This window comes from Thermoplasmata archaeon, from assembly GCA_035632695.1.
Lineage (GTDB): Archaea > Thermoplasmatota > Thermoplasmata > RBG-16-68-12 > RBG-16-68-12 > RBG-16-68-12.
In genome coordinates, this window is sequence record DASQGG010000027.1 from 1 (window position 1) to 56,699 (window position 56,699).

Below are 56,699 nucleotides of genomic sequence, written 5' to 3' on the forward strand. Positions count from 1 at the left end.
GAGCCGAAGATGAGAAGCGAGATTCCGGATGCTCCGAAGCCGGCAGTGATGGTCGACGCCAACGGCATTTCCGATGCAATAAAGGCAGGGTTGAGAGCAAGCGCCAGGTTTACGATTGCCACCATGAGAAAGATCGTGCCCACGACGATCGAATCGAGCCAGAGCCGACCGAACCCTGGAACAAATACCACACGATGCCTATCGCTATTAGGGGATTTGGGACTTTGCTTGCTTTTCCAAAGTAGTCGAGACTACCCCCTGGAAAATACTCCCTGACATAAAGGCTTAAAAGGGGACGCCTCTACTCGCGGACGCTCCCGATATCCTCGTGTGATGTCCGGAGGTATGTCTATGCCGAAACCGAAGGAATCTCTGAACCCGTTTGAGGTCGCTCGAGAACAGATCGACCGGGCCGGGAAGAAGTTGAACCTGGATCCCGATGTCCTGGAGCTCCTCAAGCACCCGAAGCGCGAACTCCATGTGAACTTCCCCGTCAAGATGGACGATGGACACACGAAGGTCTTCACCGGCTATCGTGTGCAGTACAACGACGCCCGCGGGCCGTTCAAGGGCGGCATCCGCTACCACTGGAACGTGAGCATCGACGAGGTTCGAGCCCTCGCGTGCTGGATGACGTGGAAGTGCGCGGTCATGGACATCCCCTACGGCGGAGCCAAGGGAGGCATCATCTGCAACCCCAAGGAGTTGTCCCGGGCGGAGAACGAGCGCATGACGCGCCGCTACGCGTCCGAGATTTCCATCGTCATCGGGCCCGAGAAGGACATCCCCGCGCCGGACGTCTACACGGACGGCCAGACGATGTCCTGGATCATGGACACGATTTCCATGCACAAGGGCTACACGGTGCCGGGCGTCGTCACGGGCAAGCCGATCCCGATTGGCGGTTCCCTAGGGAGGGACGAGGCCACGGCCCGCGGCGCGGTCTACACGACCCGCGAGGCCGCCAAGAAGATCAAGCTCAACTTGAAGGGCGCCACCGTCGCGGTCCAGGGATTCGGCAACGCCGGGTATCACTACGCGCGCCTCATGCAGGACGAGTACGGCGCGAAGGTCGTCGCCGTCTCGGACAGCAAGGGCGGCATCTACAGCGAGAAGGGCTTCGACCCCAAGGAGGTCCTCGTCTACAAGGAGAAGACCGGCTCCGTGGTCGGCTTCCCCGGGACCAAGAAGATCACGAACGAGGAGCTCTTCGAACTCGCCGTGGACATCCTGTCCCCCGCAGCCCTGGAGAACCAGATTACCTCGGAGAACGCGCCCCGCATCAAGGCGAAGATCAGCGCGGAGTGCGCGAACGGCCCGACCACCCCTGAGGCGGACGACATCCTGTTCAAGAAGGGCGTCCTCGTGATCCCGGACATCCTCGCGAACGGCGGCGGTGTGACCGTCTCCTACTTCGAGTGGGTCCAGGACCTCGCGAACTTCTTCTGGACGAAACCCGAGGTCGACGCGAAGCTCGAGGGCGTCATGGTCCGCGCGTTCGACGCGGTCTGGAAGATGCACGACGAAAAGAAGTGTGACATGCGCCAGGCCGCCTACATGGTCGCGATCAACCGCGTCGCCGAAGCGTACAAGTGGCGCGGCATCTACCCGTAGCCACGCAACCGTGGGGGCCACCCGGCCCCCCTTCCCACTTTTCGTTTCCCGAGTCGGAGCGAGGCCGCCGCGAGCCCACGCTGCGGCCGCACGACACGATTAAATAGCGTCGTTCCCTCGCACGGTTGTATGCCCCTCAAACTCGTGGTCTGCCTGAAGCAGATTCCCAATCCGGACCTCCAGTTCTCCATCGCGCCGGGCGGGAAGGACATCAAGCGCGACACGCTGAACTACAAGACGAACGGCTCGGACGAGTACGCCCTCGAGGAGGCGGTGCGGCTCAAGGAGAAGCACGGAGGACGCGTCGTCGCGCTGACGCTCGGGCCGAAGCGCGCGGACTCCATGCTCCGCGAAGCCCTCGCGAAGGGCGCGGACGAGGCCGTCCGCGTCGCCTACGACGACGGCGGCGGCTACGACGTCGGTAAGACCGCCCGGATCCTCGCCGCGGCCGTAAAGACGATCCCCCACGACCTCGTGCTCACGGGCGTCCAGTCGGACGATCTCGTGAACTCCGCGAGCGGTGCACTCCTCGCGTCCCGCCTCGGCTTGCCCCACGTGAGCGTCGCGACGAAGGTCGAGCTCCAAGGCGGCGGCATCGAGGTGTGGAGCGAGCTGGAGGGCGGCCTCTCCCGGCGCTACCGCGCTCCGCTCCCCGCGGCCGTGTCGATCCAGTTCGGGGCCAACGTGCCCCGGTATGCGCCTCTCCCCGCGATCATGAAGGCTTCGCGGCAGCCGATCAAGGAGATCGCCCCCGCGGCCCTCGGGGTGGCGAGCTGGGACGCGCTCGCGGTGCCCTATGCCTTTGCGATCCGCAGGCTCTCGCCGCCCGAGGCGAAGGGCCACGCGACGATGATCACGGGGAGCGCCGAGGAGCAGGCGAAGAAGCTCGCCCAGATGCTCCGCGAAAAGGGCTTCGTGCGGAGGTGAGAACGTGGGCAAGGACATTCTCATCCTGGCGGAGCACCTCGAGGGGAAGCTCGCCCCCTCGACCCTGGAGCTTGTCGCGAAGGGACGCGAGCTCGCTTCCCAGTCCGGTGGCGTAGCGAGGGCCGCCCTCTTGGGTCACGGCGCCGGGGGCCTCGCGCAGACCATGGCCGGGTACGGACTCCCGGTCCTCCACATCGACGATCCCGCGCTCGCGGAGTACACGGACGACGGATACGGTCAGGCACTCCGGAGCCTGGTCGAGTCGAACGGACCGCGGATTGTGCTCGTCGCGCACACGGCCCAGGGCTACGACGTCGCCCCCGGCCTCGCCGGTGCGATGGATCTCCCCCTGGCGTCCAACTGCATCGACGTGCGCCTCGAAGGCCAGAAGCTTGTCGTCGTGCGACGCTTGCTCAACGAGAAGATCCAGGGGGAGTTCGAGCTCGCCTCCGAGAAGCCGTACGTGGTGACGCTTCGCCCCGGCACGGCGAAGCCCGCGGAGCCCGCGCCGGGCGGCAGTGTGATCCCCACGCCGATTTCGATCGAGACGTCGAAGATCCGGACCGTGTTCCTGGGCATCGAACGGCCTCAGGTCTCCGACATCGACATCGCCGCAGCAGATGTGATCGTCTCCGCGGGCCGCGGCATCCAGAAGAAGGAGAACCTTCCCATGGTCGAGGAGTTCGCGAAGCTCCTCGGGGGCGTCGTCGGCGCCTCCCGCCCGCTGACCGACATGGAATGGCTCCCGAAGACACGGCAGGTCGGTCAGAGCGGGAAGACCGTGCGGCCCAAGCTCTACGTCGCGTGCGGGATCAGCGGCGCGATGCAGCACGTCGCGGGGATGAAGGACGCCGGTCTGATCGTCGCGATTAACACGGACCCCAGCGCGCCGATCTTCGAAGTCGCCCATGTCGGGATTGTGGGGAACGTGCTCCAGATCCTTCCCCTGGCGATCAAGGATCTCAAGGGTTGAAGCCCCCGGCGACCGCCCGTAGCGTTCATCCAGATGCACAGACCCTAATCGTGATCGTGCGATGAGACCGCGGATTCAAGCAAGGACATGGTCCCGAAATCAACCTTGTTTAAGGTTGCATCGGACGACCGCGAAACCTTTTCTCCCGTGGTGCCCTCCGTGGCTCGCAGCCCATGGCTCGTCGTCGGCTTCTGTCCGAGAGTGAGGTCCGCGCACGCCTCGCCGAAATCCCAACGTGGAAGCGTCAGGGCAAGCGAATCGTGCGGGCGTGGACCTTCAAGGATTTTCCCGAAGCCCTCGCGTTCATCAATCGCGTCGGGCGACTCGCCGAGGAGGCGAACCACCACCCCGACATCGAAAACTCATGGGCCACGGTCACCCTGAGCCTCACCACGCACGATGCGCGCGGACTCACGGATCGTGATTTCGACCTCGCGCGGAAGATTGACGGTCTGTCGTGACGCGGCCCGACGGAATTTTCGACCGTTGTACAAGAACTTCGACCGTCGTACAAGATTCCTTAAGGTCAAGGGCTCCGGTCCGCGCTCGCCCAAACAACTGGAGGGGCGAAGAATGCGGAAGGCAAGGTATGTTGCGGTCGCGATTGTCGCGGCGCTAGCTTTGCTCGTAGGAGTCTTCGCTTATCCTGTGGTGGCCGGGATTCATCCCCTCGCGGCCGGCACCGGAACGCCGGCGACCGCGGGCCACTCCAGGACGGCGGACGACTCCCCGGGCAACGAAACGAACGAAACGGAAACGGGCGACCACCAGGTCAATGAAACGGAGAACGAGACGGGTTCGGCCCCGTCCGGCTCGGACGTCAACGACACGGAGAACGACACGGGAAGCGTCTCCGGCGACCAGGGTGCGACCGGCTCGGGCGAGGACGGTTCGAGTGGCGCGTCGGGCGTCGATGTCTCGGCGATCGAGAACTCGATCGTGTCTGCGACGGACTCTCTCGCGGCCGAGCTCGTCTCGGGTGCACGACTTGTGGTCTCGGCGAGCTTGAGCTCGCTCTGAGGTGCATCACCGCTCCGACCGAGAACGGCTGCACGAAGCGATAGGGGATCGCCCTCCCATCCGGCAGTCCCCTATACGGATTTTTCCAGAATCTCCGCGATGTCCATCCGCGCGAGGTCTTCGCGGTTCTTCGTCTTCGCCGCGTCGTCGAACATGATCAGGCAGTACGGGCACGCGGACGCCACGGTCTTGGCGCCCGTCTCCATCACTTGGTCGAGGCGGTGGTGGTTCACCTTCTCCCCGACCTTCTCCTCCATCCACATCCTCGCGCCGCCCGCGCCGCAGCAGAACCCGCGGTCGCGGCACATCTTCATCTCCACGCTCCGCACCCCGGGCAGCCGCAGGAGGACGTCCCTCGGCTCGTCGTACACCTTGTTGTACCGACCCAGGTAGCAGGCGTCGTGGAACGTGAGGAATTCCTCGACGTCCTTCGTGGGCGTGAGCTTGCCTTCCTTGAGGAGTCCATCGAGGAAGACGGAGTGGTGGACGACCTCATACTTCCCGCCGAAGTCGGGATACTCGTTCTTCAGTGTGTTGAAGCAGTGGGGGCACGCGGTCACGATCGTCTTGATCGCGTATCGGTTCAGCGTCTCCACGTTCGCCTTGATCATCATCTGCGCGCGGAACTCGTCTCCGAGCCGCCGGGCGGGGTCGCCCGTGCATTTCTCCTCAGGTCCCAGGATGGCGAACTGCACCCCCGCCTTCTGGAGGAGACGGGAAAACGATTGGGCGACCTTCATGTTCCGGTCGTCGAACGAGGCCGCGCAGCCCACCCAGTACAGGACGTCGACCGTCTCGCCCGCCGCAACGACCTCGGAGAGGGTCCTCACGCCCACCTCGGCGGCCCAATTCCCCCGCCGGTCCCACCCGATCCCCCATGGGTTGTAGTTCGTCTCGATGTTCCGCAGCATGGCCTGGGTCTCCTCAGGCATCTTCCCGATCTCCAGGACGAAGTTGCGGCGCAGCTCGACGATCAGGGGCACGTGGCGGATGGAGACGGGGCACTCCTGCATGCAGGCCATGCACGTCGTGCAATCGAAGAGCTCCTCATACCCGACGAACTCCGGGAGCGGTTCGCCGAGGGGCTTCTTCCGTGCCTCCCGGACCATGGCGTCCCGCAGGTCGAGGACCACGTGCATGGGGTCCAGCGGTTTGCCCGTGCTCCACGCCGGACACACGGACGTGCAACGGCCGCAGATCGTGCAGGCGTCGAGCTGGAGCCGGTCGAACCAGGAGAGGGCCTTCGTGGAGGCCGCTCCGAGCTTGGGCGGCGCGGCGCCCTCCTGCATCATCACATCGATGTCGAAGTCCTTGGGCAGGTGACCGTAGGGCTCCGCGGTCTCGTAGAACGTCCGCGCGGGGCTGAACAGGAAGTGGCTGGCCTTCGTCCACGGCAGGGTCGCCAGGACGAACGACCAGGTGCCCGCGTGGAACCACCAGAGGGCGCCGTACGCCCAGCCCAGCGCGGGCGCCGGGGTGATCGTGACCGCGGCCGACGTGACCGTAACCGTCACGAGGCTCCCGTTCACGCCCGCGGCGCGGAGGAGGAGCGACAGCCCGTACCCGACGAAGGACCATTCCTCCCACTGGGGCTGGAGGACCGCGAGCCGGATCGCCTCGAGCAGGTACCCTTGGAGGATGAGGAGGCACAGGACGCCGGGCAGGAACAGGTCCGGCCGCTCGTTCCGAAGATACTTCGGCCGCTGGGCGAGCCGGCGGAAGAACACCATGCCGAGCCCGACGAGGAAGGCGAGCCCCATGAAGTCCAGGGCCACCTTGAAGATCAGGTACGGGTTGCCGCGGAGGATGTCCAGGTTCACGTGGGACGTCACATCGAGGTTCACGGCGACGATCGTGGTGCCGATGCCGAGGGCGATGAAGCCCGTGTAGAGCAGGATGTGCATGACGCCCGCGTACCGCCGCCGGGCGACCTTCTTCTGGAAGAGGGCGATGACCAGAAGCCGCTGGACGTGGAGCCAAAGGGACGCGCCCGTGCTGCCCGCGGCTCCGCGTTTCCAGATTCGCCAACGGTCCCAAAGGCCGTACGCTGTGATCAGGAGCGCGACGCCCGTGACGGCGTAGATCGCGAACAGGGTCCAGTCCGGGAGGAAGTTGAAGTTCGTCCGGCACGGAAGGGTTCCGGTGGGGTCGCAGGCGGGGAGCGGCATTCCAGACTCCTACCTGGGGATCCTCGACGCCTCCGAGGGCCTCCGTAGACGCCCGCGCGACGAAGGTCGTGACGCTATTTAATCTCGCGCGGCGGGCCGCGCCACCAAGACGAGCTTCCGCCGGTCCGGGGACACGGCCTCGCGGGCCCAACCGCCGTAGAGACCCTCCACGGTCCATCCCGCGTCCTCCACGAGTCGCCGCGCCTCGTGGGGGGCCAGGAGTTTGAGCCGCGCGGACGACTCACCCCGGAATCGCAGATCGCTCCCCTCGCGCCGGTAGAAGCGCCAGCGGAGTCCGAGGACACCGGACAGGGCGTCGAAGGTCCGGAACTCGTGCTGCTCGAGATCGCCGACGACGTGGTAGGCGAAGGGCCGGGGGCGCGATGCGAAGAAGTCCCGGTGGAGGAAGTCCACCACGAGGACGCCGCCGGGGTTGAGGTGGCCGCGCAGGCGGGCAAGAAGATCTCGGTCGTCCTCGGGAGGCTCGCGGCTCAGGGCATGGTCCAGGCAGAGGACCGCGTCGAACCGCTCGGAGACCGGCGGGCCCGGCATGGTCTCCTTGGAGGCCGCGCGGTACGTGAGGCGCCCCTTCCATGCCGCGGGCACTCGTCGCTGCAAGGCGTCGATCGCGACCTCGTTGGCGTCCACGGCCGTGACCCGGAACCCGTGCTCCGCCAGGTCGAATGCCCGCCGGCCGATCCCGCAGGGCGCGTCGAGAATCCGCGCCCCCGCGGGAACGCCCACGGCGGCAAGGAAGCCCGCCAGCTCCTCGGTCTCCCGACCCGGCGAGTGACGTGTGGGCGGCACTCACTTCCTCCCGACGATGGCGAGGCTCGGGGCATCGAAGCTGGGGTCGTCCATCTTGAGCCCTCCGAAGGTCGCTTCCACCTGCCAGCCTCCGCGCTCGAACAGGGAACGGAGTTCATGGAGGCTGTAAATGCGGTGCTCGGCCCCGATCGCGGCGATTCCCTCGAGGTCCTCGTCCTTCTTGCGGAAGAACCGCCACCGGTTGCGCATCCAGGAGGCATCCAGATCGAGATGGCGGTCCTCGATGTGGACCAGGTCCCCGAACTCCTCCCAGCCTTGGGGATCGAAATGACGCACGACCCAGTCCCGGTTCACGATGAACAGGACGAACAGCCCTCCGGGCCGGACCAGGTCCGCGTATCCGCGCAGGATCGCAGCGTCCGCGTCCTCGCCGTAGTAGCCCAAGGAGGTCCAAAGGTTGATTGCGGCATCGAACGGGCGTTCCTCCGGGGCGACGCTTCGGACGAGGTCGCGCATGTCTCCCACGCGGTAGATCGCCCGGTCCGCGACGCCCTCCCGTTCCGCCAACTCCTGGGCCCGTCGCACGTACGCCGGAGACAGGTCCACGCCCAGGGTGCGGTAGCCCATCTTGGCCAGGCGCGTCGAGTGCCGACCGATGCCGCAGGGTACGTCCAGGATGCGTCCCCCCGTGGGAACCCCGAAGCGGTCGAAGAGGGCTTTGAGGTCCTGGGCCTGCCCCGCTCCTGCCTCCCATCCGTGCTCGTGGATGCGGAGGAAGATCTCGTCGTGGTCGAGGAAGAGCCTCGTCGTCCAGTGGTCCTCCGGCACGCGCCGGCGATGGCCGCTGCGCGTATAAGTCCGTGCGGACACTTGCCATGGTCACGGCTTCGGTTTCGGGAAGGGCCGCACGATCCCCTTGGGGTCCTGCTCCCGGATGCGGCGGACGATTGCAGGCAAGTCGTCCGCGGCGTATGCCTCGTCGTAGGAGGCGGCCGGGAGATCCGGGAGTTCGTGCCCCGGAGCGATCACGATGAGGACGATCTCGGGCGAATGCTGGTCCAGGAACGCGGCGAGGAGGTCCCATCGGGGCGCCTGGCCGTCTGCCGTCTCGAGGGGCTCGATGAGGAACAGGATGGGTCCCCGCCGCGCGACGAGGTCGGGATCGTACTGGGCGAACTCGCCCGACGCGAGTCGAACGCGGAAGTGCAGGGACCGGTGTTCGTGGGCGACGCCCTGGGACCGCAGCTCCGCGCACAGGGCCGCCTCCAGGGTCGAGCGGCTCGCGTGCGGTTCTGGCGCGGCCACCACCTCACGCCGTCTGGAGGCGCTCCACGATGGCGGACGCGAAGGCGGTCGTGCCAACCTGCTTGGACCCGGGCATCTGCCGCGCGAGGTCGTACGTGACGACCTTGGCGCCGATGGTCGCCTTGACGGCCTCGCGTAGGCGGGTGGCGGCCTCGTTCCAACCCATGTACTCGAGCATCATGACCCCGGCGAGGATCTCCGCGGTCGGGTTGACCTTGTCCATCCCCGCGTACTTCGGCGCGCTGCCGTGGATGGGCTCGAAGAGCGCGTGCGCGTCCCCGATGTTCGCGCCCGGGGCGACGCCGAGCCCGCCGACTTGGGCCGCGGCGGCGTCGCTCAGGTAGTCCCCGTTCAGGTTCGTCGTCGCGAGGACGTCGTACTCGTCGGGTCGGAGGAGGAGCTGCTGGAACATGTTGTCCGCGATCACATCCTTGATCAGGACCTTCCCCTCCGGGACCTTGCCGTCGTGCGTCTCCTGGACCTCCTGCCAGGAAACCGTGTCGTTGGGGAACTCCGTCCGCGCGAGCTCGTAGCCCCACTCGCGGAAGGCGCCCTCCGTGTACTTCATGATGTTCCCCTTGTGGACCAGGGTCACGGAGCGACGGCGGTTCTCGATCGCGTACCGAATCGCTTTCCGGATCAGGCGTTTGGACTCGAACTCGCTGATAGGCTTCAAGCCGATGCCGCTGTCCTCCCGTACGTGGACGTTGAACTGATCCTTGAGCGTCCCGATCAACCGCTTCGCCTCCGGGGAGCCCTTGGCCCACTCGATGCCCGCGTACACGTCCTCCTCGGCCTCCCGGTAGATCACGATGTCGAGCCGCTCCGGGTGGGTCACGGGGCTGGGCACGCCCGGCATCCAGTAAATCGGCCGGACGTTCGCGTACAGGTCCAGGGTCTGCCGCAGGGTCACGTTGAGGGAGCGGAACCCTCCGCCCACGGGCGTCGTGAGCGGCCCCTTGAGCGCGATCACATACTCCCTGATCGCCGCGAGTGTCGCGGCGGGCAACATGTCCCCATAGCGAAACAGGGCGGTCTCCCCCGCGGGCACCGGGTACCACGCGATTCGCCGCCGACCGTGGAACGTGGTCTCGACCGCGGCGTCGACGACCGTGCGCGCGGCCCTCGTCACGTCGGGTCCGATGCCATCTCCCTCGATGAGCGGGATGATCGGATCGTCCGGGATGCGGAGGCCCGCCTCCGTGATCAGGATCTTGTGGCCCTGGGACGGGGGCGTCAGCTTGAGGGATTCGATGGGCACGGGATCGCCGCCTCGGCAACGAGGGCGCGTTTCTTAATGCTACCGTGTGACGCGGTCACGCGCGCTGCTCAATCGGCACGTACACGTTGTCCGTCGGCCCGATGTAGTAGTCGAGGGGCCGCACGAGGCGGTTGTCCTCCCAGTACTCGATCACGTGCGCCGTCCAGCCCGAGATCCTGGAGACGGCAAAGATCGGTGTGAAGAGGTCCGCGGGGATTCCCAGGAGATGGTACGTGAGCCCGGAATAGAAGTCCACGTTCGGGTAGACGTGCTTGGCCGACAGTTCGCGCACGACCGTATCCTGGACGATCTCCGCGATGCGGAACAGGTCCTCCTCGCCCCGCAGCTCGCTGAGCTTACGCGCGTAGTCCCGCAGGATCAGGGCGCGGGGATCCCAGGTCTTGTAGACCCGGTGTCCGAACCCGAAGATCTTGCCGTGGTTCTGGAGCGTGTTCAACACGTAGGCTTCCGCGTTCTCCGGCTTCCCGATCGCGAGCATGGTCTTCAGGGCGGCCTCGTTCGCGCCTCCGTGAAGGGGTCCCTTGAGGGTGGCGATCGCGGCGACGATCGTGCTGTACAGGTCCGCGAGGGTGGACGCGGCCACCGTGGCGGCGAAGGCGGACGCGTTCATGCTGTGGTCCGCGTGGAGGATCAAGGCGACGTCCATCACCTTCGCGGAGAGCCGGTCCGGCCGCTTGCCCGTGAGCATCCGCAGGAAGTCGTCCGCGATGCCCAGGCTCGGGTCCGGCGGCACCGGTCGTTTTCCCTCCCGGATCCGGTTCGCCGTCGCGACCAGGGTCGGCAGCTTCCCGATCAGCCGCTGGGCCTTCCGCATGTTCGCGGCGCGGGTGGGGTCGTCCCGCTCCTTGTCGAAGTTGCTGACATAGGAGACCGCCGTCCGGAGCACGTCGATCGGCGGAGCGTCGGCCGGCATGCACCGCAGGAGCTTCACGACCTCCGGACCGATGGTCCGGTTCTCCGCGAACGCCTGCGTTGCCTCGGCGAGCTCCGTCTTGGTCGGCAGCCGACCGTGGATCAGGATGTAGACGGTCTCCTCGAAGCTGGAGTGCACGGCAAGGTCCCGGATGTCCCAGCCTCGGTACAGGAGGCGGCCCTTGATGCCGTCGACGAGGCAGATGGACGACTCCTTGACGTAGACATCGTCGAGACCCTTCTCGATCTTCGGCTTCGCCTCGACCGTCGGCTTCTCGGTCATGCTCATGTCACGCGCCCCCCTTAGGCGGCGGGGACCACAGGCCTCACGCCCCCGCGATGACGAGGTCCCCATGGTGCTTGATGTACTCCACGAGGCCGCCCTCCTCCAAGATTCGGGCCATGACCGCGGGCAGAGGAGGGAACGTGAGGTCGATTCCCTTCGTCCGGTCGTGGACGATTCCCTTCTCCAAGTCGACGTCCAGATCGTCGCCTTCCGCGATCCGGTCCGTGTCGACGACGATGGCGGGCAGCCCGATGTTGATGCAGTTGCGGTAGAAGATCCGGGCGAAGGACCGGGCGAGGACCGCGCGCGTCCCCGCGAGCTTGATGATCACGGGCGCATGCTCTCGGGACGAACCCTTCCCGAAGTTCCGTCCCCCGACCACGAAGTCCCCCGGCTTCACACCCGACGCGAATTCGGGCCGAGCGTCCTCGAGCACGTGCTTCGCGAGCTCCGGCAGGTTCGAGCGGAGGTGGTAGAAGCGGCCGGGCGCGATGAGGTCCGTGGAGATGTTGTCGCCGAACTTCCAGGCCCGGCCCATCACCGCACCTCCCGCGGGTCCGTGATCACGCCAAACATGGCCGTGGCGGCCGCCGTCGCCGGGGACGCCAGGTACGTGAAGGCGGCGGGGTTTCCCATCCGCCCGACGTAGTTCCGGTTCGTCGTGGACAGGACGTTCTCGCCGTCGCCCGGGATGCCTAGGTGGACGCCGGGGCAGGCACCGCAGCCGGGCGATTGGATCGTCGCACCCGCGTCGAGGAGGATTTCGAACAGACCTTCCTTCATGGATCGCGCGTACGCCTCCTTGGAGGCGGGGACCACGATGAGCCGTGTGCCCTCCGCGACCTTCTCGCCCTTCATGTAGTCGCAGAACACCTGGATGTCCTCGTAGCGCGCGTTCGTGCAGGAGCCCAGGTACACCTGCTGAATCTTGAGCCCCTTCACGCTCGGGTCCGTCACGGGCACCACGTTGTCCTCCTGGGGCGGCCGGGCCACCATGGGATCCAGGTCGCCCGCGTCGTACGGATGGACGGCCTCGTACCCGGCATCCTCGTCCGGGCGGATCTCCTTCCAATCCCCCTCCCGGCCGTGCTCGCGCAGGTACCGCTTCGTCTCCTGGTCCGACGGCTGCGGGCCGCACTTGCCGCCGCCTTCGATGGCCATGTTCGAGAGGACCATGCGCTCCGTCATGGGCATCGCGGCCCACGCCGGGCCGCCCCACTCCATGGCCTTGTACGTGGCGCCGTCCGTCTTGATGTCCCCGAGCACGCGGAGGATGAGGTCCTTGGAGAACACGCCCTTGTGGAACTTCCCGCGGACCTCGAACTTGAGCGTCTCGGGCACCCGAAGCCAGGTCTTGCCCAGGGCCAGGGCGACCGCCACGTCCGTGGACCCCATGCCCGTCGCGAAGGCGCCCATGGCACCGCCCATCACGCTGTGACTGTCCGCGCCGATGACCACGTCCCACGGCCGGACGTACTTCTCGAACGCGACTTGGTGGCACACGCCTTGCCCGACGTCGGAGAGGATCATGCCCGTCTTGGCGGCAAAGTCCCGCAGGTAGACGTGGTCCGTCGCGAGCTCCCGTCGCGGAGGCGGGCTCGAATGGTCGATGAAGACGACGGACCGCTGCGGGTTCGCCGCCTTGATGAGGTTCATCTGTTCCATCATGCGGAACGTGAGCGGCCCCGTGCCGTCCTGGACGTACGCGAGATCCACCTTGGCGATCGTGGTGTCTCCCGCGCGGACGGGATGGCCGGAGGCGCGCGAGAGTACCTTCTCAACAAGGGTTTTCCCCGGCATGCCTTCCACCGTCGTGTGGTGGGGTCCACTAAGCTCGCTGTGCTATTAAAAGTACGGGGTGGGGTCCTCCGAACTTGGTGCGCACACGAACGGATTTCGGCGGGGATCACAGAGACAGGGCGAGCGGCACGAGCGCGTCCGCCACGACGGCCAGCAGGATCAACGCGAGGTAGATTCCCGAGAACTTGTATCCGGCCCAGGCCCGCTCCTTCGTCGGTTCCCGGAGGAAGCGGAGGGTGAGGTACAGGAGTACCGCGCCCAGCGCGAGGGAGGCCACGACGTACGCGTCGTGGAACGCGTCCGTGAAGATGAACGCGATGCTCGTGACCGCGACGATTGCGGAGGACGCGCCGATCGCACGCGCGGAGGTCCCCGCGTCCCTGACCGCCGGCAGCATGGGGAGGCCCGCGCGCCGGTAGTCGTCCTGGTTCCGGAAGGCGAGGGCCCAGAAGTGGCCCGGGGTCCAGAGGAATACGAGGAGCGCGATGAGGGCCGCGGGAAGGCTGATCCCATTCGCCGCGGCGGCCGATCCCGCGAGCGCCGGGCACGAGCCCGCAAAGCCTCCAATCACGATGTTGCTCACGTGCGTCCGTTTGAGGCCCAGCGTGTACACGCCGACGTACACGACGAAACCGAGCCCAATCATCGCCGCAGTCAGCGGGTTGATCGTGAGGTATGCGAGGCCGAGAGACGCCGCGGTGAGTCCCAGGCCGAATGTGAGCGCACGGGTCGCGGGATCGATTCGATGGGCGGGTAGGGGCCGCGTCGACGTGCGTCGCATGACCGCATCGATGTCCCGGTCGATGTAATGATTCACCGCACTTGCCCCGCTGGAGGCGAGGAGGCCCGAGACCATGAGCAGGCCGAAGGCCACCGGGTCGATGCGGGGGCCGCTCGTCGCGATGTACCCCGCCGCGGCGACGAGCAGCAGGAGCGCGTCGATCCGCAGCTTCATCAGTTGGACGTAGTCATCCAGGGACAAGTTCGGTCGCAAGTCGCGCCAAACCCCTTGCGGTTCTTAACCCTTTGTTACGAAGCCCCTTTTCGAGTTCCCGTCTTTGTACGCGCGACCAACCTGCGTCCGTGCGTGCGGTACCAGTCGCATTCGCGGCGCACCGGGCAGGCGTCGCAGCGGGGATCTCGTGCCTTGCAGAGTTCGCGGCCATGGGCAATGATCGCGAGGTGCCATGCTTTTCGCTTCGCGGGCGGCGTCCATGCCTCGAGTCTCGCTCGGGTCGCTTCGTAGTCCCTTCGTGGGACCAAACTCCAGCGGTGGGCGATCCGCGCGATGTGCGTGTCCACCGGGAACGTGGGATGGTTTGCTGCCATGGAGAGGACCACGTCCGCGGTCTTCGGCCCGACGCCCGGGAGGGTCCTCAGCTCGCGTCGCGCGTCCGGGGTCGGCAGGCGCAGGACGACCTCCAAGGACCCTCCCCAACGGGCAATCACCTCTCGGGCGCAAGCCCGGATTCGCGGCGCCTTCTGGCCCGCGAGTCCGGCGTGCCAGATGGCCTCCCGGATCGTCGGCAGGGGTGCAACCGCGACGGAGCCGGGCGTGATTTCTCCCAGGGCGCGGCGCAACCCGTCGAGCCCGAGTCGTTCGTTCGCGACGGTCGTGCTCTGCGAGAGAATCGTGGACACGAGAATCTCGAACGGGGTCATCCCTTCGGACCAATCCTTCATCGGGTGACGGCGCTCGAGGATGCGCATCGTGCGCTCGAACGCGGCCCGGTCCACGGGCTCTGTAGACCCTGCAGCGGGATAAAGTCCTGGGCGTCAACCGCTGACGAACGACCGCACCATGGTGATGATGTTCCGCGGCCGCTCCCGGAGCCGGCGGGTGAAGTACGGCAGCCAGGTCGGGCCGTAGGGGATGTACTCGGTGACCCGATGGCCCTGGGACACCAGCTCCAGCTTGAGCGGATCCCGCACCCCTTGCAGCATCGCGAACTCGAAGGGGACGTCCGGATGGGCCTTCGAGAGCTCGAGGGCGCGGTCAATCATGCGCCCGTCGTGGCTCGCGACGGCAAAGTGCCGCCCCTTGGCGAACAGGGTCTCGAGGTGACGCAGGTACGCCCGGTCGATCTCCGCGCGGCTTGTGAACGCGACGTCCGGCGTTTCCTTGTACGCGCCCTTGACGAGCCGGATTCGGGCGCCCAGGGGGAGAAGCTGCTCGAGGTCGTCCGCAGTCCGGCGGATGTTCGCCTGGAGGCAGAGCCCCACTTGGTCGTAGCGTCGGCGGAGGTTCTCGTAGATCCAGACCGTGTCCGCGATCGTGGACGCAGCTTCCATGTCAACCCAGAAGATCCGTCCCCACGCCTTCGTGGCGTCCAGGACGGGAACGATCTGCGAGAGCGCGTATGCCCGGTCGATGAAGATCCCAAACTGGGTGGGTTTGATGCTCACGTCGCCGTCCACCCGGGCCGCCCGGAGCTTGGCCACGAGGTGGATGTACTCCTGAACGGTCGCCTCCACGGGTGCCTTCTCGCGGTAGTGCTCCCCCAGGTGGTTCACGAGGGCATGGATGCCGCGGCGGTTGGCATCGAGGGCGACGCGGACCGCGTCGTCCATGGTCTCCCCCGCGACCCACTGGCGGGCGAATCGGATGAGGAGCCCCATGGTGGCAGGGATTTCCCGGCTTCGCTCAAATAGGTTCCGAATGGACGCGATTCCGCGCTCTCAGATGGGCTTGCCGCACGCGAGACAGAACCTCGCCTCCTCGGGATTCAGGTGACTGCAGGAGCGACAGCGCACCATGACGCCGGTCGTCTGCAGCGCCTCACGCCCGCGCACGGTGTCCGCCGACGAGCCCGAGCCCGCGACGGCGCCGAACAGGAGGAAGAGCCACCAGAGGCGCACCATCCAGCCGCCGACGCCCGCAAGGACGCCGCCGACCACGAAGAGCATGATCGCGCCGAAGAATCCGCCGAAGAAACCCGTGACCGAGAAGCTCGAGCTCAGGGCGTTGTTCAGGATTCCCGTGATGAAGCTGAACATGGCGTACAGGATGATCAGGATGCCCGCGATGAGGAGGACGGCGCCCACGGCGAGGACCGTCACGGCGCCCCAGCCGAACGGCAGGGAAGGCGCGCCTCTCCGGTTTCGGGTCGCGGCGTAGGCAGCGAGCGGTAGGGCCATGGTGGTGGGTTCCCGGCCCGTCCCCGTGGGACGAGGTCCCATGGCCTTCGGTCTGCCTCCTCATAAAAACATCGCTGGCGTTCCCAAGGTTGGTACTCAGGCCGCTCGGGGTCACCGGAGGTCCGGGCGCGCGACCACGGTCTCCGCGAACAGGACGCCCTTCACGGTCCGCAGACGGTCTGCGAGCTCCGCGACCTGCCTCGAATCGCCCTCGACGATGAGGACCTCGAGGCACGTCTCCTCGTTCAGGTGCGTGTGGGCCGTCGCGCGGATCGTGTCCAAGAAGTCGTGCTGGCGATGCAGGACGCGGTGGGTCACCATGCCCACATCGTGGCGGTACACGATCGTGATCGTGCCCACGACCGAGCCTCCGGCCTCGATGCGGCGCCGGACGAGGCCCTTCCGGATGAGTTCCCGGAGCGCCTCTGAGCGGCTCGCGTACCCCTTCTCCCGCACTACGTCGTCCAGTTCCCGGAGGAGGGGCGCCTCCAGGGACACGCCAATCCGTTCCACGGCCATGTGTTACTCCCCAGGGGATGACGTGTTACTCCCTCATCAAATCAGCGTCCCGCGCGCTCCTCGAACCGCCAAACCCTTATCCGGCACGCCGTGTTACGCGCAATATAGGCGTCATACTGTGAGCAGCCGCACTCCCGTCGACCGTCTCTCCGACGCCCCGCGCGCGACATCCGCCCGGTCCCGCGGCGCGATTCTGATTCTCTATTCTGTGATTGCGCTGGCGACCGTCTTGGGTTTCGTGGCCTCGTTCCTGATAGGCCAGCAATATCCGGTCCTCGCGGGCCTGGGGGTCACGGCCTACGTTCTAGGCCTGCGCCACGGCTTCGACGCGGACCACATCGCCGCGATCGACAACACGACGCGGAAGCTCATGCACGAGCGCAGGCCGACCGCGTCCGTGGGGACTTGGTTCTCCCTCGGCCACTCAACCGTGGTCGTGGCGATGATCGTGGCGCTGACCCTGTCCGTCGGCTACATCCGGGACCAGATCCCCGCGTTCAAGAGCGCCGGCTCCATTCTGGGCGCGGCCGTTGCGGGCGTATTCCTCTGGCTCATCGGCCTCATGAACCTCCTCATCGTGTTCGAAATCTACCGGATTTTCCGCAGCCTGCGCGAGGGGAAGCTCGACGAAGCCCATCTGGAGGAAGCCCTCGACAAGCGGGGCTTCCTGCACCGGTACTTCGGGAGGCTCTTCGGGATGGTCCGGAGGGCGTGGCAGATCTACCCGATCGGCGTGCTCTTCGGCCTCGGGTTCGACACGGCGAGCGAGATCGCGCTCATCGCGGTGACCGTCGTGGTCGCGACGAGCTCCGCGGCTCCTCTGTGGATGATCCTGCTCCTGCCGTTCCTGTTCGCGTGCGGCATGGTCTTGGTCGACACCTCGGACTCCGTCGTCATGACGTACGCGTACGGTTGGGCGTTCCGCCGGCCGATGCGGAAGGTCTACTACAACCTCACCGTGACGATCATCTCGATCCTCGTGGCGTTCCTGATCGGTACGATCGAGCTTCTGTCCGTCGTCGTCAACAGCCTCGGACTGACCGGCGGGCTCTGGTCCACGTTGGGAAATGTGGACTTCACGACCATCGGTGTCGCCATCGTCCTTATCTTCGTGGGCTCATGGGGTTTCTCCGTCGCTTACTATCGGTACAAACGGTACGACGAGATCCCCGCGGGCGCTTAGGCGTGCAGCGGTCCTCGTCAGGTCGATTCGTGCAACCCCTTAAAACCAACCGTCGTCCTCTTTCCCACGATGGACTACGCGAAGCAGCTCGACCGGGCTCGGAGCCTTGCGGATCTGTTCGAGCTCGTCAAGCGCGGCGTGTCCGCGGTCGTGGGCCGCAATCGGGCCGGCCTCATGCTCGCCCTCGCCGATCTGGGCAATCATCCGCAGGGATTCCTGGGGGCGTTCTATCCGGTCGCGACGAACGTGATCGTGATGAACAAGGTCCCGCTCCTGCGCATCCAAGAGACGAACCCGGAGCTCTACAAGCCCTACGCGTTCTACGTGCTCCTTCACGAGTACCTTCACTCCGTCGGGTTCGTCGACGAGCTCGTGTGCCGCGACCGGGCCCGCGCGATCGCAGAAACCCTCTTCGGCCCGAGCCACTTAGTCACTCGGATCTCCCAGGATTTCTCCCAGTTCTTCCCGAGCCTCGTGTTCCCGGACGCGGCCTGGCAGCCCCAGGAACTGCGCCTCGAGTTCGTCCCAGACTTCGACCGCGGGTCCGCGTCGTATTTCGCCTAGGTCAATGATGTCATGGCGTCCGCGACCGGATCTCCAGGGGACGCCTGAACCCCGCGGTCACATCCGGGGCCCTCGTGGGCCGTCAGATCCCGCTTCGCTTCGCCGTCGCCTACCGAGTATCCCAGGCCCTCGGAGGCGTCAGCGGGGCCGGCACGCTCGCGGTCATCCTCCGCAGGAGAACTTGACAACCGGTGTTCGATGATAACCCTTATCTCCGGCATCCGCCTGCTCGAGGGGGAAGGCGCGTCCCGGCGGTCCGGGCGTATGCGAAGTCCGAGAGGGCCCACGCGCCCCACACAAGGGCCGGAAAGAGACGACGGGGAGGAATGAGATGGCACCGGTCGACGCAAAGCAACGGGACTCCAAGGAGAACGTGAACGCAACGACCGAGAAGACCGCGGAGAGGCGCCCGGTCGTGCACGGAACGACGAACGTCGGAATGCGCTCGAACAGCGATTGGTGGCCGAATCGGCTGAACCTCAGGATTCTGCGCCAGAACTCATCTCTCTCCAATCCGATGGGCGAGGCCTTCAACTACGCTGAAGAGTTCAAGAAGCTCGACTTCAAGGCCCTGAAGAAGGACCTTCACGCGCTGATGACGGAAAGCCAGGACTGGTGGCCTGCGGATTTCGGCCACTACGGGGGGCTCATCATCCGCATGGCGTGGCACGCAGCGGGCACTTACCGCGTCGGCGATGGTCGCGGCGGTGCTGGCACGGGTCAGCAGCGATTCGCGCCACTCAACTCTTGGCCGGACAACGTGAACCTCGACAAGGCGCGCCGGCTGCTTTGGCCAATCAAGCAGAAGTACGGCAGCAGGATCTCCTGGGCCGACCTCATGGTCCTCGCCGGCAACGTCGCGCTCGAGTCGATGGGGTTCAAGACCTTCGGCTTCGGCGGCGGGCGAACGGATGTCTGGGAGCCCGACGAAGCCGTCTACTGGGGCAAGGAGGACACCTGGCTGGCCGACAAGCGGTACACGGGCGACCGGGAACTCGAGAATCCTCTCGCCGCCGTCCAGATGGGCCTCATCTATGTGAATCCGGAAGGGCCGAACGGCAAGCCCGATCCTCGCGCCGCGGCCAAGGACATTCGGGAGACCTTCAAGCGCATGGCCATGAACGACGAGGAGACCGTCGCGCTCATCGCTGGCGGACATACCTTCGGCAAGACCCATGGCGCTGGCGATCCGAAGCTGGTCGGCCCGGCACCCGAGGCAGCGCCCATCGAGCAGATGGGCCTTGGCTGGAAGAGCAGGTTCGGCACAGGCAAAGGCAAAGATACGATCGGGGGCGGCCCGGAGGTCACCTGGACTGCGACGCCGACGAAGTGGAGCAACAACTTCTTCGAGAACCTGTTCGGCTACGACTGGGAACTGACGAAGAGTCCGGCCGGCGCATACGAGTTCACGGCGAAAGGCAATGCGGCGACGATTCCGGATGCCTTCGACACGTCGAAGCGTCACGCGCCCACGATGCTGGTGACGGACCTCGCTCTGCGGTCCGATCCAATCTACGAGAAGATCTCGCGGCGCTTCTACGAGCACCCGGACGCGTTCGCGGATGCCTTCGCTCGGGCGTGGTTCAAGCTCACGCACCGCGACATGGGTCCGCGCGCACGCTATCTCGGACCCGAGGTCCCGGCGGAGGAGCTCGTCTGGCAAGACCCGGTTCCCGCCGTCAATCACAAGCTGATTGGCGCCAAGGACGTTGCGGACCTGAAGGCCAGAATCCTGGCCTCGGGCCTGTCCGTCTCGCAACTGGTCTTCACTGCATGGGCATCCGCAGCCACCTTCCGCGGCTCCGACAAGCGCGGCGGGGCGAACGGTGCGCGCATCCGCCTTGCGCCGCAGAAGGGCTGGGAAGTCAACGAGCCCGCCCAACTGGCCAAGGTGCTGACGACTCTGGAGAGCATCCAGAGGGCGTTCAACACCGCGCAGTCTGACGGGAAGAGGGTGTCACTCGCTGACCTGATCGTTCTCGGCGGTTGCGCGGGAGTCGAGCAGGCCGCGAAGAAGGTCGGGCACGACGTGACCGTCCCCTTCACGCCCGGCCGCACGGACGCTTCGCAGGAGCAAACCGATGTGGAGTCCTTCAGCTATCTCGAACCGGTTGCGGATGGCTTCCGCAACTACCTCAAGACCAAATTCACCGTGCCGACAGAGGAGCTCTTAGTCGACAAAGCGCAGTTGCTGACCTTGACTGCGCCCGAGATGACGGTTCTGGTGGGCGGCATGCGTGTCCTGAACGCGAACCATGCACATTCGCAACATGGCGTCTTCACGAAGCGGCCACAGACGCTGACCAACGATTTCTTCGTGAACCTGTTGGACACACGCACCGAGTGGAAAGCGACCTCGGATGAGAATATGTTCGAGGGGCACGACCGAAAGACCGGCGAGTTGAAGTGGACCGCCACCCGTGTCGATCTCATCTTTGGCTCGAACTCCGAACTGCGAGCTCTTGCCGAAGTCTACGGCTCGGCCGACGCGCAAGCGAAGTTCGTGACCGACTTCGTTGCGGCATGGAACAAGGTGATGAACGCCGATCGCTTCGACCTTAAGCGAGCCCGTAATGACCCGGTCAATGCAGTAGCTGGCGCCTAGCGGCGTGTGGCGCGCGGGTCGTCAGCGAGGATGAGCAGCTGATGTACTTGGTGCTCCGCGAGCACAGCGGGGCGATGATTCAGAAGGACCTCGTCGGGCATCTTCTAGAGGGCAAAGGTTAGCCGGGTCTTGGACCCGCTCGAGGCGAAACGCGTCGTCGTGAAGGAGCGCAACGGGATGACGGACCGCGTGCGGATCATCGACGGCACAACCAAGTAGGCCTGAATGAGGAAAGCCTAAACGGTTTCCGGCGCACGACAACTACGGACAAACGTTTAAATCGGACCTGGCGGTGCCGACTTCCGCATGATGCAAGGCACCGCCCCCGCCCCGGCGGCGACCCAGGCCAAGCCCGTTTTCAAGGAGGCTCCTCCCAAGTTCCGATCCGGGAGGCACACCGCGATCGTGCAGGAGGTCTTCGACATCGCGCCGAAGGCGCCGGAGACCTATCTCATTCGCTTCACGTTCGAGAACGAGCCCGTGTTCGACTTCGAACCGGGCCAGTTCATCTCGATCTTCGCGGAGAAGGAGGGCAAGAAGATCTCCCGGCCGTACTCGATCGCCTCGTGGCCGGAGAACAAGGACTACCTCGAGCTCTGCGTCAAGGTGGTCGAAGGCGGCTTCATGTCGAACTACCTGCACCACCTCACACCGGGCACCAAGCTCGCTTCCATCGCGCCCCTCGGGCGCTTCGTCCTCCAAGAACCGCTCCTGTACGACACTCTGTTCGTGGCCACGGGGACGGGCGTCGCTCCCTTCGTCTCCCACCTGGGCCACATCTTCCAGAACCACCTGGACGACGGCCACGAGCTCCACCTCGTCTTTGGCACGCGGTACACGTACGAGCTGATCTACCACGACCTGTTCCTGAAATGGGAGCGGGAGCACCCGAACTTCCACTACTACTCGACGGTCTCCCGCCCGGAGACCCCGGACTACAAGGGCCGCGTGGGCTACGTCCAGAAGATCATCCAGAACGAGCTCAAGGACTACGCGAACAAGCAGGTCCTGATCTGCGGGCTCAACAACATGGTCGAGGACGTCCAGAACCTGTGCAAGCAGCTCGGGTTCGCCCTCGTACGGTTCGAGAAGTGGGACTGAGTCCTCAGGCCCTCGCGCGCAGCCGCACCTTGCCGACGATCAAGTGCCGCGGCACCATCCCGAACTGACGGCTGTCCCGGCTATGCGTCATGTTGTCTCCCAAGACGAAGAACCCCGCGAGGGCGTCCCCCGACATGACCCTCTTCACAAGGAACTGCCCCGGGGCCTCGGGGTTCCTCAAGACCACGACGTCCCCTGCAATTGGCGGGCGTTTCCGATAGGCCCAGCGGCTCACGAGGACGTAGTCCCCGGAACGGAGCGCAGGCTCCATGCTGTGGTCGTCCACGCGGAAGCGGGCGAGGGGGAACACGGGCCCCGGATGCGCCTACCCGAGCTTAGGGTAGACGGTCTCGCGCGCGGTCGGGTACGGCGCCTTCGCGCGGTACGTCGCGATGCTCTTCGTCTTCCAGAACGCCTCGGCGATCTCGTTGGCGAGTTTGAGCATGTCCTCGGCCGCGGCCAGGTTGATTTCCTGGCGTCCCTTGCTCCCGGCCTTCAGGGCCTTCCAGATCGTGTCGTGCAAGGACGGAAACGCCTGGAGGTGCTCGGGCTTGAAGTAGTCCCCGTAGAGGATGCGGATCTCGGACTTGTAGATCTCCGCGTGCTGCTCCTTCGTGGCGATGTATCGCGTGAGCTTGTTGTGGTATTCCTGCCTCTGCTCGGCCGTCGCGTTGGGGCCGGGTTTCTCGAGCTGGCCAATCAGGTCGACCATGCGGATGACCGTGTGGGCCGCGAGCTGAGCGTGGTGCGGGTCGTAGATGCCGCACGGGATGTCGCAGTGGGCGTAGGCGACCGGCGCCGGACGGACACGGTCGAGGGCTCGGAGGAGTTTGTGTGCGACGGACATGGTCGCGCCGCAGGCGGCAGCCGTATTTAAACGTGAGGCGGCCCAGGGAACTTCGCGGTCACTTTGGATTCGCCGCGGCTTCCGGGATCGGAGGAACCGCGGGCGTCGTCTTCGGGAACTTCTGTCGGAATCGCAGCGCGACGTTCACGAGGCTCATGAGGACGGGGACCTCGATGAGGGGTCCGATAATGGCCGCAAAGGCCTGGCCCGACGCGATCCCGAACACTCCGATCGTCGTGGCGATCGCCAGCTCGAAGTTGTTGCTCGCCGCGGTGAAGGAGAGCGTCGTCGTCTCCTCGTAGGAGAAGCCGAGGCGGCTGGAGAGGGAGAAGGAGGTGAAGAACATGATCACGAAGTACAGCGCGAGGGGCACGGCGATGCGGAAGACGTCCCAGGGGAGGTTGACGATGCTGTTCCCCCGGAGGGAGAACATGACGACCACGGTGAACAGCAATCCAAGGATCGCGGTGGGCGCGAGTCGCGCCATGAAGGTGTCTTCGTACCAGCGTTCCCCCCGGCGTCGGACGAGGATGGCCCGGGTGGCGAACCCCAGGAGTAGCGGGACGCCCAGGTAGAAGAGGACGGTGGCCGCCACGTCCACAACCGAAATGGGCACGACCTGCGCCGCGGTCAGGCCGCCCAGGACCCCCGAGAGGAACGTGACGAAGAACCACGCGAGGACGGAGTACAGGAGGATCTGGAAGACGCTGTTCAAGCCGACGAGGAGGGCGGCGTACTCCGAGGAGCCCTTGGCCATCGCGTTCCAGACGAGGACCATCGCGATGCACCTCGCCAGGCCCACGATGATGAGCCCGGCCCGGTACAGCGGGAGGTCCGGGAGGAAGATCCATGCGAGGGCGAACATCAGGAAGGGGCCGAGGACCCAGTTCTGGAACAGGGACACCCCCATGAGCCGCCTGTTCCCGGCGAGGCGCGGCAGGTCGCCGTACCGGACGCGCGCGAGCGGCGGGTACATCATCCACATGAGCCCGACGGCAAGCGGGATCGACACGCCCGACCAGGAGATCGAATTGAGCCAACCCGAGAACCCTGGGACCCAGGCTCCGAGTCCGACGCCGAGTACAATGGCCAGCAGGATCCAGAGGGTAGTGAGCCGGTCGAAGAGGCTCAGGGCCGCCTCATCGGCCACGGATCACCTCTCGCAACAGACGCGTTACGCGCTGCTCGATGTCGTCGCGGATACGTCGGACCTGCTCGAGCGATCGGCCGCTCGGGTCGGGCAGCGCCCAATCCACGGCATCCCCGCGGAACGTGGCGGGGCAGACATCGCCGCTGGCACATCCCATCGTGACCACGACGTCCGAGCGCAGGATTTCTTCCCTCGTGATGGTCCGCGGCACGATTCCGCTTAAGTCGATTCCGACCTCTCTCATCGCCTCGATCACCGCGGGATGCACCCGGGACGCGGCCCGTGTGCCTCCGCTGACGACCTCGACGCCATCCCGCGCCTCCCTCCGAGCAAACGCGGCAGCCATCTGGCTCCGTCCCGCGTTCTCCACGCAGACGAACGCGATCCGAACCATGGGACTCCGGAGGGACGCGGGCGGCAGTACTTGAGGCTGACGCACGGAGATTTCGGGGACGCGCGAACCTTAACGTCTGCGGCTCGATTCCCCGTGGGCAGGAGTCACCCTATGAAGATCGGCGTCGAGGTCGGAGACATCGCCCGATGGGAGGACGAAGTCGTCGTCGTGAATCTGTTCGAGGGCGTCAACCACCCGGGCGGCGCGACGGGCGCCGTGGACGCGGCCATCGGCCATCAGATTACCGCGATGATTGCCACCGGAGACATCACGGGCAAGTTCAAGGAGATCGTGGTCTTCCCAACCTTCGACCGGATTCCCGGGAACCGCGTCTTGGTCGTCGGCCTCGGCGAGCGCGCGGACTTCACACTGGACCGGGTGCGCGAGGTCTCGGCCGCGGCGGCCATCAAGATACGCGACATGGGCCTCCGGACGTTCGCGACCGTCGTCCACGGCGCAGGCGTAGGCCATCTGGACCTCGGGGACGCCACGGAGGCCGTCGTGGAAGGCACGCTCCTCGGCCTATACCGCTACACGGAACACAAGACGGACAACGACCACAAGAAGATCGAGTCCGTCACCCTAGTGAACTTGGACAAGGCCCGCGCGGCCGCGATGCGCGAAGCGGTTCACCGGGCCTCCATCATCGCGACCACGACCAACTTCGCGCGTGACTTGGTCAACGCGCCGAGCAACGCGAAGCCGCCGCGCCTCTTCGCGGACCGCATCCGGGACGCCGCCAAGGAGGCGGGGGCCAGGCTCACGGTCTTCGACGAGAAGCAGCTGGAGAAGATGGGTTTCGGCTGCCTCCTAGGGGTGGCCAAGGGAAGCGTCGAGCCTCCCCGTTTCCTTGTCCTGTCCCACGACGGCGGCGGGAAGAGCAAACCCGTCGTCCTCGTGGGGAAGGGGATCACCTTCGATGCGGGCGGGATCGCGCTGAAACCCCTCGAGGCGCCCGGCTCGGACCCCATGTGGCTCATGCGGTACGACATGGGGGGCGCCGCCGCGGCGCTGAGCGCGGTCCTCGCGGCCGCTCGCCTGAAACTCCCGGTGAACGCGGTCGCCCTGGCGCCGCTCACGGAAAACATGCCCAGCGGGAGCGCCCAGAAACCCGGGGACATCGTGCGCGCCTTCGGCGGCCGGACCATTGAGGTCCTGAATCCCGATGCGGAAGGGCGGCTCGTCCTGGCCGACGCTCTGGGCTACGCGAAGACCCTGAAGCCGCAAGCCGTGGTCGATCTGGCGACGCTGACGGGAGCCGTGAAGGTCGCCCTCGGCCGACACGCCGCCGGGATGTTCAGCAACCGAGAGGAGCTCGCGAAGCGCCTCGAGCGCGCGGCCGAGGCCACGTCCGAGCGCGTGTGGCGGCTCCCCCTGTGGGACGAGTACAGCGAGCAAATCAAGAGCGACTCCGCGGACGTGAAGAACACGGGGGGCCGGTCCGCGGGCACAATCACCGCGGCGAAGTTCCTGGAGAAGTTTGCGGATGACGTGTCCTGGGCGCACCTCGACATCGCGGGAACGGCGTGGGTCGAGGACAGCCCCGACTCCCCGAAGAAGTCGTACCTGCCCAAGGGCGCCTCCGGCTACGGCGTGCGGCTTCTCATCCGCCTCCTGCGCGACTGGCAGAGCGTGGAATGAGCGCAATCGGCCGGCTCGGATAGGCTTATGAAAGCCCGGACGGTACGCGGTCACCTTGCCTCGCTATCGGTACCTCGACGTGCTTCGTGAGGAGCTCGTCGACAAGAAGGCAGCCATCGAGGCTCGCCTGGCGGACTTCCGGGAGGTCGGCCGCGGGACGGATGCGCAGCTCTTCGAGGAGCTCTGCTTCGCCCTCCTTGCCATTCAGTCCTCCGCACGAAGCAGCGACGCGGCGGTCCGCGGCCTCGTGCAGGAGGGGCTCCTCTGGTCGGCGGGGTCCGAGGAAATCGCTCGCTACCTTCGGCATCGCACGCGGTTCCACAACCACAAGGCCACCTACATCGTCCGCGCGCGGGAGCGGTTCTTCCCCGATCGCGGTCCCGTCCTGAAGTCGTCGCTCGACCGGTTCCCGGACGCCAAGGAAGCCCGGGCCTGGCTCGCGGCCGAAGTGGACGGTCTCGGGTTCAAGGAGGCGAGCCACTTCCTCCGGAACCTCGGCCGCGGGGACGACCTGGCCATCCTGGATCGGCACATTCTCCGCAACCTGCTCCGCCATCGAGTCATCGGTCGCATGCCCAACACCCTGACCCCAAGACGCTACCTTGCCATCGAGGCGCGCATGGAGGATTTCGCGCACGTCGTCGGGATTTCGCTCGGGGTGCTCGACCTCCTGTGGTGGAGTCGCCAGACCGGTGAGATCTTCAAGTGAGGCCGACCCTCAGAAGGCCTTCCGGTCCCGCAGGAACCAGACGAGCCATAGAAGCCCAATGACCGCGGCGTCCGCGAGCCCCGTGACGAGCAGAATCGTCAGGTCCGTCGCGATGTTCGGGCTCGGAAGGAACGTCACGTACACGAAGAGGAACGCGAACCAGACAAAGGCGATGAGCACGGTCCCGGCGATGCGTGCCAGGAGGGATCCGCGGTAGCTCATCCCCAGGCCCACCGGGGCCGTCGGGGAAAGGGTTTCGGGTTGCGCGGCTCGTTAAGTAGCGGCGCCGCCATGGCAGCAACGTGGACGGCCCGTCGCCGCGCGAGGTGCAGGCGCTCCTCCTCCCCTGGTTCGACGCGGGCCACCGGGACATGCCCTGGCGCCGGACGACGGATCCGTACCGCATCCTGCTCGCAGAGTACCTGCTCCAGCGGACCCGTGTGGCCACAGGCCGGCCCTACTACGAGCGGTTCCTGGAGCGGTTCCCGACGGTCGAGGCGCTGGCCGCGGCGCCCGAAGAGGACGTGCTCCACACCTGGGAGGGGCTGGGCTACTACCGCCGCGCGCGGAACCTCCTCGCGGCCGCGAAGTCCATCGTCCGCGACCACGGCGGCCGGATTCCGACCGATTCCGCGACACTGGCCACCTTGCCCGGCATCGGCCCGTATACGGCCGGAGCGGTCGCCTCCATCGCGTTTGGAGAGCGCATCCCGGCGGTCGACGGGAACGTGACGCGCGTCGTGACCCGCCTTTTCCGCGTCGAGGTCGACGTGACCTCGTCCCCCGGTCGCGCCCGGATTCAGGAGCTCGCGCACGGGCTCGTCCCCGTGGGGCGGTCGGGTCCGTTCAATCAGGCGATGATGGAACTCGGCGCCACGGTCTGCACCCCGCGGAGTCCTCGATGTTCCGACTGCCCGTTCGTCGATCTCTGCCTCGCCCATCGTGCCGGGATCGAGTCCACCCTGCCGCGGATCCTCGCCCGGCGGCGGCCGCGGACCGTGCCGGTGGCCTTTGCCTACGTTGTCTCGCGCGGCCGCACCTTGCTCGTGCGCCGCGGGAGTCGGGAGATTCTCGGAGGTCTCTGGTCCTTGCCGGGAGGCGAACTTCCCTCCGGGTCCGCCGCACATGGGGGACTCCGGTCCCTCGTGTCTGCGCAGACCGGACTGGCGATCACGGTCCGCGGGGAGGTCGCCCGCGTCGCCCACGCGTTCTCCCACCGTCGGTGGTCCGGGGCCGTGTTCGCATGTTCGGCGCAGGGGCGGCTCCACGCCTCCGCGGGCGTCCGGTGGGTAACGCCGGACGAGGCACGTCGGCTGCCGCTCGTCCCGTTCCATCGGGAGGTGCTGGAAGACCTCGCAGCGCGTCCTCGCATCGAGTCCTACGGCCGGTCGAGGCGCCGGCGCGAGGCCTGACTGCGTATCAATGACGAAATTCGCGGGCTCCCTTTGATAGTCTCCGGCGGCTCCTGCCGGCCGATCGCATGACATCGGGAGCGACAGCCGTCCTCGTCTTCCCCGGGCGCCGCATCCAGGACCTCCTCGCGGCGTACGAGAAGGCGCTCATCGACTCGGGGTTCGACATCAAGCAGCACGATTGGACGGGCCAATACTACCTCCACAAGGCCATCCTGGGCAGCAAGGCCAAGGCGTACCTCGTCCGGAAGATGGTGCCGTTCGGCGAGCTCACCAAGTCCGGGAACCGTCTCGGGGCGGAGGCCCAGATCTACCCGTCCGGGAACCTGGCCGTCCTCCGCGTGGCGATCGTCCCGTACATGGAGCTCTTCAACCGCGCGGAGATCGCGTTCCTCACGCAGGGTGTGTTCGAGAAGATCGTCGAGGACGACTGGTCCGTCGAGAAGCTCCACGAGATCGTGAACCGGATGGCGGCCATGGGCTTCGCGGGCCAGATCCCGGTTCACCCCTGAAGCCTTAAGCGCGCCTGCCTCCATCCGCAGGCGTGCGCCGCTTCCTGGTCGTCGGGCACCGCGCGGTCACCACGCCCGACTTCACCTTGGACGATCTCGCGGGTGGCGCCGGCCGGATGGACATCCTCCTGAGTGCCGCGAACGCCGCACTCCTCCTGGCCCACGACATCCGCCGCGACGCCGAAGCGGACCTGCTGCTGCTCGGTCCTCCGGACCCGCCCCGGCTCGTCCGGATTCTTGGCCACCGGGTCCGGACTTATCAGCCCGACCTGCGGAGCAATGCGGCGCTCGTCCGCAAGGCGCTCGAGCACGGTTCCCGGGTCGAGCGGGAGGTCTGGCCCGGGATCCTTGCGTCGAAGACCTCCTTCCCGGAGTCCCTGGACCGACTCGGACCCACGTTCGTGTACCTGAAGGAGGGCGGCAAGGATATCCGCGGGACGCCGGTTCCCGCGGACGCGACCTTCGTGCTCTCGGACAACCAAGACCTGACCCCGGACGAGGAGCGAGCCGTCCTCGCGCGGGATGCCTTGGTCATCGGCCTCGGCCCCCTCGCTGTCCATACGGACCAAGCCATCGTCCTTGTCCAGAACGAACTGGACCGGAGGGGCGTATGAACGAGATGGAATTGATACATACGAAGCTCACCGAGTTCGTACGCATGCCCTCCTCTGCCGAAACCGGCGTATCGGGCATCCTCGAGGCCGCACGCGCCTCCGCGGAGGAAATCGGGCTCCGCCCGACCGTCCACGAAGGCCTCGGGGCGATCGAAGCGTCCTCCGGGCCGGGCGGGCTCCTCCTGAACGGCCATCTCGACACGGTGCCCGTCGCCTCAGGCTGGACGAAGGGGCAGGCGGTCTGGGAAGGGGACATCCTGTACGGCCGCGGCAGCGCGGACATGAAGGCGGGCTGCGTCGCCGCTCTGGCCGCGGCACGCACTCTGGTCGAGCGCGGCAAGCCCGTGTCCCTCCTCTTCACGACGGACGAGGAGACCACCATGGCGGCCTCCAAGGCGCTCGCCGCCTCCCCGGTCGTTCGCGAAGCCGCGGCGGTCGTTGTCCTCGAGCCGACGTCCCTCCATGTGATCGCATCCGAGAAGGGCGTCCTCTGGTACCGCGTGACGACCCATGGCCGCAGCGCCCACGGGAGCCTCCCGCATCTCGGGGACAGCGCGATCCAGCGCACGGCGAGGGCCCTGGGCCGCCTGGAACCCCTGTCGCGCCCCCGCGACGTCCTCGGCGAGATCACCGTGAACCCGGGCCAGATCCGCGGCGGCGTCGCCCCGAACGTGGTGGCAGACGCCTGCACAGTCGAACTGGACTGCCGCCACCCGCCGGCGAGCCCCAAGTCCGAGGTCGAGTCCCTTCTCCGCAACGCCTTCCAGGAGCCCGGAGGGGAGGTGACCTTCGAGCTGGTCCACGAGGTCCCGCCCGCGGGCGTGCCGTTCGACGCCGCCCACGTCCGCGCGCTGCAGGAACTCGCAGGCACGGAGATCCGCGGCGTCGCGTACGCCACGGAGATGGCGTGGTACGCGGCGCACAACCCGCGGTGCGTCGTCTTCGGTCCCGGCGAGACCGCGCGGATCCACGTTCCCGACGAGCGGGTCTCCCTGCGCGAGACCGTCCGCGCCGCGGACCTCCTCGTGCGGTATGCCGAGCGGCTCGCGGCCCTCCCGGAAGGTTAGACCAAAACCTATATCTCCCGAGGCAGGTAGCGCCCGGGACACCATGACCGGGTCGGACCGGGGCCGGGACTTCTACATCGCCACGGAGGACGAGATCCACGCGGGCAAGACCACGGACGTCTACTTCCTTCGGACCCTGGAGGTCCTCAAGAAGGCGGGGAAGGACCGCACGGTCGTGGACGCGGAGGTGACCACGGGCGGTCTGCCGAACGGCTGGCCCTGGGGCATCCTGGCCGGCGTCGAGGAGGCCGTCCATCTCCTGAAGGGCAAGGGTACGAGCCTGTGGTCGCTCCCGGAGGGAACCCTGTTCCAGCCGCGCACCCCACGGGGGGTTCCGTTGCCCGTGATGAGCCTCCAGGGCCCGTACGGTGACTGGGCGCTGTACGAGACGCCCGTCCTGGGCCTGATCTGTCAGACGAGCGGCATCGCGACGAAGGCGGCGCGCCTCCGCAAGCTGGCGAACGGCAAGCAGATCTTCTCCTTCGGAGTGCGGCGGATGCACCCGGGGATCGCCCCGCTCATCGAGCGCTCCGTGTACGTGGGCGGGCTGGACGCGATCACGACGCCGTTGGGCTCGTCCATCCTCGGCCTACCCGCCATGGGCACCATGCCCCATGCCTTGGTCATCGTCATGGGCGGGCCCCGCGAGGCGTTCCACGCGGTCCAGAAGTACCTGGAGAAGCGCGTGCCGCGGATCGCCCTCGTGGACACGTACTACGACGAGAAGACGGAGACCCTGCTCGCCCTCGAGGAGATCCCCGACCTCGTCGGCGTGCGCCTGGACACGCCTGCGTCCCGGCGCGGTAACTTCCCGCAGATTGTGCGCGAGATCCGGTGGGAGCTTGACGTCCGCGGGCACAAGGACGTCAAGATCTACGTGTCCGGGAACATCGACGAGAAGACGATCCCCGCGCTCCTGGCCGCGGGGGCCGACGGCTTCGGCATCGGGACGTCCTTGAGCAACGCCCCGACGATCGACTTCGCCTGCGACATCGTGGAAATCAACGGAACGCCCGTGGCCAAGCGCGGCAAGTTCGGCGCGCGCAAGGAACCCCTGCGATGCCCCAAGGACGGCACGTACGAGGTCGGCGTGAGCAAGTGTCCGACGTGCGGGGCGACCATGAAGCCCGCCTACGTTCAGTACCTGGACCGGGGTGAGCCAGCGGCCGAGCTTCCTTCCCTGGGCGAGATCCGGAGCCGCGTCATCGCCGAGGTGGATCGCGCGGCCCTCGAGACCTAGGCGCGCCCTTTATCGGGCCGCAGGCGCCTTTCGGCATCGTGGCCCTCGCGACGAAGGCGGAGGTTCGCGCGACCTACGAGCGCATCGCGGAGCCCTTCGCCGCCTCGCGCGAGGAGCCGTGGCCCGAGGTTCTCCAGTTCGGATCCTCCCTGCCCGAGGCCGCGCGGATCGCGGACGTGGGCTGCGGCAACGGCCGCCATGCGCGCACCTTGGCCTCCACGGGCCGTTCCATCGTGGCCGTCGACTTCGCCCGCAACCTCCTCCTGATTGGACGTCGCGGCTCCCGCGGTCGCGTCTGGGGCGCGCACATCGCCTGGATCCAGGCGGAGGCCACCACGTTGCCCCTGCGCGACGGGTGCATGGATGCCGCCATCTGCGTCGCCGTGCTGCACCATCTCCCGACCGTCGGGGAGCGGGTCCGCGCGCTCCGCGAGCTCCGCCGCATCGTGGCCTCGCGGGGTCGCGTGTTCGTGAGCGTGTGGGCGCTGGACCAGCCGCGGTTCCGGAAGGCGGTCGACGCGCGCCGTCAGCTGCCGCGGGAGGTGCAGGGCGACATCGAGGTCCCCTGGACCATGCCCGACGGCGTGGTCATTCCGCGGTACTACCATCTGTTCCAGGAGGGGGAGCTGGAGCAGTTGATTATCGAATCCGGGCTTCACGGAGAAAGGTTTTTCCGGGGCCCTGGGAACCTGTTCGCCGAGGCATCAGTCCGTGGCTGACCTGGGCACGACCATCAACGACTTCCTGACGTCGATTGCCCGGAACCCGGTGTACCTGCTCCTCACCGTGGGGCTCGTCGCGGTCCTCCTCCTCGCCATCGTCGCGCACCACATCCACAAGATCCGCAGCCAAGAGATTTTCGTCCATCAGGCATGGGGCGCGAACTGGAAAGGACGCTAGCCCGAAATCCTCATAACGGCTCGGAGTCTTCGTGGCGGCTCGGTGTCGTTGTGTCGAAGATCCCCGACGACCTGCGCTACACGAAGAACCATGAGTGGGCCAAGCTCGAGGGGAAGCGCGCTCGCATGGGCATCACAGACCACGCGCAGAACGAGCTGACGGACGTCGTCTACGTGGAGTTCCCGCCGGTCGGTAAGACGGTCGCCCAGGGCGAGGTCCTCGGCACCGTGGAGTCCGTGAAGGCCGTGAGCGAGATCTACTCGCCGCTGAGCGGCAAGGTCGCCGAGGTGAACAAGGTCCTCGACGACACGCCGGAGCAGGTGAACAAGGACCCGTACGGCGCAGGATGGATGGTCCTCCTCGAACTTTCGAACCCCGCGGAGTTCTCGAAGCTCCTCGATGCCGCGGCGTACAAGAAAATCGTCGGCGACTGAGTCTGGCATGGCGGTGAGGAATCCTTTTATCGGCCAGCACGGTTTGGCGGCCGGGCGCGTCGGCTAGTTTGGACTAGGCTATGGGCCTTCGGAGCCTAAGACAGGGGTTCGAATCCCCTCGCGCCCGCTACGTTTCGGGGTCGTCGGCCTTTGTCAACGCGGGGTCGTTTGACATTGATAGGCTGAAATACCGGATATACACGGTGTCGATCCAGTTCAAGAAGGGCCGGGATGCCTTCCACCGGGGAGTCGCCCCTCGCGCGCTTCGCGAGGGGCATCGTCGAGGGCGACGGACGGTCGATTGGAACGCCCTCGTTGTCCGACGACGGCTCGGCCGTGGTCCTGTCGATCCTCATGGGCCGTGGCGGCGCGCGAGGCTACGTCTTGGCGAACGAGGTGGCGGACGAGGTCTCGTTCATCGACCCGGGTAGGATTGACCGGGTGCGGATTCGCAACGAGTCGCGCCGCCGGATCTTCCTCCCGCCCGGGACGCTCTTGGCGGGGGAGGGGACTGCGTCCCGCGGCATCACCCGCGGCGTCCTCGTGGACCCCCGATCGATGGTGGACGTGGAGGTGAGGTGCGTTCACGCCTCGGCCCCCGTCCGGGCCCACGCGCCCCTCGAGCTCGGTGGGTCCGTCGCTCCTCTCCGCGTCCGACAGGCGCTGATGTCGCGCGACCAGGGGCTCGTGTGGGAGGCGGTTCGTGAGTTCATCGCCACCCGAGCCCCCTCGGTCAGGAACACCGACGATCTCATGGCGGCTCTCGGGATGGCATCCTCCGCCGCGTCGCTGCCAAGCGCGACGCCGTCCCCTTCGTCTATTCAAGGCGACCCGTGTGGCATGATTGTGCTCGGCGCTGCCGGTGTGGAGGCCATGGAAGTGTTCGACGGCCCCGAGCCGTGGGCGCGAGCCTCCCCGGACCTCGCGGACGGGCTCCGGGGTGAGTCCTCCGCCGCGACGTTCCTAACGCATCAGGTTATCGCCGGAAAGGCGATTGAGCTCGCGAAGGCATGGCTTCTCCGTCTCGCCGAACTCGCGCAGGGTCCCGGGACTCGGCAGACCTGGGTTGCGGCGGATTCCTCGGCGGAATGGACGGTCCTGGGCGGGGAGGTCATCCATCTCCTCGCCTTCCGTGGGAGTCCTTGGAGCCAGCTCCCGGCCGCGCCGGGTGGCACGCTCGGGGGGGCAGAGGCTCCGGACGGACTTTCGCAACTGCCACCGGGAATCACTGCACCCGCACCGGGGGAGGGCGATGTCGCGGTCGCCGTGGTCGCCGCATCGGACGCCGAGGACGACTCGGCGGCTCCCGCGCCCCCGGTCCGCATCCGGCGTCGGAAGGTCCTCACGAGCGGCTGGGACGCATCCACGTTCGGATCCCTGGAGCGCTTTGCCTCCAAGGAGTTCGGGGGGGACCGGTCCGCGGCGATGCGCTTCCTGGTGAGGCAGGGACTCCTGGGTCGCGGATACTTCGGTCCCCGGGCACCGCCGTCCTATCACGCCCCTGCCGCATCGCAGGAGGCCCTGGGTGACCCGGGCCAGCTCGAGCCCGACCACGCCACCGTCGAAGCCCGGATTTCCGACTATGGGAGGATCGCCCAGACCGAGGCGTACGCGGAGTGGCTTCGCGATCGCGCGCGGCAGGAGCTCGCGCGGATGGCCTCCGCTCTGGAGGATCCCGTCCTGCGCGAGGCTGCGCAGGCGGCGTTGGACCGGCTGCCATCGTCACCACCCGAGCCCGAGTTCCTGGAGACTCCTCCCGCCGAGGCGATTCCTCCCCCGCCTCCCGTGGACGTGCGTCCGCTCCTGCGGCGCGCCTTCGCCGCAAGCGCTGCCGGTCAGTTCTCGGACGCCCTCCATCTCTTCGACGAGGTGCTTGACGCCGAGCCCGACCACCGCACCGCGCTCCTCGGCCGCGCGGTCGCCCTGCGGCGGTCCGGGAAGTCCCAGGAGGCGCTCGAAGCGCTGGATCTGGTCCTGCGGCTCGAGCCCACGAACGCCGCGGCGCTCCTGAACCGCGGGCGCGTCCTGCAGGAGCGCGGGGAGTTCCAGGCCGCCCTGGAAACGTACGACCGGCTCGCGGCGGTCGCTCCGAACGATTGGGACGTGTGGGTGGCCCGCGGGGACGTCCTGGCCCGGATGGACCGCGAGCCCGAGGCGCTCAACGCATACTCGGAGGCCCAACGGCGCAACCCCGATGACGAGAGCCTCAAGGCCAAGATCCGCGGCATCGAGAGGGCGAGGGTTCCCCCGCCGACCTCCGCCTCGCGAGTCGCGCTCCCCCGGGACGTGCAGGAAGGGCAGTCGTACCTAATCCGAGGAGGGCCGCCGGACCTGGGCTACCGGGTCTTCCGCGCGCTCTCCATCCGGTCCGTGCCCTGCCTCTTGGTCACGCCTCGCGATGCGGACCGGGTGCGGGGCGAGCAGGGACTCGGGGGCGTACGGATCCTCGAGCTGACCACGGAACCCGGCGGAGACCGCGTCCCGCCGAGCTCGCTCGTCGGGCTGACGAACGCCATCGAGCACTTTCTGACGGTGAACCGCGGCCGAGCCGCCATCCTGCTCGAAGGGTTGTCCCTGCTCGTGGAGACCAACGGCTTCCGCGACACGGCGCTGTTCCTGGCCCGCGTGAACGAGTCCATCCTCCCCTCCCAAGGCATCTTCCTGGTGTCCGTCGCACGTGGAGAGCTGGCCGAGAAGGAGGCCGCCATCCTCGAGCGCGACCTTCGGGTTTTGTCCTGATCCCGCTCGCGACGTCACCCTCATACGCAGGCGCGGACTCCGCCCAAACCGGACGGCTCCTTCCCCGAGCTGGGGACGTACGAGAAGCACGGGAAGCTGGATGGCGCGTGGCTGGACACGGCCATCGTGGAGCGCCTGATTCCCGAGAACCTCCGCTGACCCTACGCCGGCTCGACGTCCTCGAACACGGCGGCCCGATGGCTGGCGGGGAGGAACGCGTACACCCGGTCGCGCGTGGGATCGAACGCCAGGGTATGCGCGCCACGCTCCGTGGGCCGGGACTCGACGCGGTCCAGGGTCCGCGTGTCGAACACGTCGATGACTCCGGGGTCGCCGATGGCCACGTACAGACGGTCGAGGCGTCCGTTGAGGAAGACCACGTCGGGCGCCCCGCTCAGCGGGCGTTCGCCGAGGACTTCGCCGGAGGATCGATTGAGGACGACGAGCTTCCCGTCGTCGCACGCACAGTACAGGCGGCCGCGGATCGGGTCCAGGTCCAGCCCATGGGGGCCGCCCGCGGGAACGGGCAGGACACGGGCGATGCGGTCCGGGTGCGGCGCATCGATGACGACGATCTCCGGCGGATCCCGGATGTTCACGTAGAACGCCCGGGTCTTCGAATCGTACAAGGTCCAGCGCGTGCGGCCCGGGACGGGCAGGTCGGCGAGCATCGCCCTCGCGGCCGTGTCCACCAGGGAGACCGTCGTCGACCTCGGGATGCTGGGATCGCCGACGTTCGCCGCGAGGAGGAGGCGATGACCCGGGGCGAACGCGAGTCCGTTCGGATGCAGACCCACCTTCACCTTCACCGCGTCGGCCTCCTTCCCCTCCTCGAACAGGCTGACCGTGTCCTCCCCGCGGTTCGACGTGAAGACGAGGTTCCGGTCCTCGGACACCAGGACGCCCGCGACCCCCTTCAGGCCGGTAGCCGAACGCAGGTAGCGATTCTCCCGCAGATCGATGATGTCCACGGAGTCGTTCGCGGGGTGGGCCACGTACAGGTGACCCGCGGGGCCGTGGATCGCCGCATGGTCGAAGCCTCCCTCACCTCGGTGTGCCGGGAGGTCGACGAAACCGCGGGGTTCGAGGCTCATCGGGCCGCGTGCTCCAGCTTGCCCTTGCCCTCGACCGTGAGCTTGCTGTATGTGTAGAGGGCGTCGTACGCGGGGAACTGGAGGCGCATGTTGTCGAAGTCGTCCTTGGCGTTCGTGCGGAACCCTAGGGCCAGCGCCTCGAGACCGGCTCCCTCGGGCCGCGGTCTTCGAGGAGCCGCATCCGCGGTGCGGACGATCTCCGCCATGCTCAAGAGGGCCGGGTCCGTGAGCCTGTACTTCTTGATGATCGCATCGAAGCTGCACCGCTCGTCGTCCCCCTCCTTGAAGTGATGGAGCTCCGCGCCGGGCGTGTCGAAGGGGATGGCGCCCTCCGCCTTGGCGACGTCCAAGACCTTCTCCCGCGGGACGAACAGGAACTCGGCTTCCGGGTCCACGAACCGCGTGATCAACCAGGGGCACGCGATCCGGTCCACCTTGGCCTTCTCTCTGGTCACCCATTTCATGTGTCTCTCCTCCGTGCGCACCGACGACCGGTCTGCTACTAAAGTCTAACGCCGATTCCGACGCTGCGGCAGAGCCCCCTTCAGGGGGCTCGTTCCCCGTTCTCCTCGGGCGGATGGGTCTTGCGGAAGCTCCGGTAGATTAGGCCGTCGTAGAGGAGCTTGAGGCCCCCGGCAGCGACCAGGGGCGTGCCGAGCCAGAGGCTCTGAAGCGCGTATCCCGCAATCGAGGGGCTGATGGACGACGCCACCGTGCGCGTCGCGCTCGTGAGTCCCGCCGCGGGGGTGCGGTCCTCCTCGTCCACGATCGCCATGACGTACGACTGCCGCGTGGGCACGTCCATCTGGGACAGGGACTGGCGGCACAGGAGGAGGGCGACGGCGGTGGCGGGCGTCGGCGCGAAGGCCACGGCAATCAGGAAGACGTTCGACGGCACGTGGCTGAAGACCATGGTCCGGAGGAGGCCGATTCTCCGCGCGATGCGCTCGGCCAGGAGGAAGGACAGGGCGGTCACGAGCTGGGTCAAGAAGAAGATGGCACCGAGTTCAGGCATCGGCAGTCCGAATCGGAGGTAGAAGTAGTAGGAGAGGATGCTCGACCCGACAAAGCCACCCCCGAAGGCGTCGATCGCGAAGAGGCCGGACAGGCGCAGCACGATCGGCCGGGCTCGGGGCGACAGGACGGACCGCTGCGCTCGTCCTTCGAGTTCGACCCCTCTGGACAGGGACGCGTAGAGAACCATGCCCACGAGGCCCGAGACCATGTAGCCGAGGAACAGCGGCCGGTACCCCACATAGCTCGGGAGTCCCGCGAGCAGCGCGCCGACGGCGGAGGCGCCGTACCCGACGAGGTTGTATACGCTGAAGGCCAGCGTCCTTCGGGAGGCCGAAGTGGTCCGCGGGAGCATGGCCTGCTCCAGGGAAAGGAAGGGTCCCACCTCCCCGGCGCCCACGGACATGTTCCCGACGATGCCCGCCAAGACGGGGGCCCACCAGTCCGTCGAGCTGAACAGGAGCGCGCCCGCCACGCAGTCGGTGAGGGCGAAGAAGACGAGGGTCTTCCGCCGCCCGATCCGGTCGGCCAGAAGACTCACGGCGAACGTGTAGAAGGCGCTGCTCAGGACCGTCAGGGTGAGGACGACGCCCACCGCCACAGGGTCGAAGCCGAGCTGGGCCAGGTAGACGCCGAAGACCACGCCGAGGAATCCGTACGGCACGGTCCGGACGGTCTTCTCCAGGAAGAGGAGCCTGCCATCCCGATTGACCCATGCCGCCGAACCGGACTCCTCCGCCGTTCCCTCACCCCATCCGACGTCGCCGGCTCCCGCCGCCGAGCCCTCAGGCCCTCGGGGTCGGGACCTCGACGCGTTCGAACTCCCGTTCCTCCCACATGTCGTACGCCGTCGCGGCGGAGGACGCTTGGCTCAGGATCGCGAGGGCCACGACCAGGTGAAGGACGAGGACGACCTCGAGCCCGGGAAGCGACCAGCCGAGGACGACGACGAGGAACGCGTAGATTCCGAGGACGAACTGGGCCGACGCGAGACTCGCGGTGGATCGGACGATGCGACGGATCCGGTCGGGGATCGCCATGCGCTTGATGTGGCTTTGGTGGTAGTGCGCGAGGAAGACGATCGCGAAACCCAGGGCGACGTGGAGGTAGATGCTCCCGGGGAAAACGACCAGGGCGATGAGTATCTGGACGAACACGATCCAGATTATGGCGTACAACGTCTTCCAGGGAGACCGCGTCTCGGGTTGCGGCGGGACGGCCAACGTACCACCGCGGGTCCAACGGGCATGCCGTTCATAAAGTCGGCGGGCAGCGGTCCGCGCAGGAAGGAAAAAGGGGGACGGGCCGCCGTCACAGCGGCCCGCAGGTGTAGGTGGGGTGGTTCGGGATTCCGAGGCCATCCGGGCGCTCGGCCCAGAACTTGAACTCGAAGCTTCCCCGGGATTGCGGGTGGATCTCCACGAGGAAGCCGCTCTGGTCGCCGTTTCCCGAAGCAACGACGTGGTCGGTGAAGGGCATCGTGAGGGCCCACTCCATGGGGTTCGCGGAGCCGTTGACCATGCCGTAGTAGTACAGGACCTTGAGGAGGTCCGATCCCGAGTTGCGCACCACGGCGGTGGCGTTCAGGCCCGGGTCAATCAGGGACCGGTACCCGGGTTCGTCACGCTCCGCGATCTCGTGGAGCACGACGGGCCAGTAGTCCGCATCGCCGAGGGCCGCGGTCAGCGTGGCCACGGTCGTCCCCGCCGGGAAGGAGACGCCTTGCGCGGCCAGGAGCGGGCCGTTCCAGCCGATGTAGTACGACAGGGTGCGCGAGCTCACGACCTCTTCGGCGCCGCAGCCCGCGTAGATCGTGATCTCGTCGGGGACCGTGTTGTTCGGATTCCGCGCTTCGATGCGGAGCACCGCGGGCACCGGGCGGTTCGCGTTGTTCGCCAGGGTCGCCACGACGCGGAACACCTCGCCGGGAGCCACCGACGTCGGGACCCCGTCGACGGTCAGCGTGATGGCCTGACCCGTCACCTGGACGGTCCGATTCTCCGTGTTGCTGATCGTGGGCGTGAGCACGCCCATGGCACTGGCCGCGAGGACGGCCACCAGCAGGACCGTCCACCTTGCCCTGAGTTTCTTTCCAAGACCCATCGTTCGCACCTCGCCCGCGCCACCGGCGCAGGACGAGACGGCGGATGGCGGCGCGCGTCGGATAAGCCGGCGTCGTACAGCCACCGTGCACGTAGTCGCGCGGCCCCGCCGACATGTTAAATAGAGTGCGGGCTTCTTTCGCCGTCCACGGGAGAGGAGACCCGGTGACCGAGGTCGTCATCGCCGGCGCGTGTCGCACGCCCATCGGCAAGTACGGCCGAGCGTTCCGAAACGTGGAGGCCGTCAAGCTCGGGAGCCTCGTCGTCGCGGAGGCCGTGCGGCGCACGGGACTCGTCGGCGCGGACATCGAGGAGGTCATCCTGGGCAACGTGATCCAGGCGGGCTTGGGTCAGAACCCCGCGCGGCAGGCCGCCCTGTACGCGGACTTGCCGGATCGGATTGGGGCGGTGACGATCAACAAGGTGTGCGCAAGCGGGATGAAGAGCGTGGCGATCGCCGCGGACGCGATTCGCGCGGGTTCCGAGGAGGTCATCGTCGCGGGAGGCATGGAGTCCATGAGCCGCGCCCCCTACCTCGTCAAGGAGGCGCGGTGGGGGATTGGGTACAACAACGTTCCCTTCCTGGACGCCATGGTCCACGACGGGCTCTGGGACGCCTACAACCAGTTTCACATGGGCGTCACGGGCGAGATTGTCTCCGAGCGGTTCAAGGTCACCCGCGAGGACCAGGACGCCTTCTCCCTCGAGAGCCACCGCCGGGCCGCGCGTGCCACGCTGGACGGCAAGTTCAAGGAGGAGATCCTCGCCGTCGACGTGCCCGGGCAGCCCCGCGTCGAGCTTGACGAGGGGGTCCGCCAGGACACCTCGATGGAGAAGCTCGCGAGGTTGCCCCCCGTGTTCCGAGAGCACGGGGTCGTCACCGCGGGGAACGCGTCCCAGCTCAGCGACGGGGCGTCCGCGATGGTGGTCCTGTCGCGCGCCGCCGCGGACCGGCATGGCGTCAAGCCCCTGGCGAAGATCGTGGACTACGTGACCTCCGGCGTGAAGCCCGAGCTCGTCATGGAGGCGCCGATCCCGGCCGTGCGCAGGATCCTGAAGAAGACGGGCATGAAGATCGACGACTTCGACCTCATCGAGCACAACGAGGCGTATGCCGCGGCGAGCGTCGCGGTGATGAAGGAGTTGGGAATCGACCACGCCAAGTTCAACGTGAACGGCGGGGCCGTGGCCCTGGGCCACCCCCTGGGGTGTAGCGGAGCGCGCATCCTGACCACGCTCGTGTACGCGATGAAGGATCGAAATGCGAAACGGGGGCTCGCGACCCTCTGCCTCGGCGGGGGCAACGCGATGGCGATGATCCTGGAACGGCCCTGACGTACTCGAGTTCGTCTCGTGTGGAGTTCGGCCGGGCCATACGCTCAAGAGGCCTCCCGGGCTATGCCGCGACCATGTCCGTTCGAACGATCGCCGTCCTCGGGGCGGGACAGATGGGGGCCGGCATCGCTCAGGTTGCGGCCGCGGCCGGATATGACGTGGTCATGCGGGATATCGAGGACCGCTTCGTCCTGGGAGGACTGTCCAAGATCCAGGGTCGGCTCCAGCGCGCCGTGAGCAAGGGGGAGCTCGACGCCGCGGCCCAGGAGGCCATCCGCTCCCGGATTCGGGGCACGCTGGACATGGCCGCCGCGGCGAAGGCCGATCTCGTGATTGAAGCGGTTCCTGAGGAGCCCGAACTCAAGAAGTCGGTCCTCCGCGAGATGGACAGGATGGCGGCGCCGCAGACGATCCTGGCGAGCAACACGTCGTCCATCAGCATCGGTGAACTCGCCGCTGCGACCCGGCGTCCCGATCGATTCGTTGGCATGCACTTCTTCAACCCCGTCCCCGTGATGAAGCTGGTCGAGGTCGTCCAGGGCAAAGCGACGAGCCCGGAGACCTTGCGAATTGCCCTCGAAGTCTGCATTCGGATGGGCAAGACCCCCGTCGAGGTGCACGACTTCCCCGGCTTCGTCTCGAACCGGGTTCTCATGCCCATGATCAACGAGGCGATCCTGGCCCTCCAGGACGGCGTCGCCACCAAGGAGGCCATCGACACGGTGATGAAGCTCGGCGCCAACCACCCCATGGGACCGCTCGAGCTCGCGGATTTCATCGGACTCGACACGTGCCTGAACATTCTCGAAGTCCTGGAGCGTGGCTTCGCGAGCAATAAGTACGCACCCGCGCCCCTCCTGCGGCGGATGGTCTCCGAGGGCAAGCTCGGGAAGAAATCGGGTCACGGGTTCTACGAGTACGCGTGAGCCGGGCTCCGGGCAGCCCGTCTAGAGCTTGCCGCCCAGGAGTCTCTGAAGGAAGGACGGGCCGGTAGGCTGCGACGGGGTCCGGATGATCTTTCCCGCGGTGGCCTGGCTCGTCTGGGATCCGGTGGCGGACTTGAGAAGGCCCTGGATGCCTTTTTGCCTCGTGGCCGCGAGGATGACGGCGCCTACGACGGCTCCCGCGCCCGCGAGCGTGAGGAATTGTCGGCGGCTGATCCCGCGCCCCTTCGTGTCCGCTTCCGTGGCCATCGGAGTCCCCCTCTGGGCCTTTCGCCTTACGGCCTTTCCCGATTCAAAGGTGACGTGGTATAAACCGTTTGCGCACGCATCGTCCGAGTGCGTCCGCCGCCGGACCGGCTTGGCGCCGCGGAGGATCCGCGTCGAGAGAAACGACGTGTTCGGCCCCCCCTTCCGCAAGCCTTTTTTAGCGCACCTCCTATACCTCGTGATTTCCGAGGCTCTCGCGAGGAGGAGGCATGTTACATAGAGTAAAGAAGGCCGTCACGAGAGACGAGGTCCTCGCCCTTCTGCAGCCCCTCCTGCGGGACTGGTTCACCGGGAAGTTCGCCGGCCTGACGGAGCCGCAGTCCTACGCGGTCCCGGTGATTCACGCGCGGAAGAATGTCCTCGTGTCCTCGCCCACGGGGAGCGGGAAGACCCTGACCGCGTTCCTCTCCGTGATCAACGAGCTGTACGCGAAGCAGCTCCGGGGCGAGCTGGAGAACCGGATCTACTGCCTGTACGTCTCGCCGCTCAAGGCCCTCGCGAACGACATCAACCGGAACCTCGAGGAGCCGCTGCGGGAAATCACCGAGCTGGCGGCCAAACAGAATGCGCCCCCGCCCGAGATTCGCGTCGCCGTCCGCAGCGGAGACACGTCGGCCCAGGAGCGTCAGAAGCAAGTGCGGCGCCCGCCCCATATCTTCATCACGACGCCCGAGAGCCTGGCGATCATCCTGAGCACGCCGAAGTTCCGCGAGGCGTTCTCCGAAGTCGAATGGGTCATCATCGACGAGATTCACGAGCTCTGCTCGTCGAAGCGTGGCGCCCTCCTGTCCGTCGGACTCGAGCGGCTGCGGGAGCAGACGGGCCGCGATTTCGTTCGGATCGGACTGAGCGCGACGATCGCGCCGATCGAGGAGGAGGCCAAGTTCCTCGCCGGGTATGAGGACGCGAAGCTGCGGGAGATGCACATCGTCGAGGTGGATACGCGGAAGTCGCTCGATCTCTCCGTGCTCTGCCCCGTCCGGGACATGACCGCCGTGCCCATGGACGTGGCCAACGCCCGGATGTACGACCTGTTGAGCGACTTGATCGACCAACACCGCACGACGCTCATCTTCACGAACACCCGGAGCGGCACCGAGCACGTCTCCTTCAAGCTCAAGGAGCGGGGCGTGGAGGATCTCGAGGCCCACCACGGCTCCCTCTCCAAGGTCACGCGCCTGGACGTTGAGCAGAAGCTCAAGAACGGCGAGCTCAAGGCCGCGGTCTCGTCCACCTCGCTCGAGCTCGGGATCGACATCGGCTACATCGACCTCGTCGTCCAGATCGGTTCGCCCAAGAGCGTGGCCAAGGGCCTGCAGCGGATCGGCCGCGCCGGCCACGCCTACGGGGAGACGGCGATGGGCCGCATGATTGCGTTCGAGCCGTGGGACCTCATGGAGTGCGCCACCCTGGCCAAAGCGGCGTACGACGGCCGCATCGACCGCGTCGACATCCCGAGGAATCCCCTGGATGTGCTCGCGCAGGCCCTGGTGGCGATGTCCCTCGAGCAGCGCTGGGGCACGGAGGAAGCCTACGAGCTCGTCCGGCGGTCCTATTCGTTCCATGACTTGCCCAAGAAGGACTTCCTCGCGGTCGTCGACTACCTGTCCTCCCGCAACCCGGACATCAAGGTGTTCGCGAAGATCTGGTTCGACGAGGCCGAGGGCCGCTTCGGGAAGAAGAAGGGCACCCGGATGATCTACTACACGAACGTGGGCACGATCCCCGAGGAGGGGACGTACCACGTGTACTCGGAGCGAGGCACGCCTCTCGGCGAGCTAAGCGAGCGGTTCGTGGAGTACCTGAGCCCCGGCGATGTCTTCGTCCTCGGGGGCCGCACGTACCAGTTCGCCCGCGCCCGCGGCACGTCCGTGTACGTGAAGGACGCCTCCGGCCGCAGGCCCACGGTGCCGTCGTGGACGGGCGAGATGCTGCCGCGGTCCTTCGACCTGTCCGTCCAGGTAGGCAAGTTCCGGAAGGACCTCGCCGCGAAGATCGACAAGGACGGCGAGAAGGCGGCCCGCGAGTGGCTGGCCCAGGAGTACCGCGTCGACGAGGGCTCCGCGACTTCCTTGGTCTCCTACACCCAGGAGCAGCGCGCCCTGATCGCGGATCTGCCGACGGACGACCAAGTGCTCCTCGAGGGATTCATCGACGAGAAGGGCAACCGGAACATCGTCTTCCACTTCCCCTTCGGGCGGCGGGTGAACGACGCTCTGAGCCGCGCCTACGCGTTCGCGCTCACGGAGAAGCAGCACACGAACGTCCGCGTGAGCGTGACGGACGACAACTTCATGCTCACGGTCCCGAAGCGCGTCGAGATTCCGGGCCTTGCCAGGCTCGTGGCGAGCGAGAACTTGGAAGACCTCCTGCGCAAGGCGATCAAGAACACGGAGCTGTTCAAGCAGCGGTTCCGCCACTGCGCCACGCGGTCGTTCATGGTCCTGAGGAACTACAAGGGCCGCGAGGTCTCCATCGGCCGCCAGCAGCTCCGGTCCCAGCGCGTCCTCGACTGGCTCCACGAGATCGAGGACTTCCCCGTGGTCAAGGAGACGTACAACGAGATCCTCCACGAGGTCATGGATCTGGACCATGCCCGCGAGGTGCTCCAGGCGATCGAGGCGGGGAAGGTCCGCGTGAAGGAGACGGACTTCAGCGGGCTCCCGTCGCCGTTCGCCCACAACGTCGTCCTCCAGGGCGTCTCGGACCTCGTCCTCATGGAGGACCGTTCCGCGCTCCTCCGCGAGCTGCACCGCAAGGTGCTCGAGCGCGTGATGCCCGCGGATCAGATCACCGCGATCCAGTTCCAGCCCTCCGAGGTCCAGGAGTACTTCCGGAAGAAGCTGCCTAAGATTGCCCGCAAGGAGGACATTCTTTCCTACCTCGAGCGCGTCGGCGACGCGAACCTGCTCCAGCAGAAGGGCCGCAACCCGCTCGAACACGCGACCGCGTCGTTTCCGGATGTCCGCAAATGGTCCGGCATGCTCATGGACGAAGGACTCGTCGAGAGTGTGTGGACGCCGCAGGGCGTGCACTGGGCACCGAAGGTCCTCGTGCCCACGTATGCGGCGGTGTATGCGCAGCGTTCGCGCCTGCGGCCAGCCGAGGAGAAGCTCCTCAACCTCATCCAAGAGAAGCCGCGGACACACAAGGAGCTCGCCCGCCTGACGAAGCTCGAGAAGGACGACCTGAACGAGGCCTTGCGCAAGCTCGAGCGCGGGTACGCGGTCGGGCGCAAAGGCGTCGAGGAGACCGTCTACTTCCACCGCGACGTGGAGCGCGCGAAGTTCGAGGAATCCCTGGACCGCCTCCTCACTACGCGCCTCGAGGCGGAAGGGCCGCAATCGGCGCAGGAGCTGGCCGTGGCCATGGGTCTGGAGGCCGAGCTCGTCGAGGAGACCCTCCGGGACCTGGAGAAGGAGAGCCTCGTGACCTCGGGCCACTTCCTCGTGGACAAGGAGTTCCAGTACATGATGACGCGCGACCTGCAGCACCTTCAGCGGAAAGGGGAGACGCGGGAGGTCTTCGAGGAGGGTCAGCTCAAGTCGTTCCTGCTCCAGAAGCAGTTCGCGGACATCCGCACGATCGACGACTACTTCGACCGCTTCCTCGAGGTCGGGATGATCCTGGATCTCTGGAACCACGCGCCCGGGTTTGACTACGCGGAATGGCTCGTGCGCCGGAAGCAGGGGGAGATTCTCGAGGGGCGCTTCCTGAACGGTCGCGTGCGGTACGTCCGCGCGAAGGACGCTCCCCTGTTCCTCGCGGCGTTCCCGCGGAGCCCGTTGACGGACCTCGAGCGCCGCATCCTCGATGTGATCCGCTCCACGGACGGCATCGATCTGTACCGGATCGTGGGCCGGGTCCGCGAGGACAAGGAGAAGGTCAAGGAGGCCCTGGACAAGCTCGACTACGACGTCTACGTGATCCGCAGGTTCCAGGGCGACGGGTGGACCGCGCGGAACTACTACGTGGCGTACGACCCGCCGCAGGAGCCCATCCCTGACGCGATCGAGAAGCTCGTCCGTGCCTTCCTGGCGGCCTACGGACCGGTGCCCTTCTCCGGGATTCGGGAGTGGGCGCGGTTCGAGTGGGACGATCTCGAGGTGCTCCTAGACCGGCTCGAGGAGCAGGGCGTCGTCACGCGCATCCTGATCACAGGCAAGGGCGAGACCGAGATGTACGTCCTCACGGCGGAGCTCGAGGGGCTCCGCAAGGCCCCGGTGGACGGCGGCAAGGACTCCATGCGCGTGCTCTCCCTCCTGGATCCCTGGACCCAGCCTCTGTGGGCTCAGGTGGCGAGTCGCTACGGCGAGGGATGGTTCTTCCCCCTCGTCCAGGACGGCGATCTGGCGGGCATGGCGGAGATCTGGGAGATGAGCGGCTGCGTCGAGGTGCGCGAGCTGGATCTGGTCGCGCCGGACGCGCTCGGGCCGGCGATTGCCGCCCTCGGTCGCATGATGGAGTTCTACACGGTGCGGGGCGTCGATGTGCTGCGGGTCACGCGGTTCCTGGGCAAGGACGTCCCCGATGCGGAGGACGTGTCGCTATGGACGAACGCCGGCTTCGTCCGCCTCGGCGATTTCCTCGCGCACGGTCCCATCGTCCCGAGGGATTTCGACAAAAAGAATCTCCTCGCGTACGCGTTCTCGAAACAAGGGCTCCACCCCGACCAACCGTTCCCGAACGCCCTCGAGACGGCGAAGGCCCTGGGGGGCCTCCGGTCCGACTACGCCGTCCGCCTCCGGGTCCGGGAGTTCGTGCCACTCGAGCGGCTTCATCGCCAGGGGCTACTCGCGAAGGGACTCGCGATTCCCGAGTACTGGTCGTACCTGCTGGAGGACGACCTCCGGCTCTACAAGGCCGCCAAGGCCGCACACCTCACCAAGGACGAGAAGCATGTGCTGAAGATCGTCGCGGAAGAGGGGCCGATCTCGCGGCAGCGCGCTATGGCGCTGTCGGACCTGAGCTATCCCTCGACGGCGGACGCCCTGCGGAAGCTCTACCAGGGGAACCACGTGACGCGGGACGCCGGGAATCGGTATCGCCGGGTCCCCGACCTCAAGATCTCCCAGGAGGAGGCCCGGAAGGAGGTGCTCCGGCGGATCATCCGAAGCCTGGGCGCGACCTCGGCAGAAGCCCTCGCGGCGTACACGCGCTTCGAGTACAACATGGGCGAGACCCGACAGCGGCTGCGGGAGTTCGAGCGCGAGGGCTGGCTGACGAAGGGGTTCCTGGCCCGCGGCGAGCGCACGGTCTACTGGATCCTGAAGGACGACGTGGACCGCGTGGAGGAGGCGACCTTCCAGCGCAAGTTCGTCCTCACGCCCATGGACAACCTCTTCCTTTACCTGCGTCAGGAGATCGTGAACAAATTCCACTCCGGCTACTGCTACGTGGTCTTCGACGGCACAGAGATGGTCGCGTCCTTCAAGGCCCGTCGGCGGAAGACCGAGTTCGTGATCACGGAGTTCGAGGGCGAGCCCGAGACCCGGCGGATCGTGGACGCGTGGCAGGAGGAGAATGAGCTCGCGGTCCACGAAGAGGTCGACCGGATCTCGGACCACGAAGTCATGGAGTGGTTCGCGAAGATGTACGGTCGCGGTGCGGCGGAGCGATGACCGTCACGGGCGTCGACACGATTGCCGTGGTCGTCTCAGACGCGCGGAAGTCCATTGCGTGGTACCGCGACGTCCTGGGATTGGAGGTCGCGTACATTGGGCCCGCGGCCGCCAATCCGGATCCGACCGTCCAAGGCACACCGGATCGCCCGGGGCACTGGGTCGAGCTAGGGCCCGGCCGCCCGCGGACGCGCATCCATCTCTGCGACCTCGGAGGCAAGACCGAACCGGGACCGACGGGGATTACCTTGTTGACTGACGACCTTCGGTCGGAGTACGAACGGATGCGAGCCCGCGGTGTCCGGTTTCTCCATCCGCCGCGCAAGATGGACTGGGGCGAGCGGCTGGTCGCTTTCGTGGACCCCGACGGCAACGAGTTCGACCTGAAGCAGCCTGCAGAGCGCTAGCCCTGGGCAACCTTTATCGAGCGGCGGTCGATGGCCGACCTCGATGCCTATCGAGGACGTCCTCGGCCGGTTGGACAAGATGCGGGCTGACATGGTCTCCACGCTCGCCGACCTGTGCCGCATCCCCGCCATCGGGCCGACGAACGGCGGCGAGGGCGAAGGCAAGAAGGCCGCGGCGGTCCAAACCCTCCTGAAGGACTCGGGCCTCAAGGTCGAACACTTCGACGCGCCGGACAAGCGCGTCCCGGGTGGGAAGCGTCCCAACCTCATCGTGCGCCTCGGGAAGGGCCCCCGCCTCTGGTTCCTCTGCCACCTGGACATCGTCCCGCCCGGCGATCCGAAAGGATGGCGGTGCGACCCGTTCGACCCGAGACTCTTGGACGGTCGCCTCTACGGCCGCGGCACGGAGGACAACGGCCAGGCGCTCGTCTCCGTGCTCTCCGCGTACCGGGCCATCGTCAAGGCGAAGGAGAAGCCCGGCCGTGCCTTGGGTTTCGCGATCGTTTCCGACGAGGAGACGGGCAGCGCCCTCGGCGTGAAGCATCTCCTCACGCAGGACCTGTTCCAGCCCAAGGACGCCTTCGTCATCCCGGATTGGGGCATGTCCTCCGGCGGCGAGGTCGAGGTTGCAGAGAAGAGCCTCCTCTGGCTCAAGATCACGGTCACGGGCAAGCAGGGCCACGCGAGCCTGCCGAACGAAGCGGTGAACGCCCACCGCGCCGGCGCGTTCCTCACGACCGCGGTTGACGCGAACCTCCCCCGGCGGTTCAAGGCGACGGACCCCCTGTTCCGTCCCTGGGCGTCGACGTTCGAGCCCACGAAGCACGAGCCCAACGTCCCCAACGTGAACACGATCCCCGGCGAGGACGTCTTCTACTTCGACTGCCGGGTCCTCCCCAGCTACGCGCCCAAAGAGGTCGTCGCCGCGGTCCAGGAGCTCGCGGCGCAGACGATGCAGACCTTCGGCGTCCAGGTGAAGATTGAGGTCACGAACCAGGAGTCGAGCCCGCCCACCCCCGCGGACGCGCCGATCGTGCGGGAGCTCCTGAGGGTCCTCCAGAAGGTGCGAAACCTCCGGGCAAAGCCCGTCGGGATCGGCGGTGGCACCGTGGCGGGGCCGCTCCGGGAGGAGAGGTTCCCGTGTGCCGTGTGGTCGACCACGGACGAGACGGGGCACGGGATCAACGAGTACAGCCGCGTGGACAACCTCGTCGCGGACGCCAAGGTGTTCGCAGCCCTCATGCTCGGGCCCGAGTGATCAGGCGCGCGACGTGACGACGGCGTCCTTGATCATGACGACGCTCACGCTGTCGAGGAGCAGGTGCGCCCCGCACTTCGGGCAGTCAATCCCGTTCCATGTGTCCGCGGAGCGGGACGAGTCCAAAGAGATCCGCGTGGACTTGCAATAGGGGCACAGGAAGCTGACCTGGAGGTCTCGGTCCTTCAGGCGGTCCAGGGTCACCTTGTCCACGATGGGTTGCACGCCTTGTCCTCCATCACGGGTCGCCTACCCGTTCGACTTGGAGGCATATTAAGAAAATGGAACACCTGTCGAAGTTCCGACGACTCAGCCCGTCCCCGTGGCCGCGCGATCGTTCAGGCGCAGCGCGCGGTCCGCGCAGGAGGTCGCCTCGTCGTACCGGCCCAGCTTCGTCAGCACGTAGCCTTTGTTCACCCACGCCCCGCGGTACCCGGGATCGATCTCCAGAGCCCGGTCGTAGCACGCGAGCGCCTCCTCGAAGTGCCCGAGCCGGGCGAGCGTGTTGCCCTTGTTGTTCCAGGCGACCTCGTACCTCGGGTTGACCTTGAGGGCGGCGTTGAAGCTGCGGAGGGCGTCAATCAAGCGCCCCATCTTGGTCAAGGCGTTCCCCTTGTTCAGCCACGCGACCTCGTTGCGCGGATTCAGGTCGAGCGCCTTGTCGATGACCCTGAGGGCCTCCTCGTACCGGCCCATGAGGACGAGGCTCGCGCCCTTCCCGTACCAGGGCGTCTCCTCGCCCGGCGTGCCCTTCCCGGCCACGGCAATCGCGCGGTCGAAGTCCTGGACGGACGCCGCATAGTCCTGGCGCCTCAGGTGGGTCTCGGCCTTCGTGAGTTCGCGGCCCAGGAGCAAGCCGGAGCGCCGCTGCCGGACGCCCTCGGCAACGACCGCCGCGGGCCACGGCGTCAGGGCGACCAGGCCGAACGTCCACGCGGCGCTCCCCGCGAAGGGAAACCCGAGGGCTTCGACGAGCGCAAGCGCGACGAGCGGCAGCGCGGCCGCCGCTACAATCAGGTCGCGCGTCTTGGACGCGAGCAGGCGTCGCGTCGCGAAGGCGAGCCCCAGGGCGCCCGAGACGGACAAGATGGGCGCGAGCGTCTGGTGGAGCACGGGAGCGGCCGAGGAGAGGATCGCCCCCACGAGCAAGGCGATCGCGTCCGTCCGAGGCAGGCCCACGCCTCGGGCCACAAAGCCCGTCGCGACCAGGTACGCCGCGAGGATGCCGGCCATCGCGGCGACGCTCCATGCGATTCCCGGCTCACCCGCGAGATTCGACACGTAGAGGATTCCCGCTGCGGCCACAAGGAGTCCTCCCGTGAGTTCGGAGGGCAGCCGAACGGAGGACCGTCGCCTCGGCACGCGACGAGGGGTTTGCCGCACCCTCGGCGTCCGCGGAACGCGGTGGGCGTCAGGAGCGGGAGGGCTGGGGGCTGTCCGCGGACTCGGGACGGGCCGGATTGGCGTCCTGGGAGGCCGCGCGATCGGTCGGAGCCGAGGCGGCTCGAGCGGCTTCTTGGCGCTCGCGACCGTCTCCGCCGCGGGCGGGGGCGCAGGAGCGGCGGAAGGCCGAGGGTACGATGCGGGTTGCTGGGGCTTCGGGGCCTTGGCGCGCTTCGCGATGCGGCGGATCTTGGTCTCCTTCTTCGTCCTCGCAGGTTGGTCCAGCTCCCTGAGGATGTCGTCGATCTGGTCGAGTTCCGAGGGTTCCTGAGGCGCGGCCGGATGGGGCTCGGGTGGCGTCTCCATCGTGCGCGCGGCTTGCGGTTCCGTCGCGGGAGCGGCGGTCTCCCCCGGAGGTTCCTCGGTCCCGCCGAGCGGCTCGCCACAGATCTCGCACTCCTTCCACGTGGCCTCGTTGTCGGCGCCGCAGACGGGGCAGAGGGTGATATCGAGGATATCCTTCTCGGGGACCGGTTCCACGGGCTCGGGCTCGAACTCCGCCCCGCAGCGCGGGCACTTCGGATCCCCCGTGGCCACGAAGCCGCCGCAGTTCGTGCAGAGGAACAGAAGGCCGTTCTCTCCCGACTTCAGGACGTCGTCCACGTCGCGGTCCTGGAGCTGCTTCGGGTTGCGGAACCCCTTCTCGAATAGGGCGAGGGCTTTCTCGCGGGGGATGCCGAGGGCTCGGCAGAGGCGGACGACTGCCTCGTCGATGACGAAGGCCCCGCAGTTTTCGCACTCCGTCTCGTCCGGGGGCATCGGCTCCTGACAGACGGGGCACAGGGCCCGGGCTGTCTTCCCGGGCATCGCCTCGGTCCATGTCGGGCCTCGGGCCATAAAGCCGCGCACCCTGTTGTCAGCCGCGATAACCCTGGGGTCGGACCGCTTAAGTAGCGCGGGACGCTTGCTCGGCCGTCCCATGGTCTCGCAGCTCGACTTCAGCGTCGCCCTCGTCCTGGGCCTCGCGCCCGCCCTGGGCGTCATGTACTGGTCCATTCGCCGGTTCGACATCCCCTTCACGGAGTACCGCCTCTTCGACGACCGGCGCATGTTTGGGGGGCTTGCCGCCGGTCTGATCTTCGGCGCAGTCGCCGGCTTCGTCGAGGAGCAACCCCTTGGGAATGTCCTCGGCGCGATTCTCGCCCTCGTGGCCTTCCTCGTGTTCGAGGAATCGTTCAAGATGGTCTGGCTCAACCGGAAGTCGTACCGGGGAAGGTTCGACACAACCTTCTACGGCGTGTCCGTCGGCGTCGGGACCGCGGCGATGCTCGTCGTGGCCGACGTCCTGACGTTCATGGGTCGAGGCGGCGCCCTGTACACGGTCGAGAACTTGGCCCTATACCTGCTTTTCTCCGCAAGCTTCAGTCTCATCCAGGCCGACACGGGGGTCCTGATCGGGTTCGGCGCGTCCCGGGGCGAGACGATTTGGCCCTTCCTCAAGGCCGTCCTCGTGCGTCTGGCTCACGCGGCCATGCTCCTCGCTTTCTCGCTGGGCGCCGACGAGCCCTGGAGCCTGATCGCCGTGGTCACGTCGATCGTGTTCGCGGCCATCCTCTACCACTACGTGTACACGGTCCTCCTGCCCGCCACGCTGCCGGAGGACGTCCGCCGGGAGATGAAGCGCGAGAAGCGCCGCGATCGACGGGCTAACGCCTGAGGTCGACCGCACGGTAGAAGCCCGGCTTGGGCTCGAAGACGACGTTCGCATCGAGCAGGACCGCGAGCGCGACCTCCGCATCGGGCAGCCCGAGGCCCTCGAGGACACGCGTCCAGTCGTCCCGCGTGAACAGCTCGAGTTCATTCGTCAGTTCGACCGCCGCCGCCCGGATCCGCGAGGACCGGTCTCCGCGGCTCGGGATGGCGGCGATCACCCGCGCGTGAACCTCCCTCGGACGCGGCTTCCTCGCCGAGGCCAGCGCCCTCTGGACCTCCTTGGCGCCTCCCGCGAGTTCCGCGTTGACTTGGCCCACGAGGGGGGCGAGCTCCCGTGCCGTGGCGGCCCGTCCCCGGATCCGCGCGGGGACCACCCGGATCTCGAAGCCGCACGCGCAGGCGGTCGTCTTCTGCTTCAGGTCCACGCCCTTCGCCCGGCGGCACCGCGGGCAGACGATCACGCCGTACATGGGCTCAGGTCATGAAGACGACCGCGGCGAGGCACGCGCCGTAGTGGTCCATGGGCGTGCTGAGTTCCTCGATCCGGTATTCCAGGCGGCGGAACTTGATGCCCCGCATCTTGGCCATCTCGCCCATCTTCCACTCCAGGACCTCCTGGAGCGACTTCTTGGTACCGTGCATGTGACCCTCCGCGACGTAGCCGCCGAGACCGTCGTCCCGGAAGCCGTAGGCGATGCCCGCGGAGATCGTCTCGCCCTCTCCGCCGCGTTGCTGCGCGAGGACGCAGAACGTGATCGCGCCCATCGGCAGGTCCCGCTGCCGTACCTGCCGGATGCCGATGGGGAGGACGGAGGACACGGAGACGATGTTCTGCTCCGAGAGGCCGGCGTTCAGGAGGGCCTCGTCGAAGGCGTTCAGGTCGGAGACCTTGGAAACGGCCTTCCCCGACGTGACGAAGAATTTCGTGGGCACGGGCAACATGGGGGTTCGCGGAAGTGGCCAACGTCGCGCTCGGCTTAAGCGTTTGCGGCGGCGGCCGGCGGCCCGATTCCGGATCGCGTCGCCCGATTTTTATTCGGTTGAGTATATTTTTCAATGCTCACGAATTGGCTGGGGGAGCGTCCGTCTCATCCACGAGGGAGCGGACCATGCTGTACGCATCCTCGCCCCAGGAGTAGTAGCCGTACAGCACGCCATCGGTCTTGTAGCCAAGTCCCCGGTAGAACTCGATGGCGCCGTAGTTCCGCGTGCTCACCTCGAGGCGCACTCGGGTGCACCCGCGCCTACGCGCTTCCGCCTCGGCGGCCTGCATCATCCGCGTGCCGAGGCCCTCCCTGCGGCGGTCGGGCATCGTCGCGATCGAGAGGACGCGACAGAACTGTACCTCGAACAGGAGCATGATGGCCGCGATCACCGCTCCGTCGGCCGATTCCTCGACGAACGTCGCGGCGCGCTCGTTGCGGAGAATCCAGTCCACGTGGTCCTTGCGGAATCGGTGCTCCTTGAAGCAGGCGATCTCGATTCGGTAGATGGCCCCTAAATCGGTGGGCGTCGCGATGCGCAGCAAGGACCCGAGCCACCGCGAGGATGGTTCATGTCTTTTTGCCTGCGCCCGTGTCTCGCCCCTCGGTTGCTCGGACCGCGAAAGAGTAATCTAGACCCACCGGAATGGCCGAGGGCTATGGTTGGCGTCGCGGAGGTCCTCCACGGGAAGCACTCGGGTGCGTCCGTCGAGCTGAAAGGCTGGATCTACCGAACGCGGACGATCGGCGGCAAGGCGTTCGTCGTCCTGCGGGACGCCACCGGGGTGGTCCAAGTCACCATCGCCAAGGATGCCGTCTCGCCCAAGGCGTTCGCGGCGGCCGAGAAGGCACTCATCGAATCTTCCGTAATCGTGCGAGGAACCGTGGTCGCGGACAAGCGCGCCCCCGGCGGCTGGGAGGTCCGAGCGACCGACTTCCAGGTCGTGCACTTCGCGGAGAAGTTCCCGATCCAGGAGGACCTGAGCGAGGAGTTTCTCCTCGACATCCGGCACCTCTGGGTCCGCTCCCAGAAGATGACGACGATCTTCCGGATCCGCGACAGCGTGTTCAAGGCGGTCCACGAGTACTTCCGCAGTCAAGGGTTCTGGGAGGTCTCGCCGCCCATGATCACCCCCGCGGGGAGCGAAGGCGGCTCCACGCTCTTCGAGCTGGACTACTTCGGCAAGAAGGCGTACCTCACCCAGTCGTGGCAGCTCTACGCGGAGGCGCTCGTCCTGGCCATGGAGAAGATCTACTACGTCGGACCGTCCTTCCGCGCCGAGAAGTCCCGCACGACCCGCCATCTCACGGAGTACTGGCATGCGGAGATGGAGCAGGCCTGGGCGGGCATGGCCGAGGTCCTCACGCACGCGGAGGGCGTAATCTCCCACGTCTGCCAGGTCGTGGCCGAGGAACGCCCCGAGGACGTGGTCGCCATGGGCCGCACGCCCGAATTCCTGAAGGCGGTGACGCCGCCCTTCGAGCACCTCACCTACGACGAGGCGCTGAAGATTCTCAAGTCCAAGGGCATCGAGATCGAGTGGGGCAAGGACCTCCGGACCCTCGAGGAGCGCGCGCTGACGGAGGGCAAATCGAAGCCCATCGTCGTGACGCACTATCCGCGCGTCTCCCAGGCCTTCTACAAGGCCCGGGACCCGCAGCACCCGGACCTCGTCCTGGGGTTCGATGTGATCGCGGGCGACGGCGTGGGCGAGGTCGTCGGCGGCAGCGAGAGGGAGACGGACCTCGAGGTCATCAAGAAGTCCTTGATCGAGCAGGGCGAGGACCCCAAGGCGTACGACTGGTACCTCGACTCCCGCCGCTACGGCAGCGTGCAGCACGCGGGCTTCGGCATGGGGATGGAGCGGCTGATCCAGTGGATCTGCAAGCTCGAGCACATCCGGGACGCCGTGCCGTTCCCGCGGACGCCCGCCCGCGCGTCGCCGTGAACGGACACCCTTTTAGGCCCCGCGCACTTGGGTGCCCTCGATGGGCGAGGCCTCGGATCCATTCCAGCCCCTCCTCGACGACCACGAGGAGTTCCTCGAGAAGCTCACCGAGCTCGAAGCCGTCCTCGACGAGATGATGCGTACGCGGGAGGCAGGCGACGGGAACTTCGAGCTCCTCGACGAGTCGATTCGGTTCTTCGAAGACGAACTCCTGCCTCATTTCCGGAAGGAGGATGAGATCGTGCTGCCGCCCCTCGAAGCGGCGATCGGGCGGTTCGGCACGCTCGTGAACGTTGTCGCGTACGAGCACGAAGAGATTCGACGGGAGATCGCGAAGTTCAAGGAGGCCCGGTCCGAGTTGAACGTGCGCGCGGGACGGTGGCCCGCGATCCAGGAGCTGAACCGCCACGGCGTCTTCACGATTCAATTCCTCTGGGATCATTTCCGCAAGGAGAAGGTGAGCCTCTTCCCGACCGCGGCCCGATCGCTGCCCGCGGAGCAGCTCGCGGCGATCCGGGATCGACTCGCTCAGCGGTGACCCGCCGCCGTGCGGATCGCCTCGGCCAGCTTGTCGAGCTCCTCCCGCTTGGGCATGGAGCCGTACCGCGGCCCCATCCGCAGGCCGACGCCGTCACCCGCGAACCGGGGATACGCGTGGAGATGGACGTGGAAGATCTCTTGCCCCGCCACCTCCCCGTCCGCGAGGTGCAGGTTTACACCCTCGCACCTGACCCCGCTCCGATACAGGGCGAGGGCAAGTCCCCGGGCCATCTCGAACACGCGCCCGCCGTCTCCGGGGGCGAGA

At 66.9% G+C, this 56,699-nt stretch carries 59 protein-coding genes and 1 tRNA gene (1 of these 60 running past the window's edge); 29 read left to right on the plus strand and 31 right to left on the minus strand.

What is annotated here, in order from left to right:
- A partial coding sequence (locus VEY12_01860; protein HYM38877.1) for a hypothetical protein occupies positions 1-191 on the minus strand: 191 nt, incomplete at its 3' end.
- Between the two features lie 160 nt (positions 192-351).
- On the opposite strand from VEY12_01860, the gene VEY12_01865 reads away from it, so the two are divergent.
- From VEY12_01865 to VEY12_01885, 5 genes are all read left to right on the plus strand, one after another.
- On the plus strand, positions 352-1,614 hold the full coding sequence (locus VEY12_01865; GenBank protein HYM38878.1) for a Glu/Leu/Phe/Val dehydrogenase: 1,263 nt from the start codon (positions 352-354) through the stop codon (positions 1,612-1,614).
- A 129-nt stretch (positions 1,615-1,743) separates the two neighbouring features.
- Positions 1,744-2,541, plus strand: a complete 798-nt coding sequence (locus VEY12_01870) for an electron transfer flavoprotein subunit beta/FixA family protein (protein HYM38879.1) — start codon at positions 1,744-1,746, stop codon at positions 2,539-2,541.
- 4 nt (positions 2,542-2,545) lie between these two features.
- Complete coding sequence (locus tag VEY12_01875) at positions 2,546-3,514, plus strand: electron transfer flavoprotein subunit alpha/FixB family protein (GenBank protein ID HYM38880.1); 969 nt, start codon at positions 2,546-2,548, stop codon at positions 3,512-3,514.
- A 173-nt stretch (positions 3,515-3,687) separates the two neighbouring features.
- A complete protein-coding gene (locus VEY12_01880; GenBank protein HYM38881.1) occupies positions 3,688-3,975 on the plus strand; it encodes a 4a-hydroxytetrahydrobiopterin dehydratase in 288 nt (95 codons plus the stop codon).
- 25 nt (positions 3,976-4,000) lie between these two features.
- Positions 4,001-4,534, plus strand: coding sequence for a hypothetical protein (locus tag VEY12_01885; GenBank protein ID HYM38882.1), 534 nt, complete (start codon positions 4,001-4,003; stop codon positions 4,532-4,534).
- 71 nt (positions 4,535-4,605) lie between these two features.
- Here VEY12_01885 and VEY12_01890 read toward each other — a convergent pair whose 3' ends face one another.
- The 13 genes from VEY12_01890 to nikR form a co-directional block, all read right to left on the minus strand.
- The gene (locus VEY12_01890) at positions 4,606-6,702 is read right to left on the minus strand and encodes a (Fe-S)-binding protein (protein ID HYM38883.1); all 2,097 of its coding nucleotides are present in this window, start codon (positions 6,700-6,702) and stop codon (positions 4,606-4,608) included.
- 78 nt (positions 6,703-6,780) lie between these two features.
- Positions 6,781-7,509, minus strand: a complete 729-nt coding sequence (locus tag VEY12_01895; GenBank protein ID HYM38884.1) for a class I SAM-dependent methyltransferase — start codon at positions 7,507-7,509, stop codon at positions 6,781-6,783.
- Entirely contained in the window at positions 7,510-8,298 is a 789-nt protein-coding gene (locus VEY12_01900; GenBank protein HYM38885.1) for a class I SAM-dependent methyltransferase, read from the minus strand. It abuts the gene before it with no gap.
- Positions 8,299-8,349: 51 nt separating this feature from the next.
- Complete coding sequence (locus tag VEY12_01905) at positions 8,350-8,775, minus strand: hypothetical protein (GenBank protein ID HYM38886.1); 426 nt, start codon at positions 8,773-8,775, stop codon at positions 8,350-8,352.
- Between the two features lie 4 nt (positions 8,776-8,779).
- Positions 8,780-10,030 (minus strand): isocitrate dehydrogenase (NADP(+)), encoded by a 1,251-nt coding sequence (gene icd, locus VEY12_01910; GenBank protein HYM38887.1) that lies wholly within the window; start codon positions 10,028-10,030, stop codon positions 8,780-8,782.
- 61 nt (positions 10,031-10,091) lie between these two features.
- Complete coding sequence (locus VEY12_01915; GenBank protein HYM38888.1) at positions 10,092-11,258, minus strand: citrate/2-methylcitrate synthase; 1,167 nt, start codon at positions 11,256-11,258, stop codon at positions 10,092-10,094.
- Between the two features lie 37 nt (positions 11,259-11,295).
- Positions 11,296-11,793, minus strand: a complete 498-nt coding sequence (locus VEY12_01920) for a 3-isopropylmalate dehydratase small subunit (GenBank protein ID HYM38889.1) — start codon at positions 11,791-11,793, stop codon at positions 11,296-11,298.
- Positions 11,793-13,055 (minus strand): 3-isopropylmalate dehydratase large subunit, encoded by a 1,263-nt coding sequence (locus VEY12_01925; GenBank protein HYM38890.1) that lies wholly within the window; start codon positions 13,053-13,055, stop codon positions 11,793-11,795. Before VEY12_01925 ends, VEY12_01920 begins: the two co-directional genes overlap by 1 nt.
- A 106-nt stretch (positions 13,056-13,161) precedes the next feature.
- Positions 13,162-14,049: a heme o synthase gene (cyoE, locus tag VEY12_01930; protein HYM38891.1), complete on the minus strand. Its 888-nt coding sequence runs from the start codon at positions 14,047-14,049 to the stop codon at positions 13,162-13,164.
- A 35-nt stretch (positions 14,050-14,084) separates the two neighbouring features.
- Positions 14,085-14,792: an endonuclease III gene (gene nth, locus VEY12_01935; protein HYM38892.1), complete on the minus strand. Its 708-nt coding sequence runs from the start codon at positions 14,790-14,792 to the stop codon at positions 14,085-14,087.
- A 39-nt stretch (positions 14,793-14,831) separates the two neighbouring features.
- Entirely contained in the window at positions 14,832-15,674 is an 843-nt protein-coding gene (locus tag VEY12_01940; GenBank protein HYM38893.1) for a proline dehydrogenase family protein, read from the minus strand.
- Between the two features lie 60 nt (positions 15,675-15,734).
- Positions 15,735-16,235: a zinc ribbon domain-containing protein gene (locus VEY12_01945; protein ID HYM38894.1), complete on the minus strand. Its 501-nt coding sequence runs from the start codon at positions 16,233-16,235 to the stop codon at positions 15,735-15,737.
- Positions 16,236-16,304: 69 nt separating this feature from the next.
- The gene (gene nikR / locus VEY12_01950) at positions 16,305-16,712 is read right to left on the minus strand and encodes a nickel-responsive transcriptional regulator NikR (GenBank protein HYM38895.1); all 408 of its coding nucleotides are present in this window, start codon (positions 16,710-16,712) and stop codon (positions 16,305-16,307) included.
- Between the two features lie 208 nt (positions 16,713-16,920).
- On the opposite strand from nikR, the gene VEY12_01955 reads away from it, so the two are divergent.
- The 4 genes from VEY12_01955 (at position 16,921) to VEY12_01970 (ending at position 22,165) form a co-directional block, all read left to right on the plus strand.
- Positions 16,921-17,895, plus strand: coding sequence for a HoxN/HupN/NixA family nickel/cobalt transporter (locus VEY12_01955; protein HYM38896.1), 975 nt, complete (start codon positions 16,921-16,923; stop codon positions 17,893-17,895).
- A 69-nt stretch (positions 17,896-17,964) separates the two neighbouring features.
- Positions 17,965-18,459, plus strand: coding sequence for a hypothetical protein (locus VEY12_01960; protein ID HYM38897.1), 495 nt, complete (start codon positions 17,965-17,967; stop codon positions 18,457-18,459).
- 331 nt (positions 18,460-18,790) lie between these two features.
- Positions 18,791-21,064, plus strand: coding sequence for a catalase/peroxidase HPI (gene katG / locus VEY12_01965; protein ID HYM38898.1), 2,274 nt, complete (start codon positions 18,791-18,793; stop codon positions 21,062-21,064).
- Positions 21,065-21,370: 306 nt separating this feature from the next.
- Positions 21,371-22,165 (plus strand): FAD-dependent oxidoreductase, encoded by a 795-nt coding sequence (locus tag VEY12_01970; protein ID HYM38899.1) that lies wholly within the window; start codon positions 21,371-21,373, stop codon positions 22,163-22,165.
- 4 nt (positions 22,166-22,169) lie between these two features.
- Here the strand turns inward: VEY12_01970 and sodX are convergent, their stop codons facing one another.
- From sodX to VEY12_01990, 4 genes are read right to left on the minus strand one after another with little or no spacing between them, the layout of a single operon-like run.
- Complete coding sequence (gene sodX / locus VEY12_01975) at positions 22,170-22,475, minus strand: nickel-type superoxide dismutase maturation protease (GenBank protein HYM38900.1); 306 nt, start codon at positions 22,473-22,475, stop codon at positions 22,170-22,172.
- 15 nt (positions 22,476-22,490) lie between these two features.
- Positions 22,491-23,012 carry a superoxide dismutase, Ni gene (gene sodN, locus VEY12_01980; GenBank protein ID HYM38901.1) on the minus strand — a complete coding sequence of 174 codons (522 nt, stop codon included), beginning with the start codon at positions 23,010-23,012 and terminating at the stop codon, positions 22,491-22,493.
- A gap of 58 nt (positions 23,013-23,070) precedes the next feature.
- Positions 23,071-24,162 carry an ACR3 family arsenite efflux transporter gene (gene arsB / locus VEY12_01985; protein HYM38902.1) on the minus strand — a complete coding sequence of 364 codons (1,092 nt, stop codon included), beginning with the start codon at positions 24,160-24,162 and terminating at the stop codon, positions 23,071-23,073.
- Positions 24,152-24,556, minus strand: a complete 405-nt coding sequence (locus VEY12_01990) for a low molecular weight phosphatase family protein (GenBank protein ID HYM38903.1) — start codon at positions 24,554-24,556, stop codon at positions 24,152-24,154. Before VEY12_01990 ends, arsB begins: the two co-directional genes overlap by 11 nt.
- A 111-nt stretch (positions 24,557-24,667) precedes the next feature.
- Between VEY12_01990 and VEY12_01995 the strand changes: the two genes are divergently transcribed.
- Positions 24,668-26,197 carry a leucyl aminopeptidase gene (locus tag VEY12_01995; protein HYM38904.1) on the plus strand — a complete coding sequence of 510 codons (1,530 nt, stop codon included), beginning with the start codon at positions 24,668-24,670 and terminating at the stop codon, positions 26,195-26,197.
- Positions 26,198-26,252: 55 nt separating this feature from the next.
- Positions 26,253-26,906: an N-glycosylase/DNA lyase gene (locus tag VEY12_02000; GenBank protein ID HYM38905.1), complete on the plus strand. Its 654-nt coding sequence runs from the start codon at positions 26,253-26,255 to the stop codon at positions 26,904-26,906.
- A gap of 9 nt (positions 26,907-26,915) precedes the next feature.
- On the opposite strand, the gene VEY12_02005 is transcribed toward VEY12_02000, so the two are convergent.
- Complete coding sequence (locus VEY12_02005) at positions 26,916-27,128, minus strand: hypothetical protein (protein ID HYM38906.1); 213 nt, start codon at positions 27,126-27,128, stop codon at positions 26,916-26,918.
- Positions 27,129-27,208: 80 nt separating this feature from the next.
- Between VEY12_02005 and VEY12_02010 the strand changes: the two genes are divergently transcribed.
- From VEY12_02010 to VEY12_02055, 10 genes are all read left to right on the plus strand, one after another.
- Positions 27,209-28,318: an A/G-specific adenine glycosylase gene (locus VEY12_02010; protein HYM38907.1), complete on the plus strand. Its 1,110-nt coding sequence runs from the start codon at positions 27,209-27,211 to the stop codon at positions 28,316-28,318.
- Between the two features lie 68 nt (positions 28,319-28,386).
- Complete coding sequence (locus tag VEY12_02015) at positions 28,387-28,830, plus strand: hypothetical protein (protein HYM38908.1); 444 nt, start codon at positions 28,387-28,389, stop codon at positions 28,828-28,830.
- A 32-nt stretch (positions 28,831-28,862) separates the two neighbouring features.
- On the plus strand, positions 28,863-29,444 hold the full coding sequence (gene trmY, locus VEY12_02020) for a tRNA (pseudouridine(54)-N(1))-methyltransferase TrmY (protein HYM38909.1): 582 nt from the start codon (positions 28,863-28,865) through the stop codon (positions 29,442-29,444).
- The gene (locus tag VEY12_02025) at positions 29,441-30,511 is read left to right on the plus strand and encodes a M20/M25/M40 family metallo-hydrolase (protein HYM38910.1); all 1,071 of its coding nucleotides are present in this window, start codon (positions 29,441-29,443) and stop codon (positions 30,509-30,511) included. The genes trmY and VEY12_02025 overlap by 4 nt, the downstream gene beginning before the upstream one ends.
- Positions 30,512-30,554: 43 nt before the next feature.
- Positions 30,555-31,751, plus strand: a complete 1,197-nt coding sequence (locus VEY12_02030; protein ID HYM38911.1) for a nicotinate phosphoribosyltransferase — start codon at positions 30,555-30,557, stop codon at positions 31,749-31,751.
- Positions 31,752-31,789: 38 nt separating this feature from the next.
- Positions 31,790-32,470 (plus strand): class I SAM-dependent methyltransferase, encoded by a 681-nt coding sequence (locus VEY12_02035; protein HYM38912.1) that lies wholly within the window; start codon positions 31,790-31,792, stop codon positions 32,468-32,470.
- Complete coding sequence (locus VEY12_02040) at positions 32,463-32,651, plus strand: hypothetical protein (protein ID HYM38913.1); 189 nt, start codon at positions 32,463-32,465, stop codon at positions 32,649-32,651. The genes VEY12_02035 and VEY12_02040 overlap by 8 nt, the downstream gene beginning before the upstream one ends.
- Positions 32,652-32,701: 50 nt before the next feature.
- A complete protein-coding gene (gcvH, locus tag VEY12_02045) occupies positions 32,702-33,085 on the plus strand; it encodes a glycine cleavage system protein GcvH (GenBank protein HYM38914.1) in 384 nt (127 codons plus the stop codon).
- 52 nt (positions 33,086-33,137) lie between these two features.
- Positions 33,138-33,212, plus strand: a tRNA-Arg gene (locus tag VEY12_02050).
- Positions 33,213-33,316: 104 nt separating this feature from the next.
- Positions 33,317-35,824, plus strand: a complete 2,508-nt coding sequence (locus VEY12_02055; GenBank protein HYM38915.1) for a DUF6569 family protein — start codon at positions 33,317-33,319, stop codon at positions 35,822-35,824.
- A gap of 161 nt (positions 35,825-35,985) precedes the next feature.
- Here the strand turns inward: VEY12_02055 and VEY12_02060 are convergent, their stop codons facing one another.
- The 5 genes from VEY12_02060 to VEY12_02080 form a co-directional block, all read right to left on the minus strand.
- Positions 35,986-36,918: a hypothetical protein gene (locus VEY12_02060; protein ID HYM38916.1), complete on the minus strand. Its 933-nt coding sequence runs from the start codon at positions 36,916-36,918 to the stop codon at positions 35,986-35,988.
- Positions 36,915-37,382 (minus strand): chromate resistance protein ChrB domain-containing protein, encoded by a 468-nt coding sequence (locus tag VEY12_02065; protein ID HYM38917.1) that lies wholly within the window; start codon positions 37,380-37,382, stop codon positions 36,915-36,917. Before VEY12_02065 ends, VEY12_02060 begins: the two co-directional genes overlap by 4 nt.
- Positions 37,383-37,462: 80 nt before the next feature.
- On the minus strand, positions 37,463-38,596 hold the full coding sequence (locus VEY12_02070) for an MFS transporter (protein ID HYM38918.1): 1,134 nt from the start codon (positions 38,594-38,596) through the stop codon (positions 37,463-37,465).
- A 121-nt stretch (positions 38,597-38,717) separates the two neighbouring features.
- Positions 38,718-39,155 carry a hypothetical protein gene (locus VEY12_02075; protein HYM38919.1) on the minus strand — a complete coding sequence of 146 codons (438 nt, stop codon included), beginning with the start codon at positions 39,153-39,155 and terminating at the stop codon, positions 38,718-38,720.
- A gap of 88 nt (positions 39,156-39,243) precedes the next feature.
- Positions 39,244-40,035, minus strand: coding sequence for a hypothetical protein (locus tag VEY12_02080; GenBank protein ID HYM38920.1), 792 nt, complete (start codon positions 40,033-40,035; stop codon positions 39,244-39,246).
- A gap of 164 nt (positions 40,036-40,199) precedes the next feature.
- Here VEY12_02080 and VEY12_02085 point away from each other — a divergent pair, with 164 nt between their 5' ends.
- Both VEY12_02085 and VEY12_02090 read left to right on the plus strand, forming a co-directional pair.
- Positions 40,200-41,369, plus strand: coding sequence for a thiolase family protein (locus VEY12_02085; GenBank protein ID HYM38921.1), 1,170 nt, complete (start codon positions 40,200-40,202; stop codon positions 41,367-41,369).
- Positions 41,370-41,443: 74 nt separating this feature from the next.
- Complete coding sequence (locus VEY12_02090; GenBank protein HYM38922.1) at positions 41,444-42,295, plus strand: 3-hydroxybutyryl-CoA dehydrogenase; 852 nt, start codon at positions 41,444-41,446, stop codon at positions 42,293-42,295.
- Between the two features lie 21 nt (positions 42,296-42,316).
- Here VEY12_02090 and VEY12_02095 read toward each other — a convergent pair whose 3' ends face one another.
- Positions 42,317-42,562: a twin-arginine translocation signal domain-containing protein gene (locus VEY12_02095; protein ID HYM38923.1), complete on the minus strand. Its 246-nt coding sequence runs from the start codon at positions 42,560-42,562 to the stop codon at positions 42,317-42,319.
- A 227-nt stretch (positions 42,563-42,789) separates the two neighbouring features.
- On the opposite strand from VEY12_02095, the gene VEY12_02100 reads away from it, so the two are divergent.
- From VEY12_02100 to VEY12_02110, 3 genes are read left to right on the plus strand one after another with little or no spacing between them, the layout of a single operon-like run.
- Positions 42,790-48,201, plus strand: coding sequence for an ATP-dependent helicase (locus tag VEY12_02100; protein HYM38924.1), 5,412 nt, complete (start codon positions 42,790-42,792; stop codon positions 48,199-48,201).
- Positions 48,198-48,608 (plus strand): VOC family protein, encoded by a 411-nt coding sequence (locus tag VEY12_02105; GenBank protein HYM38925.1) that lies wholly within the window; start codon positions 48,198-48,200, stop codon positions 48,606-48,608. Before VEY12_02100 ends, VEY12_02105 begins: the two co-directional genes overlap by 4 nt.
- 43 nt (positions 48,609-48,651) lie before the next feature.
- On the plus strand, positions 48,652-49,866 hold the full coding sequence (locus tag VEY12_02110) for a M20 family metallo-hydrolase (protein ID HYM38926.1): 1,215 nt from the start codon (positions 48,652-48,654) through the stop codon (positions 49,864-49,866).
- Here VEY12_02110 and VEY12_02115 read toward each other — a convergent pair whose 3' ends face one another.
- Both VEY12_02115 and VEY12_02120 read right to left on the minus strand, forming a co-directional pair.
- Complete coding sequence (locus VEY12_02115) at positions 49,867-50,091, minus strand: hypothetical protein (GenBank protein ID HYM38927.1); 225 nt, start codon at positions 50,089-50,091, stop codon at positions 49,867-49,869.
- Between the two features lie 84 nt (positions 50,092-50,175).
- Complete coding sequence (locus VEY12_02120; protein ID HYM38928.1) at positions 50,176-52,116, minus strand: tetratricopeptide repeat protein; 1,941 nt, start codon at positions 52,114-52,116, stop codon at positions 50,176-50,178.
- A 112-nt stretch (positions 52,117-52,228) separates the two neighbouring features.
- Between VEY12_02120 and VEY12_02125 the strand changes: the two genes are divergently transcribed.
- The gene (locus tag VEY12_02125; protein HYM38929.1) at positions 52,229-52,966 is read left to right on the plus strand and encodes a hypothetical protein; all 738 of its coding nucleotides are present in this window, start codon (positions 52,229-52,231) and stop codon (positions 52,964-52,966) included.
- On the opposite strand, the gene VEY12_02130 is transcribed toward VEY12_02125, so the two are convergent.
- The 3 genes from VEY12_02130 to VEY12_02140 form a co-directional block, all read right to left on the minus strand.
- Positions 52,956-53,432: a DUF1922 domain-containing protein gene (locus VEY12_02130; protein ID HYM38930.1), complete on the minus strand. Its 477-nt coding sequence runs from the start codon at positions 53,430-53,432 to the stop codon at positions 52,956-52,958. The genes VEY12_02125 and VEY12_02130 overlap by 11 nt on opposite strands.
- A gap of 4 nt (positions 53,433-53,436) precedes the next feature.
- Positions 53,437-53,904 (minus strand): pyruvoyl-dependent arginine decarboxylase, encoded by a 468-nt coding sequence (locus VEY12_02135; GenBank protein HYM38931.1) that lies wholly within the window; start codon positions 53,902-53,904, stop codon positions 53,437-53,439.
- 118 nt (positions 53,905-54,022) lie between these two features.
- On the minus strand, positions 54,023-54,490 hold the full coding sequence (locus VEY12_02140; protein ID HYM38932.1) for an N-acetyltransferase: 468 nt from the start codon (positions 54,488-54,490) through the stop codon (positions 54,023-54,025).
- A gap of 114 nt (positions 54,491-54,604) precedes the next feature.
- Here VEY12_02140 and asnS point away from each other — a divergent pair, with 114 nt between their 5' ends.
- Positions 54,605-55,894, plus strand: coding sequence for an asparagine--tRNA ligase (gene asnS / locus VEY12_02145; GenBank protein HYM38933.1), 1,290 nt, complete (start codon positions 54,605-54,607; stop codon positions 55,892-55,894).
- Between the two features lie 40 nt (positions 55,895-55,934).
- Positions 55,935-56,432, plus strand: coding sequence for a hemerythrin domain-containing protein (locus VEY12_02150; GenBank protein HYM38934.1), 498 nt, complete (start codon positions 55,935-55,937; stop codon positions 56,430-56,432).
- Here the strand turns inward: VEY12_02150 and VEY12_02155 are convergent.
- Positions 56,423-56,699, minus strand: partial view of an HIT family protein gene (locus tag VEY12_02155; GenBank protein HYM38935.1) — the 3' portion only. The gene runs 170 nt beyond the window's last position; the window shows 277 of its 447 coding nt (coding positions 171-447); the start codon falls outside the window, past its right edge; the stop codon is at positions 56,423-56,425. The genes VEY12_02150 and VEY12_02155 overlap by 10 nt on opposite strands.

Coding starts and splice junctions, on each gene's coding strand:
- VEY12_02135 (HYM38931.1), bottom strand. CDS start 53,904: ATGTTGCCCGTGCCCACGAAATTCTTCGTCACGTCGGGGAAGGCCGTT.
- VEY12_01920 (HYM38889.1), bottom strand. CDS start 11,793: ATGGGCCGGGCCTGGAAGTTCGGCGACAACATCTCCACGGACCTCATC.
- VEY12_02025 (HYM38910.1), top strand. CDS start 29,441: ATGAACGAGATGGAATTGATACATACGAAGCTCACCGAGTTCGTACGC.
- VEY12_02005 (HYM38906.1), bottom strand. CDS start 27,128: ATGAGCTACCGCGGATCCCTCCTGGCACGCATCGCCGGGACCGTGCTC.
- asnS (HYM38933.1), top strand. CDS start 54,605: ATGGTTGGCGTCGCGGAGGTCCTCCACGGGAAGCACTCGGGTGCGTCC.
- VEY12_02055 (HYM38915.1), top strand. CDS start 33,317: ATGCCTTCCACCGGGGAGTCGCCCCTCGCGCGCTTCGCGAGGGGCATC.
- VEY12_01870 (HYM38879.1), top strand. CDS start 1,744: ATGCCCCTCAAACTCGTGGTCTGCCTGAAGCAGATTCCCAATCCGGAC.
- VEY12_02095 (HYM38923.1), bottom strand. CDS start 42,562: ATGGCCACGGAAGCGGACACGAAGGGGCGCGGGATCAGCCGCCGACAA.
- VEY12_01940 (HYM38893.1), bottom strand. CDS start 15,674: ATGGGGCTCCTCATCCGATTCGCCCGCCAGTGGGTCGCGGGGGAGACC.
- sodN (HYM38901.1), bottom strand. CDS start 23,012: ATGTCCGTCGCACACAAACTCCTCCGAGCCCTCGACCGTGTCCGTCCG.
- VEY12_02030 (HYM38911.1), top strand. CDS start 30,555: ATGACCGGGTCGGACCGGGGCCGGGACTTCTACATCGCCACGGAGGAC.
- VEY12_02110 (HYM38926.1), top strand. CDS start 48,652: ATGCCTATCGAGGACGTCCTCGGCCGGTTGGACAAGATGCGGGCTGAC.
- VEY12_01880 (HYM38881.1), top strand. CDS start 3,688: ATGGCTCGTCGTCGGCTTCTGTCCGAGAGTGAGGTCCGCGCACGCCTC.
- VEY12_01990 (HYM38903.1), bottom strand. CDS start 24,556: ATGGTTCGGATCGCGTTCGTCTGCGTGGAGAACGCGGGACGGAGCCAG.
- nikR (HYM38895.1), bottom strand. CDS start 16,712: ATGGCCGTGGAACGGATTGGCGTGTCCCTGGAGGCGCCCCTCCTCCGG.
- katG (HYM38898.1), top strand. CDS start 18,791: ATGGCACCGGTCGACGCAAAGCAACGGGACTCCAAGGAGAACGTGAAC.
- VEY12_02080 (HYM38920.1), bottom strand. CDS start 40,035: ATGGGTCTTGGAAAGAAACTCAGGGCAAGGTGGACGGTCCTGCTGGTG.
- VEY12_02150 (HYM38934.1), top strand. CDS start 55,935: ATGGGCGAGGCCTCGGATCCATTCCAGCCCCTCCTCGACGACCACGAG.
- VEY12_01945 (HYM38894.1), bottom strand. CDS start 16,235: ATGGGACCTCGTCCCACGGGGACGGGCCGGGAACCCACCACCATGGCC.
- VEY12_02100 (HYM38924.1), top strand. CDS start 42,790: ATGTTACATAGAGTAAAGAAGGCCGTCACGAGAGACGAGGTCCTCGCC.
- VEY12_02130 (HYM38930.1), bottom strand. CDS start 53,432: ATGTACGGCGTGATCGTCTGCCCGCGGTGCCGCCGGGCGAAGGGCGTG.
- VEY12_01925 (HYM38890.1), bottom strand. CDS start 13,055: ATGCCGGGGAAAACCCTTGTTGAGAAGGTACTCTCGCGCGCCTCCGGC.
- VEY12_01960 (HYM38897.1), top strand. CDS start 17,965: ATGGACTACGCGAAGCAGCTCGACCGGGCTCGGAGCCTTGCGGATCTG.
- VEY12_02105 (HYM38925.1), top strand. CDS start 48,198: ATGACCGTCACGGGCGTCGACACGATTGCCGTGGTCGTCTCAGACGCG.
- VEY12_02015 (HYM38908.1), top strand. CDS start 28,387: ATGACATCGGGAGCGACAGCCGTCCTCGTCTTCCCCGGGCGCCGCATC.
- VEY12_01865 (HYM38878.1), top strand. CDS start 352: ATGCCGAAACCGAAGGAATCTCTGAACCCGTTTGAGGTCGCTCGAGAA.
- VEY12_02065 (HYM38917.1), bottom strand. CDS start 37,382: ATGAAATGGGTGACCAGAGAGAAGGCCAAGGTGGACCGGATCGCGTGC.
- VEY12_02120 (HYM38928.1), bottom strand. CDS start 52,116: ATGCCCGGGAAGACAGCCCGGGCCCTGTGCCCCGTCTGTCAGGAGCCG.
- VEY12_02125 (HYM38929.1), top strand. CDS start 52,229: ATGGTCTCGCAGCTCGACTTCAGCGTCGCCCTCGTCCTGGGCCTCGCG.
- VEY12_02060 (HYM38916.1), bottom strand. CDS start 36,918: ATGAGCCTCGAACCCCGCGGTTTCGTCGACCTCCCGGCACACCGAGGT.
- VEY12_01970 (HYM38899.1), top strand. CDS start 21,371: ATGATGCAAGGCACCGCCCCCGCCCCGGCGGCGACCCAGGCCAAGCCC.
- VEY12_01995 (HYM38904.1), top strand. CDS start 24,668: ATGAAGATCGGCGTCGAGGTCGGAGACATCGCCCGATGGGAGGACGAA.
- VEY12_01890 (HYM38883.1), bottom strand. CDS start 6,702: ATGCCGCTCCCCGCCTGCGACCCCACCGGAACCCTTCCGTGCCGGACG.
- VEY12_02090 (HYM38922.1), top strand. CDS start 41,444: ATGTCCGTTCGAACGATCGCCGTCCTCGGGGCGGGACAGATGGGGGCC.
- VEY12_01915 (HYM38888.1), bottom strand. CDS start 11,258: ATGAGCATGACCGAGAAGCCGACGGTCGAGGCGAAGCCGAAGATCGAG.